Genomic DNA, 57,671 nt, shown 5'->3' with positions numbered 1-57,671 from the left:
CGTTGCGCAGGTCGATGCTGAACTTGACCTGGCCGGGAATCACGTTGCGGCTGTTGGGGAAGACCTGCACCATGCCCACCGTGCCGCGCCCATACGGCGGGTAGCGGTTGGCGATGGCCACCACCTCCTGCATGATGGTGGTGGCCACCTGCAGCGCGTCGCGACGCAGGTGCATGGGCGTGGGGCCGGCATGCGCTTCCATGCCGCCTACCACGCAGTCGTACCACGACAGGCCCATCACGGCGGGCACCACGCCGATCACCTTGCCGGCATCTTCGAGCACCGGCCCTTGCTCGATGTGGGTCTCGAAATAGGCGCCGATGGGATGCCGGCCCGGCACCTGGTCGCCCATGTAGCCGATGCGCGCGAGCTCGTCGCGCACGGATTTTCCCTCGATGTCCTTCGCCGCGTACGCCGTCTCCAGCGTGAACGCGCCGCAGAATACGCCGGACCCCATCATCACCGGAACGAAGCGCGAGCCTTCCTCGTTTGTCCAGAACGCCACCTCGATTGGCGCCTCGGTGGCGATCTTCAGGTCGTTCAGGGTGCGCACCACTTCCAGCCCGGCCAGCACGCCATAGTTGCCGTCGAACTTGCCGCCGGTGGGCTGGGTGTCGATGTGGCTGCCGGTGACGACTGGCGGCAGCGACGGGTTGCGGCCTTCGCGGCGCATGAACACGTTGCCGATCTGGTCAACGGTGACCGACAGTCCCGCCTCGCGGCCCCATTGCACGACCAGGTCGCGGCCCTGGCGGTCCAGGTCGGACAGGGCCAGGCGCTTGACGCCGCCCTTCTCGGTCGCGCCGATGCGGGCGAGGTCCATCAGGGAGTTCCACAGGCGTTGGCCGTTGATGCGCAGTTCGTTCATGTTGACCTCGTCAAGGTGTGCCGCTTTCTGTCGTGATTACGGGCCGCTTGTGGTGCGGCTTCGGATGCTCAGCATGGGTCCCCGCCTTCGCGGGGACGACGGTTCAAGGGGCGGGAGCAAATGCCGGGCGGTCGATGTAGCGGCCGGCTCCCTCTTCCGCGCACAGCTCGCCCTTGTTGAATACCAGCTTGCCGCTCGCCAGCGTGTGCGTGGGGATGCCGCGCACCGCCCGGCCCTCGAACACGTTGAAGCCGCCCTTGCTGAACTGGGTCTTCGCCGAAATCGTGCGGCTGCCCTGCGGATCCCACACCACAATGTCGGCGTCCGCTCCCACCGCGACCACGCCCTTGCGCGGGTACATGTTGAAGATCTGCGCCGCGTTGGTCGAGGTGACGCGCACGAATTCGGACGGGGTGAGGCGGCCGCTGTTCACGCCCGCGTCCCACACCACGGCCATGCGTTCCTCCACGCCGCCGCAGCCGTTCGGGATTTTGGTGAAATCGTCCTTGCCCATCGCCTTTTGCTCGGCGCAGAAGGTGCAGTGATCGGTGGCCGTGGTGTGCAGGTTCCCGGCCTGCAGGCCATGCCACAGCGCGTCCTGGTGATGACGTCCGCGGAAAGGTGGGCTCATGACGTGTGCGCGGGCGAATTCGAGGTCGTCGGAGCGGTACACGCTGTCGTCGATGACGAGATGGCCCGCCAGCGCCTCGCCATACACGCGCTGGCCGCCCGCGCGGGCGCGGGTGATGGCGTCCAGCGCCTCGGCGCACGAGACGTGCACGATGTACACCGGGGTGCCGAGCACGCCGGCAATGGTGATGGCGCGGTTGGCTGCCTCGGCTTCCACTTCGGGCGGGCGCGACAGCGGGTGCGCCTGCGGACCGCGGATGCCCTTTTCCAGCAGCGCGCGCTGCAGCTGGAACACCAGCTCGCCGTTCTCGGCATGCACGGTTGGGATCGCACCGAGCTCGAGCGCGCGGCTGAAGCTCTTCACCAGCGTCTCGTCGTCGGCCATGATCGCGTTCTTGTACGCCATGAAGTGCTTGAAGCTGTTCACCCCGTGCTCGCGCACCAAAGTGCCCATCTCGCGGTGCACCGACTCGTCCCACCACGTGACCGCGACGTGGAAGGTGTAGTCGCCCGCCGCCTTGCGCGCCCAGCCGCGCCAGGTGTGGTAAGCCTCGAGCAGCGACTGCTTCGGGTCGGGGATCACGAAGTCCATGATGGTCGTGGTGCCGCCCGCCAGGCCCGCCGCCGTGCCGGTGTAGAAGTCGTCCGCGGTGACCGTGCCCATGAACGGCAGCTGCATGTGGGTGTGGGTGTCGATCCCGCCCGGCATTACGTATTGGCCGCCGGCGTCGACGACGGTGGCGTGCACCGGCGCGTCCAGGTTCTCGCCCACGGCAACGATCTTGTCGCCGTAGCACAGCACGTCGGCGCGAAAGGCACGGTCGGCATTGACGACGGTGCCGCCTCGGATGATCACGGTCATGGGCTTCTCCTGGCAGAGGTTAGCGGTTGGACTGCGCGGCGGGCCGCAGCGCCGGCAGCGCGCGTCCCTTCATCATGGCGCCGTAGACAATGGCCGAGATCAGCATGCCGACGAACCACGCATAGGTATAGATCGTCCTGAAGCTCTCGCCCACGTTCGGGAACGACGCCGGGAACGCGTTGTTGAGAAAACCGGGAATGTTGGGCAGCACGCCGGCGACGAAGGCAATGACCGCCGCCAGGTTCCAGCCGCCGCTGTACGCGTAAATGCCGTCTTCGCGGTACATCTGCTCGACATCGAGCTCGGTCTTGCGGATGAAGTAGTAGTCGATAATCAGGATGCCGGCGATCGGCCCGAGCAGCGCCGAATAGCCGATCAGCCAGGTGAAGATGTAGCCCTGCGTCGATTCAAGGATCTTCCAGGGCATCATCACGAGCGCGATGCCGGCCGTGATGTAGCCGCCAGTGCGGTAGCTCACGTATTTGGGAGCGAGCGCGGAAAAGTCGTAGGCCGGGCCGACCAGGTTGGCGGCCAGGTTCACGCTCACGGTATCGATCAGCAGGATCAGGAGCGCGATCAGCACGCCGGCGCCGGTCATGCGGCTGGCCACGTCGACCGGGTCCCAGAGCGCCTTGCCGTACAGGACCACTGTGGCCGAGGTGACGATCACCGCGAGCGCCGCCAACAGGCCCATCGGGACCGGCAGGCCGACGCTCTGGCCGACCACCTGGTCGCGCTGGCTCCTGGCAAAGCGGGTGAAGTCAGGGATGTTCAGCGCCAGCGTGGCCCAGAACCCGACCATGGCGGTGAGCGATGGCCAGAACGTGCTCCAGAACTGGCCAGCCTTCTTGCCGCCTTCGACGAACTGCGACGGCTGCGACAGCAGCGGACCAAAGCCGCCGGCCTTGTTGTACACCCAGCCGAGCAGCACGAAGCAGATTGCGATCTTGAGCGGCGCGGTGTAGGTCTCGAGCTTGCGGATCGATTCCATGCCGTGCACGATGAAGTAGAACTGGATCGCCCAGAACGCGAGGAAGCACAGCAGCTGGCCCAGGTTGATGCCCAGGCCATCGAGCTTGGCGCCGCCGATCTCGTGGCCGCTGAGTACCCCCAGCAGCGTGTAGATCATGCTGCCGCCGAACCAGGTCTGGATGCCGTACCAGCCGCAGGCCACGATCGCGCGCATGAGCGCGGGCAGGCGCGCGCCGGCGGTACCGAACGATGAACGCGCCAGCACCGCGTAGGGAATGCCGTATTTGGTGCCGGCGTGCCCGATCAACAGCATCGGCAGCAGCACGATGGCATTGGCGAGGAACACGGTGAACACGGCCTGCCAGCCCGACATGCCGTTTTCGATCAGGCTCGCCGACAGGGTGTAGGCCGGGATGCACATGACCATGCCGACCCAGAGCGCGGCAAAGTGGTACCAGCGCCAGGTGCGCTGGCTGGCGCTCGTGGGCGCCAGGTCGTCATTCCACAGCTCCGTGCTGCGCGAAACTTCATTAGTCACAGTGATCCTCCCGTCAGGCTTGTATACGATGCAGGGCAGTGTAGCGCAAACGTCCATACGCGGGGACTCCTGCGACGGTGCGGCTGAACAGCTGCTGCCTGGACGCGTGGGCAGAATCTGCCCACCCTACGTACGCGGTGCCGGTAGGGTGGGCAGGTCTCCTGCCCACGCGTTCAAATGGCGTCCGCCTTGCCGACTACCTCCGCCCGTGGGTTGCGCGGGTCCTGCGTCCAGTTCATGTACGGCTTGCCCGTCTCCTGCGGCGTCATGGTGATGCATCCCTCGACCGGGCAGGCGATCTCGCACAGATTGCAACCCACGCATTCGGCCTTGATCACCTCGAAGCGCCGCGCGCCATTCTCGGACAGGAGCGCGATCGCCTGATGCGAAGTGTCCTCGCACGCGGCATAGCACTTGCCGCACTTGATGCACTTGTCCTGGTCGATCTGCGCGACGACCTGGTAATTCATGTCCAGGTACTTCCAGTCGGTGGTGTTGGCGACCGCCTTGCGCGAGAACGCCTCGATGTCGCGGTAGCCCTTCTCGTCCATCCAGCGCGCCAGCCCATCCTTCATCTCCTCGACGATGCGAAAGCCGTGCAGCATGGCGGCCGTGCACACCTGCACCGAGCCCGCGCCCAGCGCGATGAACTCGGCCGCGTCGCGCCAGTTCGAGATGCCGCCGATGCCGGAGATCGGCAGGCGGCGCGTGGCCGGGTCGCGCGCGATCTCGGCCACCATGTTCAGCGCGATCGGCTTGACGGCCGGGCCGCAGTAGCCGCCGTGGGTGCTGGCGTTGCCCACCACCGGGTAGGCCACCATGCGATCCAGGTCCAGGTGGGTGATCGAGTTGACGGTGTTGATGAGTGAAACAGCGTCCGCACCGCCGCGCAGCGCCGCCCGCGCCGGATGCCGCACGTCGGTGATGTTGGGCGTGAGCTTGACGATCACGGGCAAGCGCGTGTGCTTCTTGCACCAGGCGGTCACCATCTCCACGTAATCCGGCACCTGCCCCACCGCCGCGCCCATGCCGCGCTCGGGCATGCCGTGCGGGCAGCCGAAATTGAGCTCGATGCCATCGGCCCCAGTCGCCTCCACCAGCGGCAGGATCGCGGCCCAAGGCGCTTCCTCGCAGGGCAGCATCAGCGACACGACCAGCGCCCGGTCCGGCCAGTCCTTTTTCACCTGCGTGATCTCGCGCAGGTTGATCTCCAGGCTGCGGTCGGTGATCAGTTCGATGTTGTTGAACCCGATGACCTCACGGTTCTTGCCGTGGATGGCCGAGTAGCGCGACGACACGTTCACCGCCGGCGGATCCTCGCCCAGGGTCTTCCACACCACGCCGCCCCACCCGGCTTCGAAGGCGCGCACCACGTTATAGGCCTTGTCGGTGGGCGGCGCGGAAGCCAGCCAGAACGGGTTGGGCGATTTGATCCCGCAGAAATCGATGCTCAGGTCGGCCATGCTGCCTCCGCTTGGGTTTGGATGTCGTTGTGGATCGCAATCGCAGCCAGCTTGCCGTGCTGGACCGCCTGCACGGTCAGGTCCTGGCCCGGCGCCACGCAATCGCCGCCCGCGTACACCCCGGGCAGCGTGGTGCGAAAACTCGCGTCCACGCGGACGCGGTCGCCCTCGCGTTCAAGTTCGCGCGCAATCGGATCGGCAAACGTGGCCTCGTCGGCGGTCTGGCCGATCGCCTTGAACACGGCATCGGCCGCGATCTCGAACGTTTCGCCGGTGCGCACCAGGCGCTCGCCATCCATGCGGGTGCGCTCGAAGCGCATGCCGTGCACGCGGCCGGATTCGTCCAGCAGAATGTCCAGCGGCGCAGCCCAGGTGCGGACCACCACGCCGTTGGCCTTGGCGATATCGATTTCGTGGCCGGTCGCGCTCATCGCTTCCTGGCCGCGGCGGTACACCAGCGTCACTTCCTCGGCGCCGAGCCGTCTGGACTGCACGGCGATGTCGATGGCCGTGTTCCCCGCGCCGATCACCACCGCGCGGCGCGGCACCGGCAGCTTGGACAGGTCCGTGGCCTGGCGCAGCGCGGCGATGTAGTCGATGGCGGCCATCAGGCCGGGCGCATCCTCACCTGTCAGGCCCAGCTTGCGGCTGGCGCCAAGGCCGGTTGCAAGGAACACCGCGTCGTAACGCGCCTGCAGGTCGTGCAGGTGCAGGTTGGAGCCGAGCACGCGGCCGTACTCGATGGCGATGCCGCCGACCTGCAGCAGGAACGCGACCTCGCGCTGGGCGAAGTCGTCGGTGAGCTTGTACCTGGCGATGCCATATTCGTTCAGTCCGCCCGGCTTTTCGCGCGCCTCGTACACCACCACGTCGTTGCCGAGCATCGCCAGCCGGTGCGCGCACGACAGGCCGGCGGGGCCGGCGCCGACCACGGCGATCGTCTTGCCGGTGGATGGGGCGCGCTGGAACGGGTGGCCGTCGAAGTGCGCATGATCGAGCGCGTAGCGCTGCAGCAGGCCGATTCTGACCGGCTGCGCTTCGGCGTCGTGGTTGCGCACGCACGCCTGCTCGCACAGGATCTCGGTCGGGCACACGCGCGCGCAGCTGCCGCCCAGGATGTTCTGCTTGAGGATGCCGTAGGCGGCGCCGTTGACGTTCTGGTCGTGGATGTTGCGGATGAAGCTGGCCACGTCGATGCCGGTCGGGCAGGCGTTCATGCACGGCGCGTCGTAGCAGTACAGGCAGCGCGCAGCTTCGATGGCGGCCTGGCGGGCGCTGAGCGGCGGCGCCAGGTCGGTGAACTGGCTGGCCAGGGCGGCGTGCGAATCGGCTGCCGGGGGCAGGTGCTGGAGAGACTCGATCATGTGCATCCCTTCGGTTATGCGTTATCGGTGCTGCTGCCAACTGCGGTTTGCTTCTGGTGCTTTAACTACTCCAACAGTAAAACCGTCGTCCCCGCGCAGGCGGGGACCCATAGACCGCGTGAATGCACGCTCAGCATGGGTCCCCGCCTGCGCGGGGACGACGTGCTGAAGCTAACGATTTCGAACAGATACGCTGCGGGCCTGTTCGCAGCGCCAACCGATCACTTCATCTGCGGGAACGCGAACTCCACCCCGCTGCTCGCGGTGTTCGGCCAGCGCTGCATCACCGCCTTGTGGCGGGTGTAGAAGCGCACGCCTTCCGGCCCGTAGGCATGGTGGTCGCCGAACAGGCTCTTCTTCCAGCCGCCAAAGCTGTTGAATGCCATCGGCACCGGCAGCGGCACGTTCACGCCCACCATGCCCACCTGTACCTGGCGCACGAACTCGCGCGCCACGCCGCCGTCGCGGGTGAACACCGCCACCCCGTTGCCGTACTCGTTCGCGTTGATGAGTTCCAGCGCGCTGCCCACATCCGGCATGCGCACCACGCACAGCACCGGGCCAAAGATCTCTTCCTTGTAGATGCTCATCTGCGGCGTCACATGGTCGAACAGCGTGCCGCCGACAAAGAACCCGTTCTCGCGGCCCGCCACCTTGTAGCCGCGGCCGTCCACCACGAGTTTGGCCCCCTGCTCCACGCCCTCGCCGATCAGCCGTTCGATGCGCTGCTTGGCCGCGGCGGTGACCACCGGCCCCATCTCGGCGCCCTGTTCCATACCGTCGTTGATCTTGAGCGCGGCGGTGCGCTTGGCCAGCGCGTCCACCAGTTTATCGCCGGCGTCGCCGATGGCCACGGCCACCGAAATGGCCATGCAGCGCTCGCCCGCCGAGCCGTAGGCCGCGCCGATCAGCGCGTCCACCGCCATGTCCATGTCGGCATCGGGCATCACCACCATGTGATTCTTGGCGCCGCCCAGCGCCTGCACGCGCTTGCCGCCCGCGCTGCCGCGCGCGTAGATGTACTGCGCGATCGGGGTCGAGCCGACAAAGCTCACCGCCTCCACGTCCGGGTGGTCGAGCAGCGCGTCCACCGCCACCTTGTCGCCCTGGACCACGTTGAAGACGCCGTCGGGCAGCCCTGCTTCCTTCAGGAGCTTCGCATGCAGCAGCGAAGCCGACGGGTCGCGCTCGGAGGGCTTGAGCACGAAGGTGTTCCCGCAAGCGAGGGCCACCGGGAACATCCACATCGGCACCATCACCGGGAAGTTGAAGGGCGTGATGCCGGCGACGACGCCAAGCGGCTGACGCATCGACCAGGCATCGATGCCGCGCGCGATCTGGTCGGTGAACTCGCCCTTGAGCAGCTGCGGAATGCCGACCGCGAATTCGACCACCTCGATGCCGCGCGCCACTTCGCCCTGCGCGTCGCTGAAGGTCTTTCCGTGCTCGCGCGTGACCATGGCCGCGAATTCGTCCACATGCTGCTGGCACAGCTGCAGGTACTTGAAGAGCACGCGGGCACGTGCCAGCGGCGGCGTGGCGGCCCATGCCGGGAAGGCAGCGGCGGCGGCAGCGACGGCCGCATCCACTTCGGCGGTCGTGGCCAGCGCCACGCGCGCGCAGGGTTCGCCCACGGCGGGATTGAAGACCTCGGCATAGCGGCCGCCGGTGGTGTCGACCGCGCGCCCGTTGATGTAATGCGTGATGGTGGTATCCAGTTCGATCATGTGACGCTTTCTTAGTCCAGGTTCTTGAGTACGTTGGTGAGCTTGCCGAACAATTCGTCGATGTGCTGCTTTTCCAGCACCAGCGGCGGCGACAGCGCGATGATGTCGCCCGTCACGCGGATCAGGATACCGTCCGCGAACGCCTTCTTGAACGCATTGTAGGCCCGCGCGCCCGGCTTGCCCGCAATCGGCTCGAGCTCGATGCCGGCCACGATGCCGACCGAACGGATGTCGATCACATGCGGCAGGCCGCGCAGCGCGTGCACCGCGTCCTCCCAGTACGGCTGCATGCTCTTGGCGTGCTCGAGAATCTTCTGCTCCTTGAACACTTCCAGCGTGGCGAGCGACGCGGCACACGCAACCGGATGGCCCGAGTAGGTGTAACCGTGGAACAGCTCGATGCCGGGTGGCGCTTCCATGAACGCGTCGTGCAGAAACTGCTTGGTGAACACCGCACCCATCGGGATGGTGCCGTTGGTCAGCCCCTTGGCGGTGGTGATCATGTCCGGCTCGACCCCGAAATAGTCGGCCGCGAATGGCGTGGTCAGGCGCCCGAAGCCGGTGATGACTTCGTCGAAAATGAGCAGGATGCCGTATTTGTCGCAGATCTCGCGCATGCGCTTGAGATAACCCTTGGGCGGCACCAGCACGCCGGTGGAACCGGACACCGGCTCGATGATGACGGCGGCGATGGTCGAGGCGTCGTGCAGCGCGACGATGCGCTCCAGCTCGTCCGCCAGCTCCGCGCCGAACTCCGGCTCGCCACGCGAGAACGCGTTCCTGGCCAGGTTGTGCGTGTGCGGCAGGTGGTCCACGCCCGGCAGCAGCGGGCCGAAGCTCTTGCGGTTGGAGCCGATGCCGCCGACCGACAGGCCGCCGAAGCCGACGCCGTGGTAGCCGCGCTCGCGCCCGATCAGCCGCGTGCGCCCGCCCTCGCCGCGCGCCTTGTGGTAGGCCAGCGCGATCTTGAGCGCGGTATCGACCGACTCGGAACCGGAGTTGGTGTAGAAGACGTGGCCGAATTTGTGGCCGGTGTACTCCATCAGCCGGTCCGCCAGGTCGAACGCGGCCGGGTGCCCCATCTGGAAGGTCGGCGCGAAGTCGAGCTGGCCGACCATCTCGCGCACCGCCGCCACGATTTTTGGCTGGGCGTGGCCGCAGGGCACGCACCACAGGCCGGCGGTGCCGTCGAGCACCTGATTGCCGTCCACGTCCTTGTAGTACATCCCTTCTGCCGACACCAGCAGCCGCGGGTTTTGCTTGAAGTCGCGGTTATTGGTAAAGGGCATCCAAAACGACGACATCGACTCGGGTCTGGATTCGTTCATGCGGCGTCTCCCATGTTAGTTTCGCCTAATTTTTGTCCATTCGGCAAAACGTTAATGTAATAATAATCAGCAGTACAATGGCGGCACAGATACACAACCGGCAAAAGCGCCCAACCGTATTGGTAACACAAACTGTACAGTTGCGGGCACAGGCAGCGGAGCGGCGGATGGATGAATCGGCATCGACTGGGGAACTTCCATGCGACAAGAGCGTGTCGGCGTGGCCGGTGCTGGCGATCGATCGCAGCAAGCGCGGCAGCCTGGTCGAGCAGATCGTGGCAGCCATCTCGCAGATGGTAAACCAGCGCGCGCTGCGGGTTGGCACAAAGATGCCATCGGTTCGACAATTCGCAAAAAGTAACGGGGTGAGCACCTTCACGGTGGTCGAATCGTACGACCGCCTGCTGCACCTGGGCCTGCTCACCTCGCGCCGCGGCTCCGGTTTTTTCGTCGCACGTCCAGCCGCCACGCCCAGCCAGCAGCCGATCGAGCCTGCCGCCAGCGTGGTCGATGCGCTCGCTCCCGAACTGTACTCCGGCCAGTCCGACCTGCTGCCGGTAGGCGCCGGCTGGCTGCCGCCGGAATGGTATGGCGAATCGACGCTGATCGACGCGGTGCGCCACGCGATGAAGATCCCGGCCGGACGCCTGCGCGGCTACGGCCACCCGCTCGGCCTGCCCGCGCTGCGCCAGCAGATTGCCAGCACCCTTTCGGCCGAGCTGTTCGCGCTCGGGCCCGACCAGGTCCTGCTCACCCATGGCGGCACGCACGCGTTCGACCTGGTGCTGCGCACCCTCACCCGTCCCGGCGACACGGTGCTGGTCGAGGAGCCCGGCTACAGCAACCTGCACGCGCTGGTGCGCCACCACGGCTGCATTGCGGTCGGCATCCCGCGCGGGGACGCGGGCCTGGACTTCGACGTGCTGGCGCGCCAGGCCGCGGCCACCCAACCCAAGCTCATGTTCGTGAACACGGTGCTGCAAAACCCGCTTGGCACCTCGCTCACGCAGGCACAGGCGCACCGCCTGCTCGCGCTGGCCGAGCAGTTCGATTTCTGGCTGGTGGAAGACGACATCTACCGCGAGCTGGCCGCCCCCGGCGAAGCCTCGCTGGCAGCGATGGACGGACTGCGCCGCGTGATCCGCGTCGGCAGCTTTTCCAAGACGCTGTCGCCGCTCCTGCGCGTGGGCTCGATCTGCGCCTCGCGTTCGCTGGTGCCCGAACTGCTGCGCGTGAAGATGCTGGCCGGGCTCACCACGTCCGAAATCAACGAGCGCGTGGTGTGCGACGCGGTGTCGGCACGCGCCTACCGCCGCACGGTGGCGCGGCTGGTGCAGCAGCTCGACGGCGCGCGCCAGCAGGCGTTGGACGCGCTGCGCGAGGCTGGTCTTGCGCCGGTGGCCACGCCGCGCGGTGGCATGTTCGTCAGCGCCCGCCTGGCCGGTGAACCGGATGCGCAGCGCAACGGCCGCAGCATCGCCGCGCAGGCGCTCAAGGCCGGCATCCAGCTCGCGCCCGGCGAATTCTTCACGCTTGGCCAGCCCGATTCGGTCTGGTTCCGCTTCAACGTCGCGTATGCAGCCGATCCGGGGCTGCTGCGCTTCCTGCATTCGATCGATTGAGAGGACTAGCTGATGGAACCCATTGAAGGCGGCAGGCGGCGGCACGCGGGGCGCGACCGGGTGGAGGCGAGCATCGTGGCCGCCGCGGTCAGGATCTTCGCCGAATGCGGTTACGAAGGCGCGGCGGTGGCCGCCATCGCCGAAGCGGCGGGGCTGTCCAAGCAAAACCTGATGTACTACTTCCCGACCAAGCAAGCGCTCTACCAGCGCGTGCTGGACGACGTGCTGGACGACTGGCTGGCGCGCATGGAGAGCCTGGCCGACCCGGATGGCGAGCCGGCCGACGTGCTGCGCGCCTACGTCAAGGCCAAGCTGCGCTTCTCGCGCGAGCAGCCGGGCGCCTCGCGCGTGTACGCGATGGAGGTGATCGGCGGGGCCAAGCTGTACGGCGAGCAGATCCGACAGCGCGTGGTGCCGCTGGTGCGGCGCGATATCGACGTGTTCGAGCGCTGGATCGCACAAGGGCGCATCGCACCGGTGGACGCCACCCACCTGCTGTTTTCGATCTGGGCCATGACCCAGTCCTACGCCGACTTCGCCGCGCAGATGTCGCTGGTGCTCGGCCGCGGCGAACTGGCGCACGAGGATTTCGAGCGCGCCGAAGAACTGATCACCCACATGGTCACACGCGCGATCGCCGTGGCCTGAACCGAAACAAGACAATGCCCAACCTGACACCCACCGTTCTTTCCACCGCCCGCCTGCGGCTGCGCTGGATGATTGAAGCCGATGCACCCGCCCATTTCGCCGTCTTCTCCGATCCCGAAGTCACGCGCTTCTGGAGCAGCGGCCCGTGGACCGACATGCAGCAGGCCGTCGACGCGATCGGCCGCGAGCTTGCCGCCTACCGCGACGGCAGCGCCGTGCGCTTTGCGGTGGAACTGGCCGACCAGCCCGGGCTGATCGGCACCGTGTCGCTGCACCGGTTCGTGGACCAGAGCCGGCGTTGCGAAATCGGCTATGCATTCGGTCGCGAACACTGGAACAAAGGCTACGCGGCCGAGGCGGCCAAAGCCGTGCTCGACTACGGCTTTCGCGTGCTCGACCTGAACCGCGTCGAAGCGGACATCGACCCGCGCAACCTGGCCTCGGCACGCGTTCTGGAACGTCTGGGCTTTCGCAAGGAGGGTTTTCTGCCCGAACGCTGGATCGTGCAGGGCGAACCGGCCGACACGCTGTACTACGGCCTGCTGCGCCGGTATTGGGACGCGCTGCCATTCGTCGGTTCCTGATACCGGCTGAACCCGGATATGCGCAATTCATCGGATCACGATGGCGGCAGCGGCGCCGCTGGCCTAAAGTGGCACCATCTCCACTGAAGCATGGAACTGCCGTGAAACCTGCAAATTTTTCAACCCTGCTCGACGACCTGCGTGACGCCTGCCTGATGCTGCTGGCCGCGTTTGCACGCGCGGCCAAGCAGATTGCCGCCCTGCCCTGGCCGGCGCTGTTGGCCTGCGCCTTCCTGTTCGCCTTCGCGCTGACCCTGGTGCCGCTGGCGCTGTTCCTGTTCGTCGTGTTCCTCGCGATCAAACTGGTGGTCACCGTCATCGTGGTGGACAAGCAGCGCCGCCGGAGGAACTGACGTGCAAGCCAGCCAGTTCAATCATCTGCTCGATTTCGTGCGCGCCGCGGTGGAGGAAGCGAAGAAGCTGTGGTGGCTGTTCTTCGACTGGGTCGCCGTGGTCGAATGGCGGCAGCTCGTCATCACTTGGTTCCTTGCCTTCATGGCCCTCGGGATGCTGCACACTCCGGAACCGGCGGTCTGGTACTTGATGATCTCGTTCGGCGTCAAGGTGCTCGCCGGCGGCAAGCGCCGCGCCGAACTGATGGCCCGCGAAGCGACGGTCAAGGCCGACGTCGCCAACCTTGAACGGCGCCTGACCGAAGCGCAGATGGCTGCGCTGCAGGCGCAGATCGAGCCGCACTTCCTGTTCAACACGCTGGCCCTGATCGGGCAGCTGATCGAGACCGACCCGCCCGAGGCGGCCCGCGTGCACCAGCACCTGATCGACTACCTGCGCTCGACCCTGCCGCAGATGCGCGCCGGCGGCAAGAGCACGCTGGGCAAGCAGGTCGAGCTGTCGCGCGCCTACCTGGCCATCATGCAGGCGCGGATGAAGGAGCGCCTGGCGGTGCGGGTGGAAGTGCCCTCGTTCCTCGACAGCGCGCCGTTCCCGCCGATGATGCTGCAGACGCTGATCGAGAACTCGATCAAGCACGGCCTGGAGCCGAAGATCGAAGGCGGCACCGTCGTCATCCAGGCCCATGTGGAAGGCGCGACGCTGCACGTGGACGTGTGCGACGATGGCGTGGGCATCGACCTGCACGCCGACGACGGCGTGGGCCTGACCAACATTCGCGAGCGCCTGCAGCTGCTGTACGGCAGCCAGGCCGAGCTCGTAATCACCATGCCGCCCGCCGGCGGCGCGTGCGCCTCGGTGCGCATACCCTACAAGATGATGGAGGACGCATGACAACGCCAACCGGCCGCCGGGCCACCGCGCTGATCGCCGACGACGAGGAACCGATGCGCACCCAACTGCGCACGCGCCTGGCGGCCGTGTGGCCCGATCTTGAGATCGTGGCCGAGGCGGCCAACGGCGTGGACGCGGTGGCGCTGGCAAAGCAGCACAAGCCGGACATCGCCTTTCTCGATATCCGCATGCCCGGCATGGGCGGCATCGAGGCCGCGCGAGAGCTGTACAGCAGCTGCCACATCGTGTTCGTCACCGCCTACGACCAGTATGCGGTGACCGCCTTCGAGCAAGGCGCGATGGACTACCTGCTCAAGCCGGCCTCGCCCGAGCGCCTGGCCCGCACCTGCGAACGCCTGCAGCAACGCCTGGCCAAGGCGCCACAGGACATCGGCGCCCAGCTGGCCCAGCTCACTGCCGCGCTCAAGGACGGCGGCAGTTCCAGGCCAAATTACCTGCGCTGGATCCAGGCCCAGGTGGGCGGCAGCCTGCGCATGGTCAGCACCAAGGAAGTGCTGTTCTTTCAGTCGGACGAAAAGTACACCCGGGTGCAGACCGCCACCGCCGAGCTGTTGATCCGCAAGACGCTCAAGGAACTGGCGGACGAGCTCGACCCCGACGAATTCTGGCGCATCCACCGCTCCACGCTGGTGCGGGTCGATGCCATCGCGTCGGTCTCGCGCGACCTGCGCGGGCGCCAGATGCTCAAGGTGCGCAACTATCCCGGCGAGCTGGAAGTGAGCCGCAATCACGCCCACCTGTTCCAGCAGATGTAATTCAAGGCCGCGTTCGCGCACTTGCGGTAGGATTGTCTATCGACTTGAGAACAACGGAGAACGCATGAACAAGGACGAGCAGGAAATCCGCAACCTCATCGAAACCTGGCTGCGCGCCACGCGCGAAGGCGACATCGACACCGTGCTTGGGCTGATGGAGCCTGACGTGGTCTTTTTGGTGCCAGGCCAGCCGCCGATGGTCGGGCGCGAGGCGTTTGCCGACGCGTTGCGTGCCGTGGTGGGCAAGCATGCGGTCGAGTCGAGCAGCGACATCGACGAAATCGCGGTTTTTGGCGACGTGGCGTACTGCCGCACGCGGCTGAGAATCACGGTCAGGGCCAAGCACGACGGATTGCCGATGCTGCGCGCAGGCCATACGCTGTCGATCATGCGGCGCGGCGCAGACGGCAAGTGGCGGCTGTCGCGCGACGCGAACATGGTGGTGCCCGCCTAGACGGGCGCGCAGCAAGGGCGCGCTCGCTCGGGTATGATCGGCGGCTCATCCACTGACCGTGACAAGCCATGCTCGACCTGCGCCCCAACTGCGAGTGCTGCGACCGCGACATCGCCCCCGATTCGCGCGACGCATTCATCTGCACCTTCGAGTGCACCTTCTGCCGCGATTGCGTGGAAGGTGTGCTCAAGCATACCTGCCCCAACTGCGGCGGCGAGCTGGTGCGCAGGCCGGTACGCAGCCCCGAGATGCTGCTCAAGTACCCGGCGCGCACGGAGCGCACGCCCGTCAAGCGGCGCCACTGAGGCGCGGCACGGCGAACGTTGCGTCAACCGAGGTTCAGGCAGCTCGCAGCGCCGGCCGCAGCCGCGGCGCCGATGCGGAACCGCCTGCCGCAACGTTCCGCGCGGAGAGCGTGAACACACCCATCGAGCGCACCAGCGACTGGGCCTGCTCATTGAGGCTGGCCGCCGCGGCCGCCGCTTCCTCCACGAGGGTGGCGTTTTGCTGGGTCGCTTCGTCCAGGTGGGTGAGCGTGTCGTTGATCTGGTGGATACCGGCCGATTGCTCGCCGGATGCCGTCACGATCTCGCCCACGACAGCGGACACCTGGCCAATGCTGGCGACAACGTCCTGCATCAGGGCGCCGGCTTGTTCGACGAGGCGGTTACCCGTTTCGACCCGCCCCACGCTTTCGTCGATGAGTTGCTTGATCTCTTTGGCGGCGCCCGCGCTGCGCTGGGCGAGCGTGCGCACCTCGGCGGCAACCACCGCGAATCCGCGCCCCTGTTCGCCCGCGCGCGCCGCCTCGACGGCAGCGTTGAGCGCCAGGATATTGGTCTGGAACGCGATCCCATCGATGACGCCGATGATGTCGGCCACCCGGCTCGCGCTGTCGTGGATCGCTCCCATCGTCTGCACCACGTCCGTCACCACCTGCCCGCCTTTGAGCGCGATGTCCGATGCATCCGCGGCGAGCGCGTTGGCCCGCTGGGCGCTATCGGCGTTCTGCGCGACCGTGGCGGTCATTTCTTCCATCGCGCTGGCCGTTTGTTCCAGGCTGGCTGCCTGCGCTTCGGTGCGCGCCGCCAGGTTGGCGTTGCCGCCAGCGATATCACTCGTTGCGGCGCCGATGGTATCGACGCTATGGCGCACTTCCCCCACCATGCGCCGGAGGTTGCCGTTCATCTTTGCCAGCGCGTGCAGCAGGCGCGCCGTCTCATTGCGCCCCTTGACGTCGAATTGGGTCGTGAGGTCGCCCGAGGCGACACGTTCGGCGATCTCCACCGCGTTGCCAAGCGGCCGGGTCACCGAGCGCGCAATCAGGAACATCAGTGCGCCGCCCAGCGCCACCATGGCCGCGAGCGCGACCAGCATCAGCACGGCCTGCCGCTTCCGGGAATCGATCTTCTGGCCGAGAAGCTGGTCGAACTGGGCGATGGCGGCGTCGGTGAACGCGTACTGGACATCGATGGCAGCGGTCACCTGCCGCACGTAGTCCTGTCCGGAGTACGCCAGCGTTTCGGGCTTGACGATTTGCCCGGTCGCCAGTTGCATGGCCTCGTTGGCGCGCGCAGACAGGTCCTGCAGCGGACCCACCAGCTTTTCCTTGATGGCCGGGTTGGCGTGGGCCGACTTGTCAAACTCGCGTATCGTCTGGTTCAGCCGGTCGCTGGCGCGGGCGACGATCGACGACAAGGCCAGCCGCTCCTCTGCGCTGGCTGACCTGGCGGCCAGCAGGCCGGCACCCTTGGCGCGCATCTTGCCAAGCTCCTCCGACAAATAGGGCAGATTGTAGTAAGCGGTCTGCACCAGCTGGTAAGTATCCAGGTCGGGATCCAGGTTCAGGCCGAAATGGTCGGCAATCTCGTCCTCCGCCGTGAGCAGCTTGGAAATGAGCGCGGTATGCGCCGCGAAGCTGTCGGGCACAGAGATCGACCTGGCTGCAAGGCGCTCGCGCAGGCTGTCCCAATCCTTGCGCGCTGCCGTCCACGCGACCGTGATCGCCGCATCGTTGATTTCGCGGACCTGGCCATCCAGCGCCAGGTAAAGCTGGTCGATCTGGCGTTGCTTTTCCTCACGCTGGCGCGTGGCCTCCGGGACGCCGCCCAGCACCAGTGCGGCCAGCCCGCGATGCTGCTGGGTGGCCTGCACCGCCCTGAGCACCGTGGCAAGCGGTTGCCGCGCGCTCGACTCCATCGCGAACGCGTCGATCATCTGCGCGGAACCGCGCAAATAAAGTGTCGATGGAATGAGCGCCAGGATGATTCCAACGGCACTCAGGACAGCAAATTTTTGCCAAAGCAGCAAGCGATCGAGGAAGGACGTGAGCATGTGGTTGCGGTTCGGAAGGGGGTAGCGGACGTGACCAACATATCCGCCATACAAAATGCATGTTTAAGATAATCAATCCCTTGTTTTTGGGCAATGATTATTTGCGTGATCTGGCGCAAAATTCGATTTGCACTGCCCCTTCCGCCACACCAAGCTGCTACTTCTGCAGGTCCCACCCGCCAAATGCATTCGGCAACTGCCCTGCGGCGGTGGTCTCCATCACTTCGCCCTTGAGGTTGGTGAGCACCACGGGCAGATCGTTCCCACCCAGCTCCAGCGTCACCTGGCGGCAGGCGCCGCATGGTGCGATCGGACCGTCGGTATCGCCGATTACGGCAAGGGCGGTGAAGTCACCCGGCTGGTAGCCGTGCGCGATCGCGCTGAAGAAAGCGGTGCGCTCGGCGCAGTTGCACAAGCCGTAGGATGCATTCTCGACGTTACAACCGCGGAAGACCCGGCCGTCCTTGCACTCCAGCGCAGCGCCCACCTTGAATTTCGAGTACGGGACATAGGCCAGTTCGCGCGCCGCGCGTGCCTCGTCGATCAGTTTTTCGTATTTCATGTGGTGTGCCTTTTTATCGACGAATCGTCCGGTAAATCATCGGCTCCGCAGCCGGCTGTTGAGCCGCGATGCGATACGCGCCCTGCACCTGGCGCACCGCCTGCTGCGCCGCCTGTTCGGTGCGCGCGTGGACGAAGGCCAGCGGCTGGCCGGCCTCCACCTTCTGGCCCAGTTCCACAAGGTCGGTAAGGCCGACCGCAAAGTCGATCGGGTCCTGCGGGCGGGTACGCCCACCGCCAAGGCTGACCACGGCCAGGCCCAGCTCGCGGCAGTTGGTGGCTGCCGCAAAACCCGATTCCAGCGCCGGCACCGGCACCACCACCGGCGCCTTGTCGAGGTAGGCGTCGGGGCGCTCCATCAGGTCGGCCGGGCCGCCCAGCGCCGCGACCATGCGTGCAAAACGCTCGGCCGCCGCGCCCGAATCCAGGGCCGCTTGCAGTTTCGCGTTTGCCGCGCCGTGGTCCTTGCAGATGCTTGACAGGACCAGCATCTCGGCGCACAGCGCCATGGTCACCTCGTGCAGTCGCGCCGGCCGCGAGACGCCGGTCAGGTAGTCCAGCGCCAGCCGCACTTCCAGCGCATTGCCGGCCACGGGGCACAGCGACTCATTCATCCCGGTCAGCACAGCCGAAGTGCGCGTGCCCGCGCCGTTGCCGACGCTGACGATGCTCTCGGCCAGCGCCACCGATTTCTCATAGGTCGGCATGAAGGCGCCGCTGCCCACCTTCACGTCCATGACGAGCGCGTCCAGCCCCGCCGACAGCTTCTTTGACAGGATGGAGCCGGTGATCATGGCGATCGATTCAACGGTCGCGGTGGTGTCGCGGATGCTGTAGAAGCGCTTGTCGCTTGGGGCCAGTTGCGCGGTCTGGCCGATGATCGCCACGCCCACCTCGCGCACGACCTTGCGGAACAGCTCCGGCTCGGGCACGGTGCAGTAGCCGGGGATCGAATCGAACTTGTCGAGCGTGCCGCCGGTGTGGCCCAGGCCGCGGCCCGAGATCATGGGCACGAAGCCGCCGCAGGCCGCGATCATCGGCCCGAGCATCAGCGAGACCACGTCGCCCACGCCGCCGGTGGAGTGCTTGTCCAGCACCGGACCCGGCAGGTTCAGCGACTTCCACTCCATCACCTGGCCGGAATCGCGCATCGCCAGCGTAAAGGCCACACGCTCGTCCATGTTCATGTCGTTGAAGTACACCGCCATGGCCAGCGCGGCGATCTGGCCTTCGGTGACGCTGTTGTCGGTGATCCCGCGCACGAAGAAGCCGATCTCCTCGGCCGTCAAGGCGCCGCCGTCACGCTTTTTGCGGATGATCTCTTGGGGTAGAAACATAGTTGGGTCCGTTTCTTTTGTTAGCTCTAAAACGTTGTTCCCGCGAAGGCGGGAACCCATGCTGAGCGTGCAATCACGCGTTCTATGGGTTCCCGCCTTCGCGGGAACGACGTGCATCTGTTACTGGTGGCTTAAACGCCGTACGGAATCCAGACGTTCTTCACCTGGGTCGCGTGGTACAGCACCGCGCGGCCGCAGGCCTGCTGGGCGTTGAACCAGTCGCGGCCCTTGCCGCCGCCGGTCCAGGTACGCTTGAGCGACTCGGCCGACAAACGTTCCACTTCGGCGCAACCCTCGGCCGAACCGTCGTGGCGCCACACGGCATCCACGTCGAAGTGCGACGCCAGCGTGCGCGCCAGCTCGTCGGCGCTGCCGGTGACGATGTTCAGCGCACCGCCCGGCAGGTCCGAGGTGTCCAGCACCTGGTACAGGTCGGTGGCCGACAGCGGCGCCACCTGCGACGGCACCGCCACGACGCGGTTGCCCATCGCCAGCGCCGGCGCCACCAGCGAAATAAAGCCCAGCAGCGGGTTCTCGTTCGGGCAGATGATGCCGATCACGCCCACCGGTTCGTTCAGCGCCACGGTAATGCCGTGCATCGGCGGCTGGTGCGCCAGGCCGTCGTACTTGTCGGCCCACGCAGCCCAGTAGAACAGGCGCTCGATCGATGCCTGCACCTCGCGCTCGGCGTTCTTGGCACCGGTTTGCGCCGCGATGCGGGCGGTGAATTCGGCGCCGCGCGCGGCCAGGTTCTCGGCGATGTAGTACAGCACCTGCGCGCGCAGGTGCGCGGTCGCCTTGGCCCAGCCGGATGCCTTGTGCGCCGCTTCCACGGCGTTGCGGATGTCCTTGCGGTTGCCCTCTCCCACGTCGGCCAGGAACTCGCCGTTGGCGCCCATGATCGCGCGGCTGTAGCCGCTGTCCGGGCGCGCCTGCTTGCCGCCGATGTAGAGCTTGGCGGTGCGGTCGATCTCGAACGGGTTATCCTCGATCGGCTTGACCTTGCCCTTGTCCGCTACCATCGGCGCAGCCGGGCGCGTGTCTTCCGCCACCGGGGTCAGGTACTCGTACATGCCTTCCTTGCCGCCTTCGCGGCCAAAGCCCGATTCCTTGTAGCCGCCGAAGCCGCAGGCCGCGTCGAACTGGTTGGCGGTGTTGATCCACACCACGCCGGCCTTGAGCTGCGGCGCCACGTCCAGCGCCAGGCTGATCGACTCGGACCACACGCAGGCCGCCAGGCCGTACACGGTGTTGTTCGCCAGCTGCACCGCTTCCCCCGGGGTGCGGAAGCTCATCGCCACCAGCACCGGGCCGAAGATCTCGGTCTGCGACACGGTGGCCGTGGTCGAGGCGCCGGTGATCAGGGTCGGCAGGTACCACGAGCCCGCGGTGGGTGCCTCGCACGCCGGCTGCCACACTTCGCAGCCTTCGGCGCGGGCCGATTCCACCAGGCCGTGAATGCGCTGCTGCTGCACCGGGTCCACCAGCGCGCCGATGTCGTTCGACTTGTCCAGCGGCGAACCCACACGCAGGTTCTGCATGCGCGCCTTGACCTTGTCGATGAAGCGCTCGTACACCGACTCCTGCACCAAAAGGCGCGAGCCGGCGCAGCACACCTGGCCCTGGTTGAACCAGATCGAATCGACCAGTCCTTCGACCGCGGCGTCCAGGTCGGCGTTGTCGAACACGATGAACGGCGACTTGCCGCCCAGTTCCAGCGACAGCTTCTTGCCGCTGCCCGCGGTCGCCTTGCGGATGATGCGACCCACTTCGGTCGAGCCGGTGAAGGCCAGCTTGTCGATGCCCGGATGGTTGACGATCGCCTCGCCCACGCGGCCGTCGCCGGTGACGACGTTGACCACGCCCGGCGGCACGCCGGCCTGCTTGCAGATCTCGGCAAACAGCAGCGCGGTCAGCGAGGTGAATTCGGCCGGCTTGAAGACGATGGTGTTGCCGGCGGCGAGCGCGGGCGCGATTTTCCAGGCCAGCATCAGCAGCGGGAAGTTCCACGGCACGATCTGGCCGACCACGCCCACGGCGCGGTAGTCGGCGAATTCCTCGTACTGCAGGCGCGCCCAGCCGGCGTGGTGGTAGAAGTGGCGGCTTGCTAACGGCAGGTCGGCGTCGCGCGTTTCGCGGATGGTCTTGCCGTTGTCCAGCGTCTCGAGCACGGCGAACAGGCGCGAGTGCTTTTGCAGCAGGCGCGCGATCGCGTACAGGATCTTGGCGCGGCCGTTGCCGCCCATGGCCGCCCAGCCGGGCTGCGCACGGCGCGCAGCAGCCACCGCGCGTTCGACGTCGTCGCTGGTGGCCTGCGTCACCTGCGCCAGCTCGCTGCCGTCGGCCGGGTTAAACGAGGGGAAGGTGTCGGCCGCTTCGGTCCACGCGTTGTCGATGAAAAGGCCAAAACGGCGTCCATGCTGGTCCAGCCACGCGTTCGCTTCTTTGGTGCTTTCGGGTGCGGGGCCGTAGTCCATAGTTTGGAGGATCTCTTGAATAGTTGGCATGACGTGTCCGTTCTGTTTTTATGGTTGCGCGTGGCGGTGGGCTGCCGAGTAGCTGCCGGTCACGTAGTGTTCGAGCTGGCGCTCGATGTCGGTCAGCAGGCTCGATGCGCCGATGCGGAACAGGTGCGGCTGCAGCCACTCGTTGCCCAGCTCTTCCTTCATCACGGTCAGGTACTGCAGCGCGGCCTTGGCGGTCGAGACGCCGCCGGCCGGCTTGTAGCCGACCATGAAGCCGGTGCGCTCGTAGTATTCGCGAATCGCGCGCACCATCACCAGCGACACCGGAATGGTGGCGTTCACGCCTTCCTTGCCGGTGGAGGTCTTGATGAAGTCGGCGCCGGCCATCATGCACACCCACGATGCCTTGGCCACGTTTTCCAGCGTGACCAGGTCGCCGGTGGCGAGGATCGCCTTCACGTGCGCATCGCCGCAGGCCTGGCGGTAGGCCACCATCTCGTCGTACAGCGCCTGCCAGTTGCCGGTCAAAACGTGCTGGCGGGTGATGACGATGTCGATCTCGCTCGCGCCCGCGGCCACCGACAGCTCAATCTCGCGGATCTTGGTTTCGAGCGAGGACAGGCCCGCCGGGAACGCGGTCGACACGGCGGCGATCGGCAGGCGGCCCTGCAGGACGTGCGCGGCCGGCTTGATCATCTCGTGGTACACGCACACGGCGCCGGTGGTCAGCTCGGTCAGGCCCAGCGCTGCCATCAGGTCTGAACGCAGCGGGCGCATCGCCTTGCGGCACAGGCGCTCGACGCGGCCCGGCGTGTCGTCGCCCGACAGCGAGGTCAGGTCGATGCACTGGATCGCGCGCACCAGCCACGCGGCCTGGTACTCCTTCTTGACCGTGCGGCGCGCGGCCAGGCTGGCGGCGCGGCGGTCGGCGGCGTTGCGGTTGACCTTCAGGCTGTTCACCCAGCCCAGGTCCAGGCCAACGGCCGTGTTACGTTTGAAATCCAGGTTCTGGGTCATAGCAGCGGGGTTCCGTTCGAAAGGGGTTTGACGCCAAGGTGCTTGGCCAGCGTGGCGCCGATGTCGGAAAAAGTGTCGGCCGTGGGCAGCGCGCGCGGTGCGACGCCGGGGCCGAAGAACAGCACCGGGATGTGCTCGCGGGTGTGGTCCGAACCAGTCCAGCTCGGGTCGCAGCCGTGATCGGCGGTGATGACGGCGATGTCGCCATCCTTCATTTTGGCCATGAACTCGGGCAGGCGCGCATCCAGTTCGTGCAGCGCGTTCGCGTAGCCCGCCAGGTCGCGGCGGTGGCCGAACATCATGTCGAAATCGACGAAGTTCACGAAGGTGAGCGAATGGTCCGGCGCGCTGTCGGCCGCTTCCACCAGGCGGTCGAACAGGGCCATGTTGTCCGGCCCCTTGACCAGTTTGGTCACACCCTGCGCCGCGAAGATGTCGCTGATCTTGCCCAGCGCGATCACGTCGCCGCCGGCATCCTTCACATGGTCCAGCAGCGTGGGGGAAGGCGGCGGCACGGCGTAGTCGTGGCGGTTGGCGGTGCGCTTGTAGTCGCCATTGGCGCCCACGAACGGGCGCGCGATCACGCGGCCGATGTTGTACGGCTTGACCAGTTCGTAGGCGATCTCGCACACCTCGTACAGGCGCGCGAGGCCAAAGTGCTCTTCGTGCGCCGCGATCTGCAGCACCGAGTCGGCTGAGGTGTACAGGATTGGCTTAGCCGTCGCCACATGCTCGTCACCGAGCTCGTTGATGATGGTGGTGCCCGAGGCGTGGCAGTTGCCCAGGAAGCCAGGCAGCTTGGCCAGTTCCTGCAGCTTTTCGGTCAGCTCCTTGGGGAACGACGGCACGGTCCTGGGGAAGTAGCCCCAGTCGAACAGCACCGGCACGCCGGCGATCTCCCAGTGGCCGCTTTGCGTGTCCTTGCCGGTGGACTGTTCGCGCGCCACGCCGTACGCGCCGGTAAAGCCGTCGCGCTGGTGAAAGCCCGCTGCCCACTCGCCGCAGGCCTGCCGGGCGGCGGCGGCAAGGCCGAGTTTTTCAAGGTTCGGCAGCGACATCGGCTTGCCTTCTTGCGCAGCCCATGCGGCGATGTGGCCGAAGGTATTGGCGCCTGCGTCGCCGTATTTGTCCGCGTCGGGCAGCGCGCCCAGGCCGAACGAATCGAGCAGGAGGATGAATGCGCGGGACATGGTGTGCTCGTTGGTTGTGTTAAGCGCTGCGCGGCATGCCGGCAAGGCGCTCGAGGAAGGCCGGGATCAGCGCGACGAGGTCGCGCGCGCCGATGGCGGCGTATTTCAGGGTCTGCTCGTGCGAGAGCTGGAACGGCGACATGCCCTCGCCCAGGTTGGTGATGACCGACACGCCGGCCACCTTCAGGCCGCAATGGCGCGCGGCGACGACTTCCGGCACCGTGGACATGCCGACGATGTCAGCGCCCAGCGTCTTGAAGGCGCGGATTTCGGCGGCGGTCTCGAAATTCGGGCCGGCGCAGCAGAAGTACACCCCTTCGTGCAGCTTGATGCCTTTTTCCTTCGCCGTGGCCTTCACCAGCTCGCGCAGCTCGGCGTCGTAGGCGTTGGACATGCTGAAGAAGCGCGGGCCGAAACGCTCGTCGTTGGGGCCGGCCATCGGGCTGCCCGGCAGGCCGTTGATGTGATCGCTGATGGCGACCAGGCTGCCCGCGTCCACCTCGGTACGCAGCGAGCCGGCGGCGTTGGTCACGAACAGCATCTCGCAGCCGAGCAGCTTCAGGGTGCGCACGGCGGAGATCATCACGCCCGGGCCGTAGCCTTCATAAAAGTGGCCGCGGCCCTTCATGCATGCCACCGGCACGCCCGCCAGGGTGCCCAGCACCAGTTCGCCCGCGTGGCCGTGCACGGTGCTGATCGGGAAACCGGGCAGCTCGGTGAAGCTGATCGACACCGCGTCGGTCATCTGCTCGGCCAGCACGCCAAGGCCGGAACCGAGGATCAGCGCCACGCGCGGCGTGAAGCCCGGTTTGCGGGCGCGAATAATGTCGGCGGCTTCAAAAGGGGTGTTGCTGAGCATTGAGGTTTTCCTTCTTGTCGGTATGAGGAGGCGTGTCGGGCTGGAGGACGGCGTCGGATGCGAATGTCCGCAGCGGCGTGCGGATGCCGATAGGCCAGAAAATTATTATAACTATGCATGAGGGTGGATTCGTATGGCAAATACCATTTTTGTTCCCGATTTATATCGCGATAGAATAAATTCAAACGCCTGTTTTGTTGGACCCCGGACACAATGCCTTTGACGCGCCTCAAACTTTTGTTTAGCATTCACAACAATTGTTGAGATCCTCCGATCCCGTGACCGACACATCCAAAAAGGACCGGCTCTTCGAGCTGATCCGGACCAACCCCTTCATCTCCCAGCAGGAGCTGGCCGACCAGCTGCACCTGTCGCGCTCGGCCGTCGCCGGCCACATTGCAGCGCTGATCCGCGAACGCCGCCTGCTCGGCCGCGCCTATGTGCTGCCGGAGCGCCGCGCCATCGTCTGCATCGGCGCCGCCAACCTCGACCGCAAGCTGCGTACCGTGGCCAAGCTGGTGCCGGCCACCTCCAACCCGGCCAGCCAGAACGAATCCTTCGGCGGCGTGGCGCGCAACGTGGCAGAGAACCTGGCGCGCCTGGGCGCCGCAGTCGGCCTGATCACAGCCGTCGGCAACGACACGGCAGGCGCCGCCCTGACGGCCCACGCCGACCAGGTTGGCATCGACACGCGCGGGGTAGCAAGGCTCGCGGACGCGGCGACCGGCACCTACACGGCCGTGCTCGACCACGATGGCGAAATGGCCGTGGCGCTGGCCGACATGGCGCTGTACGACCGGCTGACGCCCGAGGTGATCGCCGCGCGCCAGCCGCAGCGCGCCAACGCGGCCCTGCTGGTGGCGGACCTGAACCTGCCGCGCGAGACCGTGGCGCTGGTGGCGGCGGACGCGCAGCGCGACAACGTGCCGCTGGTGGTGGTCGCCGTGTCTGAACCGAAGATGGACCGCCTGCCCGCCGACCTGCGCGGCGTGCGCCTCCTGATCCTGAACGCTGGCGAACTGGCGGTGCGGGTGGGCCGCGCGCTCGCCACCGAAGAAGACTTTGCCGCCGCCTGCCGCGAAGTGCAGCAACAGGGCGCGCGCGACCTCGTCGTCACGCGCGGCGCGCAAGGCGTGCTGTTCACCAGCGGCGACGGCCTTACCCGCCTGCCCGCGCCCGCGACCGCCATCGTCGACGTGACCGGCGCCGGCGACGCGTTCGCAGCCGCGGTATGCTGGTCGCTGCAGCAGGACGGCGACGACCTGCGGCTTGCCTGCCAGCGCGGCCTGCGCCTGTCCGCGCTCACGCTCGCATCAAAGCAAACCGTCTGCCCGCAGCTGTCGCCGGCAATGCTGGGCGAGCTGCCAACCGACTCCAACCAGGACTGATCCATGCACCCTTACCTTCTCCTCTCGCCTGAAGTAGCCGCCGCCCGCGCCGCCGGCAAACCGATCGTGGCGCTGGAATCGACGATCATTTCGCACGGCATGCCCTACCCGCAGAACGTGCAGACCGCGCGCGAAGTCGAACAGGTGATCCGCGACGCCGGCGCCGTGCCGGCGACCATTGCGCTCATCAAGGGGCGCATCTGCATCGGCCTGTCGGAAGAGCAGCTTGAACTGCTCGGGTCTTCCAGCGACGCCATCAAGGTGAGCCGGCGCGACCTGCCCTACGTGCTGGCCCAGAAGAAGCTCGGCGCGACCACCGTGGCCGCGACCATGATCTGCGCCGAGCTGGCCGGCATCCAGGTGTTTGTCACCGGCGGCATCGGCGGCGTGCATCGCGGCGCGGAAAAAAGCTTCGACATCTCGGCCGACCTGCAGGAGCTGGCGCACACGAACGTGGCGGTGGTGTGCGCGGGCGTCAAGTCGATCCTGGACATCGGCCTGACGCTGGAATACCTCGAGACCCACGGCGTGCCAGTGGTGAGCGTCGGCCAGCCGGGCTTTCCGGCCTTCTTTACGCGCGAGAGCGGATTCAAGGCAGACTTCCAGATCGACAGCGCGCCTGAGCAGGCCAGCTTCATCCGCACCAAATGGGCGTTGGGCCTGAAAGGTGGCGTGGTGGTGGCCAACCCGGTGCCCGAAGAGGCGGCAATGCCGAAGATGGAGATCGACCGCATCACCGACCAGGCACTGCTCGAGGCGGACCAGCAGGGCGTGACCGGCAAGGCGATCACCCCCTTCCTGCTCGACCGGATCAAGCAGCTCACCGGCGGGCGCTCGCTGGCGACCAACATTGCGCTGGTCAAGCACAACGCGCTGGTCGGCGCGCGCCTGGCGGTGGCGCTGCATGGTGCGCCCGTGCTGGCGAACGCCTGACCCAAAGGAAGCCGCGCCATGTCAATCGACCTGAAACAGCTCAAGTACTTCCTCGCGGTGGCCGAAGAGAAGAGCTTCAGCCGCGCGGCCGAGCGCCTGCACATCTCGCAGCCGCCGCTCTCGCAGCAGATCCAGAAACTGGAGAACGAACTGGGCGTGCGCCTGTTCGCGCGCACCACGCGCAGCTTCGAGCTGACGGCGGCCGGCAAGGCGCTGATGACGGAGGCGGCGGACCTGCTGGCGCGCATGCGCATGACCATCGACACCGTGCGCCAGATCGACCGTGGCGAAGTGGGCCGGCTGCGTGTGGGCATCGTGGGCTCCGCGATGTGGGGACCGATCCCGAAACTGCTCGAGGAATTCCAGACACGTTTCCCGCGCGTGAGCTGGACCCTGCACGAACTGGGGCCGAACGACCAGTTCGAGGCACTGCGCGCCAAACAGATCGACGTGGGGTTCTGGCGTGAGCCACGCATCGACGCGGACAGCCTGAAGCAATCGAACCTGAAGCAGGAGCTGGGCTTTCGCGAGAGTGTTTGCGTGGCGCTGAACCAGAACCACCCTCTCGCAACGCGGCCGCACGTAGAGCTGACCGACCTGGCCGGCGAACCGATGCTCACGCTTTCGCTGGACCGGGCGCCGGACGCGCGCTACCAGATCCAGTGCTGCGTCGATGCCGGCTTTGAACCGGTGATCTTCCAGGAGGTGACCGAACCGCAGACGGTGCTGGCAATGGTGGGCGCAGGGCTGGGCTGGGCGATGATGCCCGAGACGACCGCGCGCGTGGTCTGGCCCGGCGTGACCTTCGTGCCGATCAAGACCAACCCGCCCTCGGCCAATTTGTACATCACCTACCCGACCCAGGGTGACGCCCCGGTGGTACGGGCGTTCCTGAAAATCCTCGACGTGGGGGGCGGCCAGCCGTAGCGCGCACGGGCGGCGATCAATGCGTCGCGCCGCCCGCCTCTGCGATGTCGGTTTCGGCGGACACCGACGCAATCACCGCCGCGCGCAGCCCTTCGACGATCTCGTCCAGCGTCATGCTCGGCACCCCCTTGCCCGCCTGCTCGGGCAGGAAGGGCACATGGATGAAGCCCGCGCGCACCGGCGTGTTGGCCGTGTTGTGCAGCAGCCCATAGAACACATGGTTGCAGACGAAGGTGCCGGCAGTCTGCGACACCCCTGCGCGCAGCCCGCGCTCGCGCATTTCGCGCACGGTGGCCTTGATCGGCAAGGTACTGAAATACGCCGCCGGGCCGCCCTCGACGATGGCGGCATCGACCGGCTGCTGCCCGTCGTTGTCCTCGATCGACGCATCGTCCACGTTGATGGCCACCCGCTCGACCGACAGCTCGGGCCTGCCGCCGGCCTGGCCGGTGGCGATGACGACGTCGGGCTTGAGCTCCTCCAGCAGGCCCGCCATGACGCGGTTGGCCAGGCCAAACACACAGGGAAGCTGGCGCACCTCCACCGCGAACTCGCCGTTGCGCCATCCCTTCAGTTCCTTTACCGCTTCCCAGGACGGGTTGATGCTCGCTTTGTTGAACGGTTCGAATCCAGTCAGAAGAATAGTTTTTATCATTGGCTACCGATCCATCAAGAAGTAGAGAAGGAAGATGTTCGCAACCAGAAGCGGCAAGGCAGTTGGCAGCTGCGCCCGGATCACGGCATGCCGGTCGGGCAGTTCGAGCAGCGCAACGGGGACAATATTAAAGGTAGCGGCCATCGGTGTCATCAGGGTGCCGCAATATGCACTGAACATACCGATCGCCGCCATGATCGCCGGGTTGGCGTGGTAGACCCCCACCAGCACCGGGATGCCGACGCCGCCCGCCATCACCGGGAAGGCCGCAAAGCCGTTGCCCATCACGATGGTGAAGAGCGCCATGCCGACGCAGTACACGGCCACCGCCACCAAGCGCAGGTCCATGTTCACGTACGAGGTGACCACGTGCGCCACGGCCTTGGACACGCCGGCCTCGGTAAACAGCAGCCCCAGTACCGCCAGAAAGTGCGGCAGCACCAGCGCCCAGCCGATCGCATCTAACAGGCGGCGCAGCTCGCGCACACCCTGCATCGGGCTCGAGCGCGTGAGCCGGCAGGCCAGCGCCAGCGCCACCACCGCGCCCACGCCCAGCGCCGCAAGCGTCAGGTTCTTCGGGTCGAGCACGAACAGCTCGCCGATCTTGACGTCCTTGAGCAGCGTGGAGCCGATGACGGTCACCACCGGCACGGCCAGCGCCGGGATCAGGAGCTTGTGGCCCAGGCGCGCCGCGCTGGCCTGGCGCTCGCTTTCCGGCAGCGCGTCGTGGCGCCCTGCCCGCACCCAGCCGAAGCCGGCGATGAGGGCCATGGCGATCATCAGCACGCCGCCCGCAAGCGGCGGGATGCGCTCGCCGAGCAGGTACACGAGCGCGTACAGGCCCCAGAACGCGGCGGTGGTGAAGCGGCGCGGATTGGCCTTGTCGCGCACCGACAGCACGGCCACGATGGCCAGCAGCACACCCACCAGCAGGTACACATAGTCGAGCGAGACGATCACTTGCTGCCTCCTTCGCGCAGGATCTGCGCGTCCAGCCGGCGCAGGTTCCAGCTGTGGATGACGAAGGCGCATACGGCGGTGGGCAGCCCCCACAGGGCCATGTGCAGAGGATCGACTTCGATGCCTTCTGCGCGCAGGATGGTCTGCATCAGCACGATGGCGCCGAACGCGACGAAGATATCCTCGCCGAAGAACAGGCCCACGTTGTCGGTGGCGGCGGCCATCGCGCGCACGCGGTGGCGCAGCGCGTCGGGCAGGTGGCCGGCGCGCGCTTCGGCGGCGCCCTCGGCCATCGGCGCGACCAGCGGGCGCACCATCGAGGCCTGGCCGCCAAGGCTGGTGAGGCCGCACGCGGCGGAGAGTTCGCGCACCAGCAGGTAAACAATGAGCAGGCGGCCGGCGGTGGCGGACTTGATCTTTGCGATGGTCGCCTGCGCGTAGTCCTTCAGGCCGAAGCGCTCGAGCAGGCCGATTGCGGCCAGCGGCAGTATGTAAATCAGTGGAAGATTGCGCGTCTTGATGAACGCCGCGCCCAGCGATTCGAGAATCTGGGTGACCGGCAGCGCGGCGGCGAGCCCCGTCACCGCGCATGACGCGACCACCACCAGCACCGGGTGCGCACGCAGCACGAAGCCGACGACGATCACGGCCACGCCCAATAGCGGCCACAGGTTGACTGCTGAATGCATGAATACTCCCGGCTTTAGGAAAGGCCGGGCAATATTAACCGATGAGCTTGCTTGCGTCGTCGTCAGCGCGTTTCGTAGGGTGGGCGGGTTTCCCGCCCACGCGTCCAAACAGAGCTCGCGTCGCTTTGGCCCTCATCGACGAACGCATGGGCGGCGGTGATACAAGTCACCCAAGCGGCCGCAACACCCGTTCTCCCGTCCACGCGCCACGTATCACCGCGTGGGCACAGTGTGCCCACCCTACAAAACCGGCTCCGCTCAAGGCCGCACGGGGTTGGTCGCGTCCTCGCCCACTACGATATTCCACTGCCGGACGTGGAAGGCCTTGACCAGGCCATGGGTCACGTAAGGGTCGGACGCCGCAAAGCGCGTCACGGTTTCGGGGCTGTCGCACTTAAACATCAGGATCGCGTGATCCGCAGGGTCGGCCAGTGCACCTGCCATCACGAGTTCGCCTGGCTGCTGCGCCTCCCACGCGTACTTCAGATGCTCGGTACGGAACTCTGCACGACGGTCCAAATAGTCGGACGCGAGATCATAGATCAGCAAATAGTGCATGGACTCTTCCCAGTCAGTCGTATTGGCACAACGGCCATCTTAACCGATGCCGCGCCCACCACCCTGACACGCTTGATCGTCCTCAGACCTTGGTCGAACCCGACAATTAATCTGGGTGCGAACAGATCAAGGAAAGGTGAAGAACATGAAGACATCCGGATTGTGGTTCGCGCCACTTGTGCTATGTGCCGTGACAGCCGGTTGCGGCGGCAGCAGCGACTGGTGCGTGACGTGGGACGACGGCCATCCCCACGACAAATGGGATCATCCCAAGAAAACCCCGGCGCCAGCTCCTGGCGACCCGTCGCAGCCGACCGGCATGACGCTGATCGCGGGCGACCAGTGCAACCTGTGCACCGGCTCGGGCGACGGTACCGGCTCGGGCGCCCGGTTCAACGGCGCCGAAGGCGTGGCCTACGATGGCCACGGCAACCTGTTCGTGGCCGAACGCGGCGGCTCCATCATCCGCAAGGTGACGGCGCTGGGCGTGGTCACCACGGTGGCCGGGTCGGCGGGCCAGGACGGCAGCGCCGACGGCGCCGGCAACGCCGCGCGCTTTCGCAATCCAACCCGGCTGACCATCGACGGCGGCGGCAATCTGTACGTAACCGACACCGGCAACTCGCTGATCCGTAAGATCAGCCCGGCCGGCGCGGTGACCACGATCGCCGGCCAGGCCGGGGCATGCGGATCGGCCGATGGCGCCGGCGGCTTTGCGCAGTTCTGCAATCCGCAAGGGATCACGATGGACCAGGCGGGCAACCTGTTCGTGGCCGACACCAAGAACCACACCGTCCGCAAGATCGCGCCCTCCGGCCAGGTGACGACCATCGCGGGACAGACCGGCGTGTGCGGCAGCGCCGACGGACGCGGGACCAGCGCCATGTTCTGCGAGCCGCGCGACATCACGGTGGACCGCTGGAACAACGTGTACGTGGCCGATACCGCCAATTCGACGATCCGCATGATCGACCCGAAGGGCAACGTCACCACGCTGGCCGGCGCCGCAGGCGTGTGCTCCAGCGCGGACGGTCCCACCGGTACCTCGCGCCTGTGCTCCCCGAGCGGCATTACGGTGGACAGCATGGACAACCTGTACGTGACCGACACCGCCAACTCCACCGTGCGCCGCATCGACGTGGCCAACAACACGACCACGGTGGCCGGGGTGGCGCAGCAGCATGGCATCGTGCTCGGACCGCTGCCCGGCGGCCTCGATTCGCCGATCGGCATCACGATGCAGACCGATGCCGCGGTGGCACTGACCTCGCACAACCTGGTGATCCGGCTCGTGCCCGGCAAGTGAACCGTTTCGCCTGCGGCGCCCGGCCCGCAGTTGCCCACGTTTATCGTGCGTGTGCGCCAGCGGGCTTATGCCACACTGTCCGCTCGCCTCGACCGAACCGATCCTCGTAAGGAGTTTCCCATGCCAAAGTCCACGCTCGCCGGCCATCCATTGCACCCAATGCTCGTCGTCGCCCCGGCGGCCCTGCTGCCCTTCAGCTTCATCCTGGATGCGATGCACAACGCCACCGACAACGACGATTACGCCAACGCGGCGTACTACGGCCTGACGGGCGCGCTGATCGGCGGCGCCGCCGCGGCGCTGGCGGGGGCCATGGACTACCTCACCATCGAGCGCGACACCGACGTCAAGCGCACCGCCAACCTGCACGCCATGCTCAACGGCGGGGTAATGGTGGCAACCGCCGCCAACGTGCTGATGCGCCGCAACCAGCCGCGCCATGTCGGCGGCTCGCTGGCGCTGTCCGCGCTTGGCGCGCTGGGGGTGATCGTGTCCGGCTGGTTCGGTGGGCGGCTGGTGTACGAACAGGGCATGCGCGTGAAAGGCGTGAGCCCGGTGGAGCACGAGCGCGACGTCAAGATGCTGCCGGGGGACGAGAAGATCGAGCATGCGATGGCGGGCGCGGAAAAGTACGTGCCGTCGGCCGGGCCGGTACTGCACTGAAGCAGGCAAGCGCTGCTGTCGAGTGAACACCGCCACTGGTTGAACGCGTGGGCAGACGAGCTGCCCACCCTACCCTACCGAAGCGCCGGCGCCACCGCGCAGGGTGGCAGCTCGTCTGCCCACGCGTCCACCCGTCCGTGCGGCCGGTCCCAATCCCGCAAAGCTGCCGGCACCGCGCCGCTTGGCACAACGCAAGCCGTCCGCCGTCTTTCGTTGTAAGCGCGCCACGTTCCCGCCGATCTTGCTGAACTAGCGCAGCGTTTGCTCGTTACCGCACAGAGCGCGCGACCGCCGGGGGGTAAGCTGGGTCGCATGAACACCACGTCCAAAAAAATGGCTGCCGGCATGGCCGGATTCGCCAGCTTCCTGTGGCTGGGGCTGACGGCTGCCGTGGCCGCCAACCAGCGGCGCCTGGTGTTCAATCCCGTGGTCACGCCCGAGGTCCCCAGTCCGCGCAGCAGCGGACACCGCACGCGCCCCGTGGTGCTGCGCGCCAACGACGGCACCCGCCTGTGCGGCTGGCTGATGACCCCGCACGTGCCCGGCCCGCACCCGGCCGTGCTGTATTTCGGCGGCCGTTCCGAAGAAGTGTCCTGGGTCGCGCGCGACGCCGGCCGCATGTTTCCGAACATGACGGTGCTGGCCATGAACTACCGCGGCTACGGCAATTCGCATGGCGACCCGGCAGAAACTCACATGGTCGATGACGGCTGCGCCCTGTTCGACTGGCTGACCGGGAACGGCTACGTGGACGCCGGCCGCATCGCCGTGGTCGGGCGCAGCCTGGGTTCGGGCGTGGCGATCCAGGTCGCCAAGGAGCGGCCGGCCCACGCGGTGGTCCTGATCACCCCTTACGACTCGGTACTGGCGATCGCCAAGCGGCGCTTTCGCGGCATGCCGATCGAGTACATGCTGCGCCACCGCTTCGAGTCGATCAAGTACGCGCCCGCGCTCAAGGCCCCAACCTACGTGCTGCGCGCCGAGCGCGACGACGTGATCCCCCACTCGCACACCGACCAGCTCGTGGCCAAGCTGGCCCAGTTGTGCGGTGACGACATCGTGCCCGGCTCCGACCACCTGACCATCCCCTACCTCGCGGACACGCAGCAGCGCGTGGCGTTTTTCCTGGCCAGCCGCTTTGCCGCCACGTCCATACAAGCAGCCCTGCCGCCGGCCCTCACGTAAAAAAATGCGGCCACCTGCCAGCATTTATATTTGCTCCAAATAAATTGCGCAGTAAAATCGTATTTGTCTTATGCAAATGCGCTGATGCATATTTGTAAGCTTGCGCCGCCCTTGTTGTGGTAATGCGACGTCCTGCTGTCGATACCCCCCGACGCGATACAAAACGTAACATCCTGTACCGTGCCGGCCTGCCAGAATCCCGCGAAGACATGTCCGCGGTGAAGCATGAAAGCTTGCGCAGGCCCTGCCAACACAGCCGTTGTGCCGGGTACAATATTGGAATTCCAGGAGCCAACCCATGAAAATTAAGCACCTCTGCATGACGATCGCCGCCCTGTGCGTGGCCGGCAGCGCCGCAGCGGCCGCCGCGCCCAAGCTGGGCATCGTGTACGACGCGGGCGGCAAGTTCGACAAGTCGTTCAACCAGTCGGCCTACGTCGGCGCCGAGCGCTTCAAGAAGGAAACCGGCATCGGCTACCTGGAGGCGCAGGCCAACAGCGACACCCAGTCCGAGCAGGTGCTGCGCGGCCTGGCGCGCAAGAAGCTGGACCTGATCGTGGCCGTCGGCTTCTCGCAAAGCCAGTCGGTGCAGAAGGTGGCCAAGGAATTCCCCAACGTGCGCTTCGTCGTGATCGACGGCGTGGCCCAGGGTAGCAACGTCAACTCGGTGCTGTTCAAGGAACAGGAAGGCTCCTACCTGGTCGGCCTGGCGGCGTCGATGGCGTCCAAGTCCAAGAAGATCGGCTTCATCGGCGGCATGGACATTCCGCTGATCCGCGCCTTTGCCTGCGGCTACGCGCAAGGCGCCAAGGCCGAGAACGCCAAGGTCGAGATCCTGCAGAACATGGTGGGCACCACCAGCGCGGCCTGGAACGACCCGGCCAAGGGTGGCGAGCTGGCTCGCGCCCAGTTCGACCGTGGCGCCGACGTGGTGTTCGCGGTGGCCGGCGGCTCGGGCATGGGCGCGCTGCAGCAGGCCAAGGAAAAAGGCAAGCTGGCCATCGGGGTAGACTCGAACCAGAACTACCTGCACCCGGGCGCGATGCTGACCTCGATGGTCAAGCACGTGGACAACGCGGTGTACACCGAATTCACCGAAATGAAGAACGGCACCTGGAAGCCGGGCGTGACCTACCTGGGCCTGAAGGAAGGCGGCGTGGACTGGGTGGTGGACAAGGACAACCGCGCGGTCGTGCCGGCCGCGATGGAAAAACGCGTCAACGCGGCCAGGGCCGACATTATCAGCGGCAAGATCAAGGTGGTGGACTACCGCGCCAACAGCTCCTGCCCGATCTGATCTTTTTACTCACTTGAAAAGCGCGCCGCGCCGGCAAGTCCGGCGCGGCGCGCTTTTGAACGTATAACGCAAGCGACTGAACATGCAGCCAGCCGTAGAATTTCGCAACATAAGCAAGGCCTTCGGGCCGGTGCAGGCGAACGCCGACGTCAGCTTTTCGATTGCCAAGGGCTCGATCCACGGCGTGATCGGCGAGAACGGCGCCGGCAAGTCGACCCTGATGAGCATCCTGTACGGCTACTACAACGCCGACAGCGGACAAGTCCTCATCGACGGCCAGCCGCGCGAGATCCGCACCAGCCACGACGCGATCGCGCTGGGCATCGGCATGGTGCACCAGCACTTCATGCTGGTCGAGAACATGACCGTGCTCGACAACGTGATGCTCGGCGCCGAGGGCGGCTTCAAGCTCAAGTCCAAGCGCGGCGCGGTGGAAGCGAAGCTGCGCGAGATCTGCGACAAGTACCGGCTCGACGTCGATCCGCTGGCCACCATCGCCGACCTGTCGGTGGGCGCGCAGCAACGCGTGGAGATCCTCAAGCAGATCTACCGCAGCGCCGAGATCCTGATCCTGGACGAACCGACCGCGGTGCTGACCGCGCAGGAGACCGCGGCGCTGTTCGAGATCCTGCGGCTGTTCAAGGACCAGGGCAAGACCATCATCCTCATCACCCACAAGCTGCAGGAGATCATGGACATCACCGACCAGGTGACCGTGATGCGCGCCGGCCGCGTGGTGGGCGCGGTGGCCACCGTTGACACCACCAAGGAGCAGCTGGCCGGCATGATGGTGGGCCGCCCGATCCAGAGCGAACTGCCGCGCAAGCCCTACAACCCGGGCGCGCCGGTGCTACGCGTGACCAATCTGCAGCTGGCCGATGCGCAAGGAGTCAAGCTGTTGGCCGACATCGATCTCACGGTGCGTGCCGGCGAGATCGTCGCAATCGCGGGCGTGTCCGGCAACGGCCAGAGCGAGCTGATGGAGATCCTGTCGGGCATGCGCCTGCCCAGCTCCGGCAGCGTGGAATTCATGGGCAAGGAGATGCCGATTGCCGGCCGCTCCAATGCCGATGGCCTGCCCGCCGTATTCCGCGACATGGGCATCGCGCACGTGCCGGAAGACCGCCTGCGCGATGGCGTCGTCAAGGACTTCTCGGTCATGCAGAACACCGTGTTCGGCTACCAGGACCGCGTGACGAACGGCCTGGGCCTGTTCGACTTCGACGCCATCGCCAAGCGCTGCGCGCACCTGCTCGAGGAATTCGACGTGCGCCCGAAGGACCCCAACGTGCGCATCGGCCTGCTCTCCGGCGGCAACCAGCAGAAAGTGGTGATCGCGCGCGAAGTATCGGCCAGCCCCAAGCTCATGCTGGTGGGCCAGCCCACGCGCGGCGTGGACATCGGCACCATCGAGAGCATCCACACCCAGCTGCTGCGCCTGCGCGACGAAGGCGTGGCGATCCTCCTGGTGTCGGTGGAGCTGGAAGAAGTGCGCGCCCTCGCGGACCGCATCGTCGTCATGTCGGGCGGGCGCATCACGGGCGAACTCAAAGTTGAAGAATTCGATACGACCCGCATCGGTCTGCTGATGGGCGGGATGCACAAATCATGAAAACCACCGAACTGCCACGCTGGGCCACCGGCTTTGTCCTACCCATCCTGAACCTGCTGTCGGCGCTCCTGGTCGCCGCACTGGTGATCCACCTGCTCGGCGAAAGCCCGCTCGAATCGCTCGGCATCCTGGTCAACAGCGCCGTGCTCAATCCGGAAGGCCTGGCCTACACGCTGTTCTACGCCAGCACCTTCATCTTCACCGGCCTTGCGGTCTCGATCGCGATGAAGGCGGGCCTGTTCAACATTGGCGCGGAAGGCCAGATGTACGTGGGCGGCCTGGGCCTGACGCTGGTGATGCTCTCGTTCGACCACGCACTGCCGGCCTGGCTGCTGGTGCCGCTGGCGATGATCGGCGCCGCCGTGTTCGGCGCGCTGTGGGCCTTCATCCCCGGCTACCTGCAGGCCAAGCGCGGCAGCCACGTGGTGGTCACCACCATCATGTTCAACTTCATCGCCGCCAGCCTGATGAACTTCCTGATCGTGAAGTACCTGGTGCCCGAAGGCGAACAGAACCCGGCCAGTCGCCCGTTTGCGGCAGCCGGCGAAATGCCGCGCATCTCGAGCTGGTTCGCAGGCAGCGACGGCAGCTCGCCGCTGGGCGACGCGCCGCTCAACATCACCTTCCTGGTCGCGATTGCGGCGCTGGTGATCTACGGCGTGGTGGTGTGGCGCTCGTCGTTCGGCTACAAGCTGCGCGCCACGGGGCTGAACCAGCACGCCGCGCATTACGCGGGCGTGTCGATCAGCCGCATGATCATCATGACCATGCTGGTCTCCGGCGCGCTGGCGGGCCTGGGCGCGGTCAACTCGGTGATGGGCTCGACCCACTACCTGTCGCTCAACTTCCCCGCCGGCGCCGGTTTCGTCGGCATCGCGATCGCGCTGATGGGGCGCCAGCACCCGGTCGGCATCTTCCTGTCGTCCGTGCTGTTCGGCGCGCTGATCCAGGGCGGCTTTGACCTGTCGCTGGAAAAACCGAACATCCCGCAAGAGACCTTCATTTTCATCCAGGGCCTGATCATCCTGTTCTGCGGCGCGATGGAGAACCTGTACGCTCCCGCCGTGCTCAAGCTGGTCAACCTGACTCGTTCCAAAGGATAAGCCATGCTGGAAGATCTTCACATTGCCAGTATCGTCGTCTCCACGATCCGCAACGCGCCGGTGCTGATGTTCGCCGCGCTGGCCGGCCTGTTCGCCGAACGCAGCGGCGTGGTGGACATTGGCCTGGAAGGCAAGATCCTCGCCTCCGCCTTCGTCTCGGCTGCGGTGGCCTACGCGACCCAGAACCCCTGGTGGGGCGTGGCTGCCGCGATGGCGGTATCCGCTGCCATCGCCATGGTGCAGGCCTTCGTCTCGATCACCCAGAAAGGCAACCAGCTGGTGGCGGGCATCGCGATCAACATCGCCATGAGCGGATTGACGTTCGTGCTCGCGCAGTTCTTCTTCCAGCAGGGCGGGCGCACGCCGGACCTGGGCGACGCACACTTTTCCGAGATCGTCCTGCCCGGCACGGCGGCGCTGGACAGCATTCCGTTCGTCGGCTGGCTGTACGGCCACGTGATCGGCGGGCATTCGGTGCTGGTGTACCTGGCCTTCATCCTGCTGCCGCTGGTGCACTGGGTGGTGTTCCACAGCCGCTTCGGCCTGCGCCTGCGCGCCTGCGGCGAAAATCCGCATGCGGCCGACGCGGCCGGCGTGTCGGTGGCAAAGACGCGCTACCTGGCCATGCTGACCGCAGGCGTGCTGTGCTCGTTCTCGGGCTCGTACCTGGCGATCGTGCAGAGCGGCTTCTTCTTGCGCGACATGTCGGCCGGCGCCGGCTACCTGGCGCTGACCGCGCTCGTGTTCGGCAACTGGCGTCCTGTGCACACGGTGCTGGGCTGCCTGATGTTCGCGCTGTTCCAGGCGGTGCAGATCCAGCTCGAAGGCGTGGACCTGCCGGTGGTGGGCCGCATTCCGGGCGCGCTGATCCAAATGATTCCGTATGTGGTGACCGTGGTGGTGCTGGCCGGGCTGATGGCCAAGTCGGTGGCGCCGAAGGCGCTGGGTACGCCGTTCGTCAAGTCCCGCTGAGCCGCCCTGCTTTGCGTTACCGTCGTCCCGGCGAAAGCCGGGACGACGTGCAAGGGCTGACTACTCGGTTTCAGCTCCAACTCTTTCTATCTTCTTCCCGCTCGCATCGAGCGACTGCAGCGCGTGCGCGTTGCCCGTCATCGCCTGCTGCCACGCCGGCAGCACGCGAAACGTGAGCGCCAGGTCAAAGTCGCCCGCGATGCTTCCTTCATCCATCGGCACATTCCCCGGCCGGTTCTGGAACCAGCGCAGCCACTCGACGGACCCCGGCGCCGGCGAGTTCAGGTAGGGTGAACCGCGCCCGCCAACCGGCGGCGCCAGCGGCAGGATAAACGACGGCATGCCCTGCTTGTTCGCGTTCCACTGTGACGTGCCATGGCACGACAGGCAGGCCGTATTGCCCGCGCTGCGCACCAGCCTGCGCGTGCCGTCGTCCACGAACGAGATGTCGTTCTTGCCGTGGTCGTTCGGCCCCGACAGGCGCCCTCCCCAGCCCAGCGTCTCCATCGCGTAGCGCGGCGCGCGCGGATTGATCCACGATTCGCGCAGCGGCGCGTCCGGGTCGATGGCGCTGTTCACCTGCGGGTCCAGCCCCCACTGCGCGCCCAGCGGCACCATCTTGTCCCAGATGCCGTTCGCGCCCTCGCGCGCGTCGCGGTCGTACACGAAGGTGGCGAACACCCAGCCGGTCCGGGGCGCGGACTGCGTGTCCTTCACCACCACGTCCACCTGCATCAGGCGCAGGCCGTGCAGCGTGGGTTCGTCGAACTGGCCGGTGGTCGCATTGGCCGTCACCATGGCCGGCCACACCAGCGCCCCTTCCATCGCCGGCCACACGCTCGGGTCGGCGGTGGTAAAGGCGAGCTTCACCGTGATCGAGCCTTCCGCGTACTGGGTCGAAGCCTGGTCCACGATCGGACTCATCGCGCTCGTGCCCCATATCTTGCCGAGCGTTTGCGCGGCGGTCTTGTTGTAGTAAGTGACCGTGTAGGTGGTGAACGGCTTGGACAAGCGGCTTCGCGGGAACAGGGCCGGCTCCACCGAGGCCACCGCCACCGACAGCCCGTGGATCGCCTCGCGCTGGGCGCCCAGCCAGGGATCGTTGTACCAGCCGCGCCGGTCCGGGTCCCAGCTGTCGTAGTCCTGCAGCAGCTCGTGCATGTCCTTTGCCACCGTGTCCTTGAGCGCGGCCACGTAGTAGCGCGCGTTCTGGACCGAGATCTGGCGAGCATGGATGGCGCTGCGCCACGGCATGGCTGGCGCGGGCAGGCCCGACGGGTAGTGATAGCTCAGCAGGAACAGCGCGCCGTTGTAGTCGGCGCGCGCCGGGACAATGCCGTTGTGGTCGGCAAATGGATCGACCGCTGCCGCGTGTGCGGCCAGCGCGAACAAGGCTCCGCCAAGGCCCAGGCAGAAGCGCCGAATGAACATGTCATGCCTCCGTGAAGGAATCGCGAAGTGTTCATTCTTGGTGCGCTACCCTGCCGGGAACTTGTTATCGCGCAATCTTTCGTTGATTTATCAATCGTGGGCAAGTTCGCGCGAGCGCGCGAGCGTCCACGCAAAGCCGAACCCGGCCGACGCGCCGTTGGCTTTGCGCATCAAGGGACTGTTGTCGTTGGCCGCGCCCGCGTAGGACTCGTAGCGCACGAAGCCGAAGAAGCGCCAATCCGGGTTGAGCTTGCGGTAGGCGAACAGTCCGGTCCGCACCAGCATCAGCCCCGATTTGGCGTGGTATGCGGGACGCGTGGGCGTGGCGAACTGCGGCGCCACCTCGTAGAAATAGCGGTTGATGCGTTCGTCGCCCACCACCGCGCCCAGCTGCGCGTCCCAGGTCCAGACGCGGCCGTCGCGCACCTCGTAGACCAGCCGCGGCTCGGTGGTCCAGCCCTGACGGCGCAGGCCGCTCTTCACTTCGATCACGGCGCGCACCGGCAATTCGAAGCGCAGCCGCCTGTCGGGGTCGAACTCGGCCACCTTCACCTTCAGGCGCGGCCCGAATTCGATGAGCGTGCCCAGGTCCGGCATGCCACGCCGTGCATCCACGTCCTTGGAATGTGCCGGCAGCGAGGCGGCAAAGCCGACGTCGAATTCGGTGGTGTCACTGTGCAGCAGGCGCGCGCCAATGCCCGACTGGTCCGAACGCAGGACTTCACCGCGGTAGATGAGGAAAGGCAGCACCAGCGCGCGGTTCGACTGGGTGTGCGCGCCCGGATAGGCCGGGGTGGAAACGCCACCGGCGCCGATGCCCGCTTCCCACAGGGGCTGCGGCGTGCGGTCGGCCGCCCAGGCGGTCACGGAAAGGCAGGCGCCGCCTGCCAGCGATAGCAATGTCCTGAGGTTCATGCGGATGCAGTGTGGGTGGACGAGCGCCTATTCTAGCGCCCGGTCGTCGATGTCATGTTGGTGAGCGCGCGTGGTTGCTTATGAGTGCAGTGGCAACCGGTTGCCTTCCCGTTCCCCCGTCGTCCCGGCGCACGCCGGGACCCATGCTGAGCGCCCATGTCCTGCAAGCTCAGCATGGGCGCCGGCTTTCGCCCGGGCGACGGTGCGGAATGCGTCCAGCTACGGTCAATGTCGCCACGGTGCGCGCGTGATCTGAACGCGTGGGCGGGAGACCCGCCCACCCTACGGCCAGATCGCCTCGAGCAGCGCGGCCAGGTGGTAGCCACCCTTGATCAGCTGGTTCTTGGCGATGGCGGAGCTGGGCACCGGATAATTCGCCGGCACTTCCATCGTCCAGGTGTAGTAGGTCTCGCCCTTCTTCGACACCTGCGGCGTCAGGGGGCCGACCGTCACGTCGGCGTACGCCTGCTTCGAATAGATCAGCGTGTCGTCCGCCCACTGGTACGGCCAGGTGGACACGTCACCCGTGTTCATGGTCACCGCCGGCTTGCTATCGATGACGGTCTGCGCGAACTGGTCCGGCGTCTTGGTGCGCAGGCGGCGGAACGCGTAGTTGACCGTGGTGCCGTCCCAGTACGAGTGGAAAGGCTTGGTCAGGTTCTTCGGCACGCCCGGCTTTTCCGGCTTGGGCTCGCCCGGCGGGATGTCGTTGGCCAGTGCCAGCTTTTCGATCCTGGCGTCGTCCACCAGGAAGTTGTTGCCGCCGCGCGAATCGAAGATCCCCACCGCGTCGATGTCGCCATGCTTCTTGGGCACCACGAACTTGCCGTCCTTGCTCACGTAGGCGGCGCCCACGTGCAGCGGCTGGTGGATGTCGCCGGTCATGTGGGTGATCAGGATCAGCGCCTGGCGGCGGGTGAAGTGGTGCGGGTTGGTCTGCGGCGTGTCCTTGCCCTGCAGCACAGCAATCGCCTGTTTCAGCGTCTGCACGATGTCGTCGTCCGCCGTGCCGACGTCGCCGTCATGGTAGTGGTCGAACTGGAACGGCACGTCGGTGTAGTGGTACTCCTGGTGCTTGGGGTTGGCGTTGACGTACTCGACCATTTCGGGCGACTGCGGGCCGCAGTAATTGCCCTTGACGCAGTCCGGCCAGTTGGCCACGGCCTCGAGCGACTCGCCCGGCTGCAACAGCTCCTTGACGTGCTTCTCGGCGTTGGTGCCCTTGATCAGCTTGTCGGCAATGGCGCCCACGGCGCGGTGGCCGTCCGGCCCCCACGCCAGCGCGCTGGTGGACACGAAAGCGCCGGACAGCGCCAGGACGAATGCGAGTTTTTTCATGGTCTGGTTCCTTGGATTGGACTGCTCGTATTGTATGCGTTCGGCTCAGCGCACTTTCTCGATGCGTGCGCTCGCTGCCAGCGACGCCGACGGCGCCAGCGCATCCGGCGTCTTGCCCAGGTATTCGATCAGCGCATCGAGGTCGCGGATCGGCGTGGCGACGCGGTTGGTTCCCTTGGCAAATTCGGGGAAGTTGTCGCCCCCTTCGGCCAGGAAATTGTTGGCAACCACGCGGTAGGTCTTGTTGTCGTCGAGCGGGACGCCGTTCAACTTGACGCTGCCGGGCACGATGCGGCTGCCCTTGGGCTGCTTCTCGTCCCAGCGGTAGGAAAAGCCCTTGGACACCTGCAGCACCATCGACTCGGATGCTGCCGGGCGCGCCCACTGCTGCTCCAGCAGCGCGCGGATCTGGGCCCCGGTCAGGTCCATCAGGTCCAGCGTGTTGCCGAACGGGAGCACCGCCTGCGCGTGACCGTAGGTGGTGGTGGTGTCGGCGTTGGCCTCGAGGTCTTTGCGAATGCCGCCCGGGTTCATGAAGCCGATCTGCGCGCCCTGGTCGCGCATCTTGGCCACGATCGCGTCGGCGATCAGGTCGCCCAGCGGCGATTCGCCCGCTTCGCTGCTCTTGCGCGCCACCATGGTCACGCCCAGCCGCGCGATCGGGCGCGCCAGTTGCTCGCGGCTGCGTTCCTTCACGTTGGCGAGGAAGGCCGAGACCTGCGGCTCCGGCGCGTAATCGCCCGGCTTGAGGATGATGTTACGCGCAGCCACCGACTGCACCGTGCCGCTGGCCGGATCGACCGTCATCTTGATGCGCGTGAGCAGGTGGCCGGCGGCATCGGCCTGACTGACCAGGCGGCCATCGACCTTGCACAGGTAGCCGGTGTGCGAGTGCCCACTGACGACAACGCGGATCGCCGGATCGAGCTTTTTGGCGATATCGACGATCGCGCCTTTCAGGTTGGCGCAGTCCGGCTGGTCCGGGGCATCGACGGTCGAACCGCCCTCGTGGATCAGCGCAATCAAGACCTGCGCGCCGGCCGCGCGCATCTGCGGCACGGCCTTGTTGATCGATTCTGCCTCGTCCGCAAACGTCAGGCCGGCGATGGCGCTGGACATGGCCACCGAGGCGGTCCCCTGCAGCACGGCGCCCACCAGGCCCACCTTGACGCCCTTGACGTCTTCGATGCGCCAGCCCGGCACCAGCAGCTTGCCGGTGGCGCTGTCGGTCACGTTGGTGGCCAAGTAGGCAAAGCGCGCGCCGCCGAAGCCTGGCGCGAGCTTGCACGCCTTGTCCGGACGGGGCGAATCGCAGCCGCCGTTCTGCTGGCGCAGCAGTTCCTTGCGGCCGGCGTCGAACTCGTGGTTGCCCAGCGCGCTCGCGGACAGGCCCAGCATGTTCATCGCGTCGATGCTCGGCTCGTCGGCCCACATCGACGACAGCGCCGGGCTGGCGCCCACCAGGTCGCCGGCGCCGACCACCAGCAGGTCCTTGTCCTCGGCGCGCCAGGCCTTGAGCGCGCCGGACAGCACCTCGATGCCGCCCGCGCGCAGGGTTTCGGTCTTGCCGTCGGCGCCCTTGTAGTTGTACTTGCTCGGCTCCAGGTTGCCGTGGAAGTCGTTCAGCGCGACGATGTTGAGCTCGACCGGGGCGCGCGGGGCGGTGGCGCAGCCGGCCAGTGTCAGCGCCAGCAGCAGCGCAAGGGGGAAACGACGGGAGGGCATAGGTAAATACTTTACGAAAGCGGATGTGAAAACAGGCCCGAAGGCCTGTTGTTGATCGGCTTGTGCCGCCTGCTGCCCGGCGGGCAGCAGGCGGGGTCGCCTCGCTTAGAAGTCGACCGACAGGGTGGCCGACGCAAAGCGCGGTGCGCCGAGGTAGTAGCGGATCGTCGAGACGCTGTTCACGCCCGGGTACTTCAGGGCGTTGGTCGACGAGGTGCTCGACGGATTGCGGTACTGCTTGTTGGTGATGTTGCTGATGTTGAAGGTCAGCTTCGGACGCTTCAGCAGGCCCAGGTCCGCGAAGGTGTAGCCGCCGTCGATACCGAAGGTGGTGTAACCCGGAGCGACTTCGTCGTTCATCAGCGAGGCCATCTGCTTGCTGGTTGCCTTGGCCTTGGCGCGAACCCAGAACGCGCCGTCCTGGTATTCAGCCGACAGGCCACCCTTCCAGCGCGGCGTGTTGATCATTTCCTTGCCGTTGGTTGCCAGCGTGCCCGAGTTCGCGGCGGTCGAGCCGACCACGATGTCGTTCTTGATCTCGCTCTTCTGGTAACCGATCGAGCCGTAGAACGACCAGCCGTGGATCGGCATGTTGTTCGCCTCGATCTCGAAGCCGCGGTTGCGCACCGAACCGATGTTGGTGTAGGTGTTGGCACCGGTGAACGGATCATACGCGTTGCCCTGGCGGTTCTTGAAGTTCACGTCGAACACGGTCAGGGTGGCGATGTACTTGCTGTCCTGGTGACGGTAGCCGATGTCGGTGTTGTACGAGGTTTCAGCCTGCACGTCCTTCATCAGGGTCGGCACGCCGCCCACCAGCTGCACGTTCGAACCGGTGTTGGTGAACACGTAGTTGGCCGGAGCGCGCATGTTGCGGGCCACGCTGGCAAACAGCTGGTCGTCGGCGGTCAGGCGGTAGCGCGCGCCCAGTTGCGGCAGCAGGGTGTGGTAGGTGCGCTCGATGTTGAAGGTGCCGTAGGCAGCTGCGCCTTCGTTGGCGTAGTTGGTCACGTCACGCTTGACGTACGGAGTGCGCAGGCCGACGTTGAACATGGCCTTCTCGCCCACGCTGAAGGTGTCCTGCAAGAACGCCTGGTAAGCGGTCGAGATCGTCTTCGAGTTGCGGCTCTCGTAAGCAGCGCCGGTCGGGCCGATCACTTTCTGGTTCTGCAGGTAGTCATCCACCGGATCGCCCTTGGCGGTCACCGGCACCATCTCGCCGGTCTGCTTGTGCGAGGCGCGCTCGTACCACAGGCCGCCCAGCAGGACGTGTTCGCCGATGGTGTGGGTCAGCGAAACGCTCAGGCCCGGACGGTTGGTGCGGGTGACGCTGGCGTTGGCCATGATGACGGTGTCGAGCGTGTCGCCGTCGCCGTTCAGGTCCACGTTGCCGGTCATCTTCTTGCTGGCGGTGTCGTACGGCAGGAACGAGCCGGCTTCCTTCACGGCTTTCTGCTGGATGCCGCCGTTGCCGAAGCCATACCAGTAGTACGGCACGATCTTCAGGTCGGTGTTGTCAGCCAGGCGGAACTTGGCGGTGGCCGAGAAGATGGCGTTCTTGAACGGGTTCAGGTACAGGCCATAGTACGGCGGGGTGTTCAGCGTTTCGTTCTGCGCGGTGCCCTTGACCGGGGTCAGGTGGCCGGCGAAGGTCGAGCTGGTGTCGTAGTAGTAGCCGTTCTTGTTCAGCTCGTCCAGCGTCAGGTTGTTGATGCTGTTGTTGTGGGCTTCGTTCCACAGCAGGGTTGCGTGGATGTAGTTGAAGCGGTCCCAATCGTAGTTGAAGCCGGCGTCCAGGTGCTGGCGCTTGGCCTCGCCCTGGCCTTTCCACTTGTCAGCCTTGGCGTTGGACACCGAGACGAACATCTTCGAACGCTTGTCGGCCCACAGGCCGGTGTCGTAGCGCACGAAGGTCTTGTACATGTTCAGCTGGCCCAGCGTCTGCATCACGCGCACGCGGCTGGCGTTTTCCGGGTTGCAGGTGACGATGCCGAAGTTACCGCCCGATGCGCCCACTTGCGGCGAATCGACGTCGGTCGAACCCTGGGTCACGAATTCGGAGCAGGTGTTTTCCTGGTCCACGTATTCTTGCGGGTACACGGCGAAGTTACCCGAGTCGTTGACCGGCACGCCGTTGATGGTGGCGCCGATCTGGTCGCTGTTGAAGCCACGCAGGGTCAGGCCGCCGCCGAACAGGCCGGTCGCGTCGTTGTTGTAGCTGTTGACGGACGGCAGCATTTCGAGAGCTTCATATGCATTGCCGGTCGGACGCTGCTTTTCCAGTTCCTCGGCGGTAATGGTCGAACGCGCCTTCGGAGCGTCTTCCGTCACCATCAGGCCCATACCGATTTTCTTGCCGACGATGACCACGGTTCGTTTCGGGTCTTCCGGCGGAACAGTGGTGCTGTCCGTGACCTGTGCGCTGGCCGTGCCGGCCAGGCATGCCAGCTGGCATGCCAGAGCGATCATGCTCAGACGCAGCTTCGGCTGTTGATTGAAATGCATTGAAAACTCCCTAAAGTTTTATTATGAAACGACAACGGCAAGCTTTTGTCCGCTGGACATTACTTTCTTCGAAGCAGTTGTCCAGCGCAGCAGTTTAAGGTGCAGATATGTCAAACCCGTGACAGCTCGGCAAGCTTTTAGGCGCAACAGGAAGTTGCAAAAGAATTCATTCCCGTTTCGATATTGCATGAGCCCTGGGTGTGTGGCAAATATGTTTTCGCTTGGGAATTTATACGTTATACATATAATTCCAAGGTTCCGGCGCCTGTTGCCCTTCAGCCGTAGCCTTTGCCAAGCGAACATAACCCCGCGATTCTATAGATCAGCCGTCAACACGGAAACTCTTTCGGCGGGAAATTGGACAAACCGGTGCGGCGCGTGGAAAATTTGTCGCAAGAAGGCGACATCCCGGCACGGCTTATTGAAGGAAATTTAACGTCTTGGGCGAGCCCGGCCGGACTCGCCCGGCGAGCGGCACGAAGCCGCGCGCTCGGGTCCGGCGTGCGTCGCGTTGGCTAGCGCTTTGCCTTTGCCGCGGTCCGGTCGAGGCTGGCAATTTCCGCCTCGAACCGGGCGTAGCGTTCGTCCAGCTGCCGGCGCAAGCGCTCCTTGTCCGCGGCCGGCAGGAACGAATAGCGGATGCTGTCATACGAGGCCTTCTTCACCTCCGCATATGAAGGCTTGTAGCGGCTGGCGAATAGCACGTATTCGTTGGCCAGGTTGTGGCGCGTGACGCCGGCGTCGTCGGTCGAGATCACGTAAGGCACGCCGTATTTACGGTACAGCGTCACCGGATGGTTCTCGCCCGAGATGCCGTTGATGAAGCCGTTCGAGGTCAGGTTGATCTCGACCGGGATGCCCTTCTCGCGCATGGTTTTCATCACCGCCACCGCGTTGGTCTCGTGCGCGAGGTCGATGCCGTGGCCGATGCGGTTGGCGTGGCCGAGCGTGATGGCCTGCTCGATGTGGAACTGCAAGCCCTCGGGCGGCACGTCGCCCAGCGCCAGCTCGCCCGCGTGCAGCGCCACCTTCACGTCCGGGTACTTGGCCTTGAGCAGGCGGAACATCTTCATGTGCAGCGTGTAGTCGCGCATCGACACCGCCGTGCTCTCCTGACCGACGATGTTCACGCCGACGATCTTGTCGCTCATCGATGCGGCCTTGAAGCCTGACACCATCGACGAGAACACCTGCGACGGGTTCAACAGGCGCAGCACGTAGGTCTGGTAGCGCATCGTGAAGTTCTGGTCGTCGATGCCTTGCGCTGCCTCGTCGATCCTGGCCACGAAGTCGGCGATCGAGCGCTGGAATGCCGGGTCCTGGTCGAGCGCCGCCATCCAGCTGCGCATCTGCGCGTCGAGGGCAGCGTCGTCGTGCGCGTTCTTCCACGCCTCGTCGTCGAACTGCTTGTTGACGACCGACGGCGACATCTTGAACATCGTCTCGATGTAGCTGACGTTCTCCGCGATGGCGCGCTCCTTGAGCTTCACCAGGCCATCATGGAAGTTGGTGCTCGATACCGGGCCAAAGTAGCCGAAGGTCTGGAAAAACTGGCGGTCCGGCGGCGGCTGCAGGGTGCTGTGGTTCTTGAAGTCCTTGCTCGACCAGCGCTGCAGCAACTCGCGCCAGGTGAAGTCGTCGGCATACACCTCGGACTTGGACAGGCAGGCGCGCTCGCCGGCCGGCTTGGCGCGCTCGGCGTCGATCACCGCCTTGTCGGTCTCGATCTTGTAGGTCGCCTTGTTGACGCACCAGCCATCCTTGTCGAGGAAGTCCAGGTACTGCTCGGCGTAGATCGCGCCCGAATAGTGGTGGTGCAGGTCGCCGCCCTTGGGCATTTGCGAGAAGAACAGGGTCAGCTCGGCCAGCTTCGGCTCGCTGCCGGCCACGAGCGCGGCGTAATGACGGCTTGTTGCGGCCTCGTTCGATTTCGGGGAAGCCGCATGGGCCGCGCCGGCGAAGGCCAGCGCGATCAGCAGCGCGCCGCTGCTCAGTTTCTTCTGCATAGATCGTGTTCTCTCGAGTGGTTAGGACGCCGCGCGCTCGTGCACCCTGCGCCCTGCCGCAAAGGTCGCGCGCACCGTACGGTCGTCGCCCAGCAGCGCCAGCGCAAACAGCAGTTCCTCGAGCGTGTCACAGTGTGAAGTCCGGCGCGCCAGCAGCGGCGTGGCCTTGGGGTCGAGCACGATGAAGTCGGCCTCGTTCCCCGGCGCCAGGCTGCCGATCGCGCCTTCGAGTTGCATGCTGCGTGCAGCGCCGAGCGTGGCGAGGTAGAACATCCGCAGCGCCGGCAGGTAGCTGCCTTTCAGTCGCGCAACTTTATACGCTTCATTCATTGTTTGCAACATCGAGAACGAGGTGCCGGCGCCCACGTCCGTCCCCAGCGCCAGCAGCGTGCGCGCGGCGTCGGCCTTGTCGAAATCGAACAGGCCGCTGCCCAGGAACAGGTTCGAGGTCGGGCACACCGCGGCTGCGGACTGCGTGTCGGCCATGCGCGCGAAGTCGTTCTCGTCGAGCCAGATGCAGTGGCCGAACATGGCGCGCGGGCGCATCAGGCCGTAGTGGTCGTACACGTGCAGGTAGCTGCGCGCGGACGGGAACAGCGAGCGCACCCAGGCGCATTCGTCCTCGTTCTCCGATACGTGGGTCTGGATGAAGGTGTCCGGATGGGCGCGCGCCAGCTCGCCGGCCAGGCGCAGCTGGTCCTCGCTGGAGGTGGGCGCAAAGCGCGGCGTGATCGCGTACAGGTTGCGCCCGCGCTTGTGCCATTTGCCGATCAGCGCTTCGCTCTCGCGCGCGCCGGCATCGACGGGATCGCGCAAGAACTCGGGGCAGTGGCGGTCCATCAGCACCTTGCCGGCCACCATGCGCAGCTCGCGCGCCTCGCTCGCCTCGAAGAATGCGTCCACCGATTCGCGGTGCACGCTGCAGTAGACCATGGCGGTGGTGGTCCCGCAGCGCAGCAGCTCGTCGAGGAAAAAATCGGCCACCGCGCGCGCATGCGCGGGGTCGCCGAAGCGGCGTTCGGTCGGGAAGGTATAGGTCTCCAGCCACGGCAGCAGGCCCGGCGCCGGCGAGGCGATCATGTCCGTCTGCGGATAGTGCAGGTGGGTGTCGATGAAGCCTGGCGTGATGACCATGCCGCGGTAGTCGTGCACAGGCACGCCCGGCGGCAGGCTTGGGGCCAGCGCCTGGTGGTCGCCCGCAGCCTTGATCCGGCCGCCCTCGACGAGCAGCAGGCCGTCCTCGTGCCACACGTGGGCCTGGTCGTCGAACGCCGGGTCGGCGCGGAAGTACAGCAGGCTTGCGCGAAAGGCCTGCAGGTTCTCTGTTGCGGTTGACATCAAATTCTTTCTGAGGATGCGACGAGTTTCATGGCGACGGGCGCGGCGCTCTCCTGCGCGGCCTGCGCCTCCCACACCTGCAGCAGCTGCGCAGCGACCGCGGCGGCGATCACCGCGGGCTGCTTGCCTTCGATGCCTGGCACGCCGACCGGGCAGGCCATTGCCGCGATACGGCCGTCATCGATGCCGCGCGCACGCAGGCGGTGCTCGAACTGCTTGCGTTTGGTGTGCGAACCGATCAAACCGAACCAGCCGACGCCAGGGCGCGACAGTATCGCTTCGGACAGGCGCTGGTCAAGTGCGTGGCTGTGGGTCATGACCAGATAGGTGGCGTTGTCCGGGGCGCTGGCCACCACGGCTTCGGGCGTGTCGGTGGCCTCGATCGTCACATTGGACGGGACGGTTGACGGGAACAGGTCCTCGCGCTCGTCCACCCAGGTGACACGGCATGGCAAGTCGGCGAGCGCGCGCACGATGGCCGCGCCCACGTGGCCGGCGCCGAACAGCACCAGCTGGGCGCGCGGCGCGGCGACAAGGTCCACCAGCCAGCGGCGGCCGTCCTGTTCCTGCATCACGTGGGTCCCGCGGTGGCGCGCGAATGCCAACGGCCCGTCGTCGCGGCGCACGCCGGGACCCATGCCGAGGTCGTGATGTGACTGCTCACGTTCCGGCCGCGCAAGCTGTCCATGGGTCCCCGCCGGCCTGCCGGCGAGGCCGGGGACGACGGGGCTCGGGTTGCCGGCCGATTGATCGCGGTGTGGCTGCTCACGCGACGTATGGGTCCCGGCGTTCGCCGGGACGACGGGGCAGCCGTTGGCGTCGAAAAGCAAGCTGTCAGGCTCTCCATCGAGCGCGACCAGCCGCCAGGTATCGTCATTGCTGCGTGCCTTCAGCAGCGCGATCTGCTCGCGATCGACGCGCTCGAACGCCAGGTGCACCACGCCCCCGCAGCACTGGCCCAGGCTCGGCCCCAGCGCAAACCGTTCCAGTCGCCTTCCCTCGCCGCCTGCCAGCATCGCGCGCGCCATTTCCGCCGCACGCAGCTCGAGATGTCCGCCGCCGATCGTGTCATGGATGGCATGGGCGTCCACGAGCATCTTCGCCCCCGGCTCGCGCGGCCCGGACCCTTCGACGATCGCCACGGTCACCAGCACCGCGGGCGTTGCGCCTGCTTGTGCCAGCCAGGCTTGCATCATGCGGTACTTGCCGCCTGCACGGCGGTGATCGCTTTCAGGATCTCTTCGCTGGTCGCTGGCGCGTTCAGCGGCGGATTGACCTGGTGGTCGCCCACGGCTGAAATCGCATCGCGAATGGCAAAGAACACCGAGAACGGCAGCAGCAGCGGCGGCTCGCCCACCGCCTTGGAACGGTGGATCGAGTCGGCTACGTTCGTGTTCTTGAAGAGGCGCACGCGGAAGTCTTGCGGACAGTCCGACACTGCCGGGATCTTGTACGTGGACGGCGCATGCGTCATCAACTTGCCGCCCGCGTTCCACCACAGTTCCTCGGTCGTGAGCCAGCCCATGCCCTGGATGAAGGCGCCTTCCACCTGGCCGATGTCGATCGCCGGGTTGAGTGAATTGCCGGCGTCGTACAGGCAGTCGGCGCGCAGCAGCTTCCATTCGCCGGTCAGCGTATCGACCACCACTTCGGACACCGCCGCCCCGTACGCGAAATACTGGAACGGGTTGCCGGTCATGGTCGAGGCGTCCCACGACAGGCCGGGCGTGGCGTAGTAGCCGTCCGACCACAGCTGCACGCGGGTGAGGTAGGCGGCCTGCACCAGTTCGTTGAACGGCAGCTCGCGGCCATTGACGAACACCGTGTCGGCGGCGAAGCGCACGTCTTCGGCATTGCCGCCATGCGCCCTGGCCGCGAACGCCGCCAGCCGCTCGCGGATCTGGCGCGCCGCATCCTGCGCCGCCTTGCCGTTCAGGTCGGCGCCGGTGGAGGCGGCGGTGGCCGAGGTGTTGGCGACCTTGCTGGTGTCGGTGGCGCTGATGCGCACGCGTGCCATCTCCACGCCCAGTTCGTGCGCCACCACCTGCATCACCTTGGTGTTGACGCCCTGCCCCATCTCGGTGCCGCCGTGGTTGACCAGCACCGAGCCGTCCACGTATACGTGCACCAGCGCGCCGGCCTGGTTCAGGTGGCTCACGTTGAACGCGATGCCGAACTTGACCGGCGTGAGCGCCATGCCCTTCTTGAGTACCGGGCTGGCGGCGTTGAAGGACGCGATCGCCTGGCGCCGCGCGCGGTATTCGCTCGATGCCTCAAGCTCGGCCACGAGTTCGTGGATCACGTTGTCCACCACGCGCTGGCCATACGGCGTGACGTCACGCTCGCCGACGCCATAGAAATTGAGCTTGCGGATATCGAGCGCATCGCGCCCGAGCTTGCGCGCGATCTCATCGATCACGTACTCGAGCGCGATCGCGCCCTGCGGCCCGCCGAAGCCGCGAAACGCGGTGTTGGACTGCGTGTTGGTCTTGCCGCAGGCGGCGCGGATCTCGACGTCGGACAGGTAGTAGGTATTGTCGAAGTGGCAGACGGCACGCGTGGCCACCGGCCCGGACAGGTCGGCCGAAAAGCCGGCGCGCGACACCATGTCCACCTTTGCGGCGAGGATCCGGCCCTGGTCGTCGTAGCCGACCTCGTACTCGTAATGGAAGCAGTGGCGCTTGCCAGTGACGAGCATGTCGTCGTCGCGGTCCGCGCGCAGCTTGACGGGGCGCTTGAGCCGCGCCGCCGCCACCGCCGCTGCCGCCGCCCACAGCGCCGACTGCGATTCCTTGCCGCCGAAGCCGCCGCCCATGCGCCGGCATTCGACCACCACGTGGTGCGAGTGCAGGCCGAGCGCGTGCGCCACCACGTGCTGCATCTCGCTCGGGTGCTGGGTCGAGCACAGCACCTGCATGCCGCTGTCTTCCTTGGGAATCGCGTACGCGATCTGGCCTTCGAGGTAAAACTGCTCCTGGCCGCCGACGTACAGCTCGCCGCTGACCTTGTGCGGCGCGCGCGCGAAAGCAGCGGCGGCGTCGCCCCGCGCCAGGCGCATCGGCGGCAGCACGTAGCTTTGCGCGGCGCGCGCGGCTTGGGGCGTGAGGATCGCGGGCAGCTCTTCATATGTCACCTGCGCCAGCCGCGCGGCCCGGCGCGCGTTGTCGTGGGTGTCCGCCACCACGATGAATAGCGGCTGGCCGACGTACTGCACCAGAGCGTCGGCCAGGATCGGGTCGTCGTGGATGATCGGGCCGCAGTCGTTAGCGCCGGGGATGTCGGCGGCCGTCAGCACTGCCACCACGCCGCGGCTCGCGCGCACGGGCACAAGGTCGATCGCCATGATGCGCGCATGCGGCTTGCTGGACAGGCCAAGCGCCGCGTGCAGCGTGCCGCGCACTTCCGGGATGTCGTCCGTGTAGTGGGCCTGGCCGAGCACATGCAGCGCGGCCGACTCGTGCGGACGCGCCACGCCAACCGCCGTCCACCCGGGCGTCTGCAATACCGCAGTACCTGCGTCGTTCATACGTTCCCTCCCAGCGCGAACGCGTTCACTGCCTCGCGTGGCAGCGGATCGGCGGGTCGCGTCTCGATCCAGAAGCGGCGCAGCAGGTTGCGCGCCGCCTGCATCCGGTATGCGGACGAGGCGCGCATGTCGGTCAGCGGCGCGTAGTCCTGTTCCAGTGCCGCCATTGCCTCGGCCAGCACGTCCTCGGTCCAGGTGCGGCCGGCCAGCACGGCTTCGGCCGCTGCAGCGCGCTTGGGCGTTGCGGCCATGCCGCCGAATGCGATGCGCACGCGCGCGATGCGCCCGCCCTCCAGCGTGACCGCAAACGCGGCGCATACCGCCGAGATGTCCTGGTCAAAGCGCTTGGATAATTTGTAGGTGCGCAGCCGCAGCCCGGCATGCGGCAGCGGTACCCGCAGCGCCTGCACGAATTCGCCAGGACGCAGGTCCTTCTGCTGGTAGCCGAGGTAGAAGTCTTCCAGCGCCAGCACGCGCCCGCCATCGGGACCGCGCAGCACGACCTGGCTGCCCAGGGCGATCAGCCACGGCATCGAGTCGCCGATCGGCGAGCCGTTGGCCACGTTGCCGCCCAGCGTGCCCGCGTTGCGGATCGGGAGCGAGGCGAAGCGCTGCCACAGCTCGGACAGCTCATCCGGATAGTAGTGGCACACGGCCGCGTAGGCGTCGTTGAGCGTGGCGCCGGCGCCGATCTCGATCATCCCGTCGCGCTCGGCGATCCGCTTGAGTTCTTCGACCTGGCCCAGGTAGATGATGTCGTCCAGCTCGCGCATCTGCTTGGTCACCCACAGGCCAACGTCGGTGGAGCCGGCCAGCAGCAGCGCGCGCGGGTAGCCAGCGCGCAGGCGCACCAGTTCTTCCAGCGTGCGCGGCGCGTGGAAGCGCTTGCCGGCGCCCGCGTAGTCGAGGCTCGCATCGCGCTGCAAGCCGCGCAGTTCTCCCGCCAGCGTGTCGCCATCGAACGCCACGCGCGGCAGCTCGGTCATGCGCTGCGCGGCGTCGATGATGGGACGGTAGCCGGTGCAGCGGCACAGGTTGCCGGAGAGCGCATCGTCGATCTGCGCGCGGCTGGGCGTCTTGCCGTCCTGCTTGAGGTACATGCCCCACAGGGACATGGCAAAGCCGGGCGTGCAGAAGCCGCACTGCGATCCGTGGCATTCGACCAGCGCCTGTTGCACCGGGTGCAGCGCTCCGTTCGGCTGCTGCAGATCCTCCACCGTGAACAGCGCCTTGCCGTCCAGCGTAGGCAGGAACTGGATGCACGAGTTCACCGTCTTCAGTTCCAGCTGTCCGTTTTCGATCGAACCCACCACCACCGTGCACGCGCCGCAATCGCCTTCGCCACAGCCTTCCTTGGTGCCGGTGCAGTGCAAGTCCTCCCGCAGGTGCTGCAGGATCGTGCGCGTGGGCGCAGCATCGTGCACTTCATGCACTTCGCCCCGATAATAGAAACGGATCGGATCTGACATTGTTGTCTCGCTTTTAACCCAAGGCGCAAGGTTAACATCCGTCCCCGATGAGCTTATATTGAAAAGATGATGTAACTTATATTTGCTTCACTATATGCCAGTACTTAGCCTTTGTAAGGATGCACCGATTTCCAGTGCCGGGCGATATCGATCCGGCGCGTGATCCAGACATGCTGGTGTTGCAGCACGTAGTCGAGGAAGCGCGCCAGCGCCGCCGCGCGCGCCGGGCGGCCCGCAAGGCGGCAGTGCAGGCCGATCGACAACATCTTGGGCCGGTCCAAGCCGTGCGGATCGCCCTCCTGGTACAGCACGTCGAAGGCGTCCTTCAGGTAGTCGAAGAACTGGGTGCCCGAGTTGAAGCCCTGCATGGCGGCAAAGCGCATGTCGTTGGTGTCCAGCGTGTACGGCACCACCAGGTGCGGCCGGGTCTGGCGGATGCCGGCGGCGTCCACATAGTCCACCCGCTCCCAGAACGGCAGATCGTCGCCGTAGTGGTCGGCGTCATACTCGAAGCCGCCGTGCTCGACCACCAGCCGGCGGGTGTTAGGGGAATCGCGTCCCGTGTACCAGCCCAGCGGCGGGGCGCCGGTCAGCTCGCGGACGATCTCGACCGCCTCGCGCATGTGCGCGCGCTCGGTGGCCTCGTCGACGTTCTGGTACGAGATCCAGCGCAGGCCGTGGCAGGCGATCTCGTGGCCCAGCTCGCGGAAGGCGGCGACCGCTTCGGGGTTGCGCTTCAAGGCCATCGACACGCCAAAGACCGTCAGCGGCAAATGGCGCTGCTCGAAGATGCGCAGCAAGCGCCACAGCCCCGCGCGCGAGCCATATTCGTAGAGCGATTCCATGCTCATGTGCCGCATCGGGAAGGCTGCGGCGCCGACGATCTCGGACAGGAAGGTCTCGGACGCGGGGTCGCCGTGCAGCACGTTGTTCTCGGCGCCCTCTTCATAATTGAGCACGAACTGCAGGGCGATCCGGGCCTGTCCCGGCCACTTTGCATGCGGTGGAGTGCGGCCGTAGCCGATCATGTCGCGCGGGTAGTTGTCGTAGGTGGTCATTGGTGCGGGCCTGGAGCGGGTATATCCCCGATCATATATTGTCAGAAGCACATCGGTATATCATCGGCCGCATAAGTCATTTCATGTTTTCTATATAGGGACAGGCGATGGGAAAACTCAGCACCCATGTACTCGACACCGCCCACGGCAAGCCGGGCGCGGGCGTGAAAGTGGAATTGTACGAAGTGGGCGCGGCGGGCCGGCGACTGGTGAAGACGGACACGACCAACCAGGACGGGCGCTGCGGCGCGCCGCTGCTGGAGGGCGAGACAATGCGCGCCGGACAGTACGAGCTGGTGTTCCATGCGGGCGACTACTTTGCCGGCCAGGGGGTCCAGATGCCGCAACCACGCTTCATCGACCGCGTGACCATTGCCTTCGGCATTGCCGATGCGGCCCAGAACTACCATGTGCCGCTGGTGGTCACGCCGTGGTCGTACTCGACCTATCGGGGCAGTTAGCCAGCAGGACGCTGTGATGTAGCCAAAGTTGCTATGCTTTCCCCGTAGGGTGGGCAGCTTGTCTGCCCACGCGTTCAAGCGACGCTTGCACCGTTTGAGCGCGTGGGCAGGGTGAGGCTGGGCAGTGCCCCGGCCGCACGCCCACCCCACCCGTCGGGAGAAACCATTGTCCTTGCACATCGTCCATTTCATCGGCCCCATCAACCAGCACTCCGTGTGCACGGTGCGCAACCTGTGCCTGCAGGCGCTGCAAAGCGGGGCCAGCGAGATCGCGCTGCACATGTCCACCGAAGGCGGCAACATGACGGCCGGCTTCGCGCTGTATTTCTTCCTGAAATCGCTGCCGCTGCCACTTACCACCCACAACATCGGCAGCGTCGAATCGGTCGGGGTGCCGATCTTCCTTGCGGCCGGCAAGCGCTACGCGTGCCCGGGCACGCGCTTTCTCGTACATCCCCTGCACTGGGGCTTCGGCAACCTGGTCGCGGCAGATCACTCGCGGGTATCGGAGTGGCGCGATTGCCTGGATTTCGATGCCGAGCGCTACGCCCGCATCTTCGAGGAAGCCACCGACGGCGCGGGGCTGAAGGCCAACATCCGCGGCAACCTGACCGGCAACGCACGCATCTTCGACGCCGAGCAGGCGCTCGAGGCGGGCATCGTGCACCAGGTGGTGCAGGCAAGGCTGCCGGAGGCAGGGACGACTTCGCATTGGTGGAACTGAACAAGGTCGCCCCGGCAAGGGCCGGGGCCCATGTTGAATAAAACGTAGCCGGGGTCAGGGATGCTCAGCATGGGTCCCGGCGT

At 66.2% G+C, this 57,671-nt stretch carries 49 protein-coding genes (1 of these 49 running past the window's edge); 20 read left to right on the top strand and 29 right to left on the bottom strand.

Going from position 1 to position 57,671, the window contains the following annotated elements:
* The 7 genes from NX773_RS08440 to aptA form a co-directional block, all read right to left on the bottom strand.
* Window positions 1–868, bottom strand: the 5' portion of a protein-coding gene (locus NX773_RS08440) for a Zn-dependent hydrolase (protein ID WP_258855917.1). Its footprint begins 374 nt before the window's first position; the window shows 868 of its 1,242 coding nt (coding positions 1–868); its start codon is at window positions 866–868; its stop codon lies off the left edge, out of view.
* Window positions 869–971: 103 nt separating this feature from the next.
* A complete protein-coding gene (gene hydA, locus NX773_RS08435) occupies window positions 972–2,360 on the bottom strand; it encodes a dihydropyrimidinase (RefSeq protein WP_258855916.1) in 1,389 nt (462 codons plus the stop codon).
* Window positions 2,361–2,379: 19 nt separating this feature from the next.
* Window positions 2,380–3,870: an NCS1 family nucleobase:cation symporter-1 gene (locus tag NX773_RS08430; RefSeq protein WP_258855915.1), complete on the bottom strand. Its 1,491-nt coding sequence runs from the start codon at window positions 3,868–3,870 to the stop codon at window positions 2,380–2,382.
* A 173-nt stretch (window positions 3,871–4,043) separates the two neighbouring features.
* Window positions 4,044–5,333 carry an NAD-dependent dihydropyrimidine dehydrogenase subunit PreA gene (gene preA / locus NX773_RS08425; protein WP_258855914.1) on the bottom strand — a complete coding sequence of 430 codons (1,290 nt, stop codon included), beginning with the start codon at window positions 5,331–5,333 and terminating at the stop codon, window positions 4,044–4,046.
* Window positions 5,321–6,697 carry an NAD(P)-dependent oxidoreductase gene (locus tag NX773_RS08420; RefSeq protein WP_258855913.1) on the bottom strand — a complete coding sequence of 459 codons (1,377 nt, stop codon included), beginning with the start codon at window positions 6,695–6,697 and terminating at the stop codon, window positions 5,321–5,323. The genes preA and NX773_RS08420 overlap by 13 nt, the downstream gene beginning before the upstream one ends.
* A gap of 221 nt (window positions 6,698–6,918) precedes the next feature.
* On the bottom strand, window positions 6,919–8,424 hold the full coding sequence (locus tag NX773_RS08415) for a CoA-acylating methylmalonate-semialdehyde dehydrogenase (protein ID WP_258855912.1): 1,506 nt from the start codon (window positions 8,422–8,424) through the stop codon (window positions 6,919–6,921).
* Window positions 8,425–8,435: 11 nt separating this feature from the next.
* Window positions 8,436–9,752 (bottom strand): omega-aminotransferase AptA, encoded by a 1,317-nt coding sequence (gene aptA, locus NX773_RS08410; RefSeq protein WP_258855911.1) that lies wholly within the window; start codon window positions 9,750–9,752, stop codon window positions 8,436–8,438.
* A 167-nt stretch (window positions 9,753–9,919) separates the two neighbouring features.
* Between aptA and NX773_RS08405 the strand changes: the two genes are divergently transcribed.
* The 8 genes from NX773_RS08405 (at window position 9,920) to NX773_RS08370 (ending at window position 15,386) form a co-directional block, all read left to right on the top strand.
* Window positions 9,920–11,374, top strand: coding sequence for an aminotransferase-like domain-containing protein (locus NX773_RS08405; RefSeq protein WP_258855910.1), 1,455 nt, complete (start codon window positions 9,920–9,922; stop codon window positions 11,372–11,374).
* 12 nt (window positions 11,375–11,386) lie between these two features.
* Window positions 11,387–12,022 carry a TetR family transcriptional regulator C-terminal domain-containing protein gene (locus tag NX773_RS08400; protein WP_258855909.1) on the top strand — a complete coding sequence of 212 codons (636 nt, stop codon included), beginning with the start codon at window positions 11,387–11,389 and terminating at the stop codon, window positions 12,020–12,022.
* A 14-nt stretch (window positions 12,023–12,036) separates the two neighbouring features.
* Window positions 12,037–12,606 (top strand): GNAT family N-acetyltransferase, encoded by a 570-nt coding sequence (locus NX773_RS08395; RefSeq protein WP_258855908.1) that lies wholly within the window; start codon window positions 12,037–12,039, stop codon window positions 12,604–12,606.
* Between the two features lie 101 nt (window positions 12,607–12,707).
* Window positions 12,708–12,959: a hypothetical protein gene (locus NX773_RS08390; protein ID WP_258855907.1), complete on the top strand. Its 252-nt coding sequence runs from the start codon at window positions 12,708–12,710 to the stop codon at window positions 12,957–12,959.
* A 1-nt stretch (window position 12,960) separates the two neighbouring features.
* Window positions 12,961–13,851, top strand: a complete 891-nt coding sequence (locus NX773_RS08385) for a sensor histidine kinase (RefSeq protein ID WP_258855906.1) — start codon at window positions 12,961–12,963, stop codon at window positions 13,849–13,851.
* Entirely contained in the window at window positions 13,848–14,627 is a 780-nt protein-coding gene (locus tag NX773_RS08380; protein WP_258855905.1) for a LytR/AlgR family response regulator transcription factor, read from the top strand. Before NX773_RS08385 ends, NX773_RS08380 begins: the two co-directional genes overlap by 4 nt.
* 64 nt (window positions 14,628–14,691) lie before the next feature.
* Complete coding sequence (locus NX773_RS08375) at window positions 14,692–15,081, top strand: YybH family protein (protein ID WP_258855904.1); 390 nt, start codon at window positions 14,692–14,694, stop codon at window positions 15,079–15,081.
* Window positions 15,082–15,149: 68 nt separating this feature from the next.
* Window positions 15,150–15,386, top strand: coding sequence for a DUF1272 domain-containing protein (locus NX773_RS08370; protein ID WP_258855903.1), 237 nt, complete (start codon window positions 15,150–15,152; stop codon window positions 15,384–15,386).
* Window positions 15,387–15,420: 34 nt separating this feature from the next.
* Here the strand turns inward: NX773_RS08370 and NX773_RS23520 are convergent, their stop codons facing one another.
* The 7 genes from NX773_RS23520 to xapA all read right to left on the bottom strand — a co-directional run bounded on the left by NX773_RS23520 (window position 15,421) and on the right by xapA (window position 24,844).
* Complete coding sequence (locus NX773_RS23520) at window positions 15,421–17,298, bottom strand: methyl-accepting chemotaxis protein (protein WP_307728511.1); 1,878 nt, start codon at window positions 17,296–17,298, stop codon at window positions 15,421–15,423.
* Window positions 17,299–17,572: 274 nt separating this feature from the next.
* Entirely contained in the window at window positions 17,573–17,977 is a 405-nt protein-coding gene (locus NX773_RS08355) for a cytidine deaminase (protein WP_258855902.1), read from the bottom strand.
* A 13-nt stretch (window positions 17,978–17,990) separates the two neighbouring features.
* Window positions 17,991–19,313 (bottom strand): thymidine phosphorylase, encoded by a 1,323-nt coding sequence (gene deoA, locus NX773_RS08350; protein WP_258855901.1) that lies wholly within the window; start codon window positions 19,311–19,313, stop codon window positions 17,991–17,993.
* 131 nt (window positions 19,314–19,444) lie between these two features.
* Entirely contained in the window at window positions 19,445–21,820 is a 2,376-nt protein-coding gene (locus NX773_RS08345) for an aldehyde dehydrogenase family protein (protein WP_370662233.1), read from the bottom strand.
* 18 nt (window positions 21,821–21,838) lie between these two features.
* A complete protein-coding gene (gene deoC, locus NX773_RS08340) occupies window positions 21,839–22,795 on the bottom strand; it encodes a deoxyribose-phosphate aldolase (RefSeq protein ID WP_258855900.1) in 957 nt (318 codons plus the stop codon).
* Complete coding sequence (locus NX773_RS08335) at window positions 22,792–23,985, bottom strand: phosphopentomutase (RefSeq protein ID WP_258855899.1); 1,194 nt, start codon at window positions 23,983–23,985, stop codon at window positions 22,792–22,794. The genes deoC and NX773_RS08335 overlap by 4 nt, the downstream gene beginning before the upstream one ends.
* A 19-nt stretch (window positions 23,986–24,004) precedes the next feature.
* The gene (xapA, locus tag NX773_RS08330) at window positions 24,005–24,844 is read right to left on the bottom strand and encodes a xanthosine phosphorylase (RefSeq protein WP_258855898.1); all 840 of its coding nucleotides are present in this window, start codon (window positions 24,842–24,844) and stop codon (window positions 24,005–24,007) included.
* Window positions 24,845–25,122: 278 nt separating this feature from the next.
* On the opposite strand from xapA, the gene NX773_RS08325 reads away from it, so the two are divergent.
* From NX773_RS08325 to NX773_RS08315, 3 genes are read left to right on the top strand one after another with little or no spacing between them, the layout of a single operon-like run.
* Window positions 25,123–26,232, top strand: coding sequence for a carbohydrate kinase (locus tag NX773_RS08325; protein ID WP_258855897.1), 1,110 nt, complete (start codon window positions 25,123–25,125; stop codon window positions 26,230–26,232).
* A 3-nt stretch (window positions 26,233–26,235) separates the two neighbouring features.
* Window positions 26,236–27,165, top strand: a complete 930-nt coding sequence (locus NX773_RS08320) for a pseudouridine-5'-phosphate glycosidase (RefSeq protein ID WP_258855896.1) — start codon at window positions 26,236–26,238, stop codon at window positions 27,163–27,165.
* 18 nt (window positions 27,166–27,183) lie between these two features.
* A complete protein-coding gene (locus NX773_RS08315) occupies window positions 27,184–28,092 on the top strand; it encodes a LysR family transcriptional regulator (protein WP_258855895.1) in 909 nt (302 codons plus the stop codon).
* Window positions 28,093–28,108: 16 nt separating this feature from the next.
* On the opposite strand, the gene pcp is transcribed toward NX773_RS08315, so the two are convergent.
* The 4 genes from pcp to NX773_RS08295 form a co-directional block, all read right to left on the bottom strand.
* A complete protein-coding gene (gene pcp / locus NX773_RS08310; protein ID WP_258856708.1) occupies window positions 28,109–28,744 on the bottom strand; it encodes a pyroglutamyl-peptidase I in 636 nt (211 codons plus the stop codon).
* A gap of 6 nt (window positions 28,745–28,750) precedes the next feature.
* The gene (locus NX773_RS08305) at window positions 28,751–29,707 is read right to left on the bottom strand and encodes a DUF979 domain-containing protein (RefSeq protein WP_258855894.1); all 957 of its coding nucleotides are present in this window, start codon (window positions 29,705–29,707) and stop codon (window positions 28,751–28,753) included.
* Entirely contained in the window at window positions 29,704–30,396 is a 693-nt protein-coding gene (locus NX773_RS08300; protein WP_258855893.1) for a DUF969 domain-containing protein, read from the bottom strand. Before NX773_RS08300 ends, NX773_RS08305 begins: the two co-directional genes overlap by 4 nt.
* Before the next feature lie 258 nt (window positions 30,397–30,654).
* Complete coding sequence (locus NX773_RS08295) at window positions 30,655–30,954, bottom strand: YciI-like protein (protein WP_258855892.1); 300 nt, start codon at window positions 30,952–30,954, stop codon at window positions 30,655–30,657.
* Between the two features lie 145 nt (window positions 30,955–31,099).
* Between NX773_RS08295 and NX773_RS08290 the strand changes: the two genes are divergently transcribed.
* The 7 genes from NX773_RS08290 to NX773_RS08260 all read left to right on the top strand — a co-directional run bounded on the left by NX773_RS08290 (window position 31,100) and on the right by NX773_RS08260 (window position 39,092).
* Window positions 31,100–32,260, top strand: coding sequence for an NHL repeat-containing protein (locus NX773_RS08290; protein WP_258855891.1), 1,161 nt, complete (start codon window positions 31,100–31,102; stop codon window positions 32,258–32,260).
* 120 nt (window positions 32,261–32,380) lie between these two features.
* Window positions 32,381–32,923 carry a DUF2231 domain-containing protein gene (locus NX773_RS08285; RefSeq protein ID WP_258855890.1) on the top strand — a complete coding sequence of 181 codons (543 nt, stop codon included), beginning with the start codon at window positions 32,381–32,383 and terminating at the stop codon, window positions 32,921–32,923.
* A 312-nt stretch (window positions 32,924–33,235) separates the two neighbouring features.
* Entirely contained in the window at window positions 33,236–34,108 is an 873-nt protein-coding gene (locus tag NX773_RS08280) for an alpha/beta hydrolase (RefSeq protein ID WP_258855889.1), read from the top strand.
* A 298-nt stretch (window positions 34,109–34,406) separates the two neighbouring features.
* On the top strand, window positions 34,407–35,405 hold the full coding sequence (locus NX773_RS08275) for a BMP family lipoprotein (RefSeq protein WP_258855888.1): 999 nt from the start codon (window positions 34,407–34,409) through the stop codon (window positions 35,403–35,405).
* An 82-nt stretch (window positions 35,406–35,487) separates the two neighbouring features.
* Entirely contained in the window at window positions 35,488–37,017 is a 1,530-nt protein-coding gene (locus tag NX773_RS08270; RefSeq protein WP_258855887.1) for an ABC transporter ATP-binding protein, read from the top strand.
* On the top strand, window positions 37,014–38,120 hold the full coding sequence (locus tag NX773_RS08265) for an ABC transporter permease (RefSeq protein WP_258855886.1): 1,107 nt from the start codon (window positions 37,014–37,016) through the stop codon (window positions 38,118–38,120). Before NX773_RS08270 ends, NX773_RS08265 begins: the two co-directional genes overlap by 4 nt.
* Window positions 38,121–38,123: 3 nt before the next feature.
* Entirely contained in the window at window positions 38,124–39,092 is a 969-nt protein-coding gene (locus NX773_RS08260) for an ABC transporter permease (RefSeq protein ID WP_258855885.1), read from the top strand.
* Between the two features lie 60 nt (window positions 39,093–39,152).
* Here the strand turns inward: NX773_RS08260 and NX773_RS08255 are convergent, their stop codons facing one another.
* The 11 genes from NX773_RS08255 to puuE all read right to left on the bottom strand — a co-directional run bounded on the left by NX773_RS08255 (window position 39,153) and on the right by puuE (window position 56,403).
* Complete coding sequence (locus NX773_RS08255; protein WP_258855884.1) at window positions 39,153–40,523, bottom strand: hypothetical protein; 1,371 nt, start codon at window positions 40,521–40,523, stop codon at window positions 39,153–39,155.
* A gap of 90 nt (window positions 40,524–40,613) precedes the next feature.
* Entirely contained in the window at window positions 40,614–41,438 is an 825-nt protein-coding gene (locus tag NX773_RS08250; RefSeq protein ID WP_258855883.1) for a MipA/OmpV family protein, read from the bottom strand.
* A 282-nt stretch (window positions 41,439–41,720) separates the two neighbouring features.
* Complete coding sequence (locus NX773_RS08245) at window positions 41,721–42,776, bottom strand: S1/P1 nuclease (RefSeq protein ID WP_258855882.1); 1,056 nt, start codon at window positions 42,774–42,776, stop codon at window positions 41,721–41,723.
* Window positions 42,777–42,821: 45 nt separating this feature from the next.
* Window positions 42,822–44,501 (bottom strand): bifunctional metallophosphatase/5'-nucleotidase, encoded by a 1,680-nt coding sequence (locus NX773_RS08240; RefSeq protein ID WP_258855881.1) that lies wholly within the window; start codon window positions 44,499–44,501, stop codon window positions 42,822–42,824.
* 105 nt (window positions 44,502–44,606) lie between these two features.
* Window positions 44,607–47,006 carry a TonB-dependent receptor gene (locus NX773_RS08235; protein WP_258855880.1) on the bottom strand — a complete coding sequence of 800 codons (2,400 nt, stop codon included), beginning with the start codon at window positions 47,004–47,006 and terminating at the stop codon, window positions 44,607–44,609.
* Between the two features lie 515 nt (window positions 47,007–47,521).
* Window positions 47,522–49,012 (bottom strand): amidohydrolase family protein, encoded by a 1,491-nt coding sequence (locus NX773_RS08230; protein ID WP_258855879.1) that lies wholly within the window; start codon window positions 49,010–49,012, stop codon window positions 47,522–47,524.
* 21 nt (window positions 49,013–49,033) lie between these two features.
* Complete coding sequence (gene guaD / locus NX773_RS08225) at window positions 49,034–50,350, bottom strand: guanine deaminase (RefSeq protein WP_258855878.1); 1,317 nt, start codon at window positions 50,348–50,350, stop codon at window positions 49,034–49,036.
* Window positions 50,350–51,543, bottom strand: coding sequence for a xanthine dehydrogenase accessory protein XdhC (gene xdhC, locus NX773_RS08220; protein WP_258856707.1), 1,194 nt, complete (start codon window positions 51,541–51,543; stop codon window positions 50,350–50,352). Before xdhC ends, guaD begins: the two co-directional genes overlap by 1 nt.
* Complete coding sequence (xdhB, locus tag NX773_RS08215; protein WP_258855877.1) at window positions 51,543–53,876, bottom strand: xanthine dehydrogenase molybdopterin binding subunit; 2,334 nt, start codon at window positions 53,874–53,876, stop codon at window positions 51,543–51,545. The genes xdhC and xdhB overlap by 1 nt, the downstream gene beginning before the upstream one ends.
* Window positions 53,873–55,345: a xanthine dehydrogenase small subunit gene (gene xdhA / locus NX773_RS08210; RefSeq protein ID WP_258855876.1), complete on the bottom strand. Its 1,473-nt coding sequence runs from the start codon at window positions 55,343–55,345 to the stop codon at window positions 53,873–53,875. Before xdhA ends, xdhB begins: the two co-directional genes overlap by 4 nt.
* Before the next feature lie 104 nt (window positions 55,346–55,449).
* A complete protein-coding gene (gene puuE, locus NX773_RS08205) occupies window positions 55,450–56,403 on the bottom strand; it encodes an allantoinase PuuE (protein ID WP_258855875.1) in 954 nt (317 codons plus the stop codon).
* 107 nt (window positions 56,404–56,510) lie between these two features.
* On the opposite strand from puuE, the gene uraH reads away from it, so the two are divergent.
* Together uraH and NX773_RS08195 are read left to right on the top strand one after the other, a co-directional pair.
* The gene (gene uraH, locus NX773_RS08200) at window positions 56,511–56,864 is read left to right on the top strand and encodes a hydroxyisourate hydrolase (RefSeq protein WP_258855874.1); all 354 of its coding nucleotides are present in this window, start codon (window positions 56,511–56,513) and stop codon (window positions 56,862–56,864) included.
* A gap of 166 nt (window positions 56,865–57,030) precedes the next feature.
* The gene (locus tag NX773_RS08195; protein WP_258855873.1) at window positions 57,031–57,588 is read left to right on the top strand and encodes a ClpP family protease; all 558 of its coding nucleotides are present in this window, start codon (window positions 57,031–57,033) and stop codon (window positions 57,586–57,588) included.
* Window positions 57,589–57,671 lie beyond the last annotated feature (83 nt).

Source organism: Massilia solisilvae (genome assembly GCF_024753215.1).
Lineage (GTDB): Bacteria > Pseudomonadota > Gammaproteobacteria > Burkholderiales > Burkholderiaceae_D > Telluria > Telluria solisilvae.
The sequence above is the reverse complement of the archived record's forward strand: the minus strand, read 5'-3'. Positions and strand labels throughout refer to the sequence as shown.

Coding starts and splice junctions, on each gene's coding strand:
- hydA (WP_258855916.1), bottom strand. CDS start 2,360: ATGACCGTGATCATCCGAGGCGGCACCGTCGTCAATGCCGACCGTGCC.
- preA (WP_258855914.1), bottom strand. CDS start 5,333: ATGGCCGACCTGAGCATCGATTTCTGCGGGATCAAATCGCCCAACCCG.
- NX773_RS08420 (WP_258855913.1), bottom strand. CDS start 6,697: ATGATCGAGTCTCTCCAGCACCTGCCCCCGGCAGCCGATTCGCACGCC.
- NX773_RS08415 (WP_258855912.1), bottom strand. CDS start 8,424: ATGATCGAACTGGATACCACCATCACGCATTACATCAACGGGCGCGCG.
- aptA (WP_258855911.1), bottom strand. CDS start 9,752: ATGAACGAATCCAGACCCGAGTCGATGTCGTCGTTTTGGATGCCCTTT.
- NX773_RS08405 (WP_258855910.1), top strand. CDS start 9,920: ATGGATGAATCGGCATCGACTGGGGAACTTCCATGCGACAAGAGCGTG.
- NX773_RS08400 (WP_258855909.1), top strand. CDS start 11,387: ATGGAACCCATTGAAGGCGGCAGGCGGCGGCACGCGGGGCGCGACCGG.
- NX773_RS08395 (WP_258855908.1), top strand. CDS start 12,037: ATGCCCAACCTGACACCCACCGTTCTTTCCACCGCCCGCCTGCGGCTG.
- NX773_RS08380 (WP_258855905.1), top strand. CDS start 13,848: ATGACAACGCCAACCGGCCGCCGGGCCACCGCGCTGATCGCCGACGAC.
- NX773_RS08375 (WP_258855904.1), top strand. CDS start 14,692: ATGAACAAGGACGAGCAGGAAATCCGCAACCTCATCGAAACCTGGCTG.
- NX773_RS08370 (WP_258855903.1), top strand. CDS start 15,150: ATGCTCGACCTGCGCCCCAACTGCGAGTGCTGCGACCGCGACATCGCC.
- NX773_RS23520 (WP_307728511.1), bottom strand. CDS start 17,298: ATGATCGACGCGTTCGCGATGGAGTCGAGCGCGCGGCAACCGCTTGCC.
- NX773_RS08355 (WP_258855902.1), bottom strand. CDS start 17,977: ATGAAATACGAAAAACTGATCGACGAGGCACGCGCGGCGCGCGAACTG.
- deoA (WP_258855901.1), bottom strand. CDS start 19,313: ATGTTTCTACCCCAAGAGATCATCCGCAAAAAGCGTGACGGCGGCGCC.
- NX773_RS08345 (WP_370662233.1), bottom strand. CDS start 21,820: ATGCCAACTATTCAAGAGATCCTCCAAACTATGGACTACGGCCCCGCA.
- deoC (WP_258855900.1), bottom strand. CDS start 22,795: ATGACCCAGAACCTGGATTTCAAACGTAACACGGCCGTTGGCCTGGAC.
- NX773_RS08335 (WP_258855899.1), bottom strand. CDS start 23,985: ATGTCCCGCGCATTCATCCTCCTGCTCGATTCGTTCGGCCTGGGCGCG.
- xapA (WP_258855898.1), bottom strand. CDS start 24,844: ATGCTCAGCAACACCCCTTTTGAAGCCGCCGACATTATTCGCGCCCGC.
- NX773_RS08320 (WP_258855896.1), top strand. CDS start 26,236: ATGCACCCTTACCTTCTCCTCTCGCCTGAAGTAGCCGCCGCCCGCGCC.
- NX773_RS08315 (WP_258855895.1), top strand. CDS start 27,184: ATGTCAATCGACCTGAAACAGCTCAAGTACTTCCTCGCGGTGGCCGAA.
- NX773_RS08300 (WP_258855893.1), bottom strand. CDS start 30,396: ATGCATTCAGCAGTCAACCTGTGGCCGCTATTGGGCGTGGCCGTGATC.
- NX773_RS08295 (WP_258855892.1), bottom strand. CDS start 30,954: ATGCACTATTTGCTGATCTATGATCTCGCGTCCGACTATTTGGACCGT.
- NX773_RS08290 (WP_258855891.1), top strand. CDS start 31,100: ATGAAGACATCCGGATTGTGGTTCGCGCCACTTGTGCTATGTGCCGTG.
- NX773_RS08285 (WP_258855890.1), top strand. CDS start 32,381: ATGCCAAAGTCCACGCTCGCCGGCCATCCATTGCACCCAATGCTCGTC.
- NX773_RS08280 (WP_258855889.1), top strand. CDS start 33,236: ATGAACACCACGTCCAAAAAAATGGCTGCCGGCATGGCCGGATTCGCC.
- NX773_RS08275 (WP_258855888.1), top strand. CDS start 34,407: ATGAAAATTAAGCACCTCTGCATGACGATCGCCGCCCTGTGCGTGGCC.
- NX773_RS08270 (WP_258855887.1), top strand. CDS start 35,488: ATGCAGCCAGCCGTAGAATTTCGCAACATAAGCAAGGCCTTCGGGCCG.
- NX773_RS08265 (WP_258855886.1), top strand. CDS start 37,014: ATGAAAACCACCGAACTGCCACGCTGGGCCACCGGCTTTGTCCTACCC.
- NX773_RS08260 (WP_258855885.1), top strand. CDS start 38,124: ATGCTGGAAGATCTTCACATTGCCAGTATCGTCGTCTCCACGATCCGC.
- NX773_RS08255 (WP_258855884.1), bottom strand. CDS start 40,523: ATGTTCATTCGGCGCTTCTGCCTGGGCCTTGGCGGAGCCTTGTTCGCG.
- NX773_RS08250 (WP_258855883.1), bottom strand. CDS start 41,438: ATGAACCTCAGGACATTGCTATCGCTGGCAGGCGGCGCCTGCCTTTCC.
- NX773_RS08245 (WP_258855882.1), bottom strand. CDS start 42,776: ATGAAAAAACTCGCATTCGTCCTGGCGCTGTCCGGCGCTTTCGTGTCC.
- NX773_RS08240 (WP_258855881.1), bottom strand. CDS start 44,501: ATGCCCTCCCGTCGTTTCCCCCTTGCGCTGCTGCTGGCGCTGACACTG.
- NX773_RS08235 (WP_258855880.1), bottom strand. CDS start 47,006: ATGCATTTCAATCAACAGCCGAAGCTGCGTCTGAGCATGATCGCTCTG.
- NX773_RS08230 (WP_258855879.1), bottom strand. CDS start 49,012: ATGCAGAAGAAACTGAGCAGCGGCGCGCTGCTGATCGCGCTGGCCTTC.
- guaD (WP_258855878.1), bottom strand. CDS start 50,350: ATGTCAACCGCAACAGAGAACCTGCAGGCCTTTCGCGCAAGCCTGCTG.
- xdhC (WP_258856707.1), bottom strand. CDS start 51,543: ATGCAAGCCTGGCTGGCACAAGCAGGCGCAACGCCCGCGGTGCTGGTG.
- xdhB (WP_258855877.1), bottom strand. CDS start 53,876: ATGAACGACGCAGGTACTGCGGTATTGCAGACGCCCGGGTGGACGGCG.
- xdhA (WP_258855876.1), bottom strand. CDS start 55,345: ATGTCAGATCCGATCCGTTTCTATTATCGGGGCGAAGTGCATGAAGTG.
- puuE (WP_258855875.1), bottom strand. CDS start 56,403: ATGACCACCTACGACAACTACCCGCGCGACATGATCGGCTACGGCCGC.
- uraH (WP_258855874.1), top strand. CDS start 56,511: ATGGGAAAACTCAGCACCCATGTACTCGACACCGCCCACGGCAAGCCG.